This is a genomic window from Moraxella sp. CTOTU48841 (genome assembly GCF_032061225.1).
Lineage (GTDB): Bacteria > Pseudomonadota > Gammaproteobacteria > Pseudomonadales > Moraxellaceae > Faucicola > Faucicola cinerea.
In genome coordinates this window covers 57,672-104,510 of record NZ_DAMBFQ010000001.1, presented here as the reverse complement: position 1 = coordinate 104,510, position 46,839 = coordinate 57,672, and the positions used below count along the sequence as shown (strand labels likewise).

39 protein-coding genes (1 of these 39 cut by a window edge) are annotated in these 46,839 nt (G+C 44.0%); 31 read left to right on the top strand and 8 right to left on the bottom strand.

Annotation, left to right across the window (positions count from 1 at the left end; translation table 11 throughout):
- A partial coding sequence (locus RT034_RS00390) for an FAD-dependent oxidoreductase (RefSeq protein ID WP_313012290.1) occupies positions 1–812 on the bottom strand: 812 nt, incomplete at its 3' end.
- A gap of 21 nt (positions 813–833) precedes the next feature.
- A complete protein-coding gene (locus RT034_RS00385) occupies positions 834–998 on the bottom strand; it encodes a rubredoxin (RefSeq protein ID WP_007116674.1) in 165 nt (54 codons plus the stop codon).
- A 386-nt stretch (positions 999–1,384) separates the two neighbouring features.
- Here RT034_RS00385 and RT034_RS00380 point away from each other — a divergent pair, with 386 nt between their 5' ends.
- Positions 1,385–1,921: an adenine phosphoribosyltransferase gene (locus RT034_RS00380; protein ID WP_313012287.1), complete on the top strand. Its 537-nt coding sequence runs from the start codon at positions 1,385–1,387 to the stop codon at positions 1,919–1,921.
- 100 nt (positions 1,922–2,021) lie between these two features.
- On the opposite strand, the gene RT034_RS00375 is transcribed toward RT034_RS00380, so the two are convergent.
- Positions 2,022–2,960 (bottom strand): transaldolase, encoded by a 939-nt coding sequence (locus RT034_RS00375; protein ID WP_313012285.1) that lies wholly within the window; start codon positions 2,958–2,960, stop codon positions 2,022–2,024.
- A 423-nt stretch (positions 2,961–3,383) separates the two neighbouring features.
- On the opposite strand from RT034_RS00375, the gene pheA reads away from it, so the two are divergent.
- The 7 genes from pheA (at position 3,384) to RT034_RS00340 (ending at position 11,018) form a co-directional block, all read left to right on the top strand.
- Positions 3,384–4,484: a prephenate dehydratase gene (gene pheA / locus RT034_RS00370; RefSeq protein ID WP_096488894.1), complete on the top strand. Its 1,101-nt coding sequence runs from the start codon at positions 3,384–3,386 to the stop codon at positions 4,482–4,484.
- A gap of 54 nt (positions 4,485–4,538) precedes the next feature.
- Positions 4,539–5,624 (top strand): histidinol-phosphate transaminase, encoded by a 1,086-nt coding sequence (gene hisC, locus RT034_RS00365; RefSeq protein WP_313012282.1) that lies wholly within the window; start codon positions 4,539–4,541, stop codon positions 5,622–5,624.
- A gap of 16 nt (positions 5,625–5,640) precedes the next feature.
- Positions 5,641–6,531, top strand: coding sequence for a DMT family transporter (locus tag RT034_RS00360; RefSeq protein WP_313012279.1), 891 nt, complete (start codon positions 5,641–5,643; stop codon positions 6,529–6,531).
- Positions 6,532–8,766, top strand: a complete 2,235-nt coding sequence (locus tag RT034_RS00355; protein ID WP_313012275.1) for a bifunctional prephenate dehydrogenase/3-phosphoshikimate 1-carboxyvinyltransferase — start codon at positions 6,532–6,534, stop codon at positions 8,764–8,766.
- 227 nt (positions 8,767–8,993) lie between these two features.
- On the top strand, positions 8,994–9,890 hold the full coding sequence (gene rarD / locus RT034_RS00350) for an EamA family transporter RarD (protein ID WP_313013274.1): 897 nt from the start codon (positions 8,994–8,996) through the stop codon (positions 9,888–9,890).
- Between the two features lie 11 nt (positions 9,891–9,901).
- Entirely contained in the window at positions 9,902–10,429 is a 528-nt protein-coding gene (gene folB, locus RT034_RS00345; protein WP_313012273.1) for a dihydroneopterin aldolase, read from the top strand.
- A gap of 40 nt (positions 10,430–10,469) precedes the next feature.
- The gene (locus RT034_RS00340; protein ID WP_096488898.1) at positions 10,470–11,018 is read left to right on the top strand and encodes a 2-amino-4-hydroxy-6-hydroxymethyldihydropteridine diphosphokinase; all 549 of its coding nucleotides are present in this window, start codon (positions 10,470–10,472) and stop codon (positions 11,016–11,018) included.
- Here the strand turns inward: RT034_RS00340 and RT034_RS00335 are convergent.
- Positions 11,015–12,712, bottom strand: coding sequence for a sigma 54-interacting transcriptional regulator (locus RT034_RS00335; protein WP_313012269.1), 1,698 nt, complete (start codon positions 12,710–12,712; stop codon positions 11,015–11,017). The genes RT034_RS00340 and RT034_RS00335 overlap by 4 nt on opposite strands.
- A gap of 159 nt (positions 12,713–12,871) precedes the next feature.
- Positions 12,872–13,153, bottom strand: coding sequence for a subtilase-type protease inhibitor (locus RT034_RS00330; RefSeq protein WP_159676279.1), 282 nt, complete (start codon positions 13,151–13,153; stop codon positions 12,872–12,874).
- 430 nt (positions 13,154–13,583) lie between these two features.
- On the opposite strand from RT034_RS00330, the gene RT034_RS00325 reads away from it, so the two are divergent.
- From RT034_RS00325 to iscX, 6 genes are all read left to right on the top strand, one after another.
- A complete protein-coding gene (locus RT034_RS00325) occupies positions 13,584–14,633 on the top strand; it encodes a ribonuclease Z (protein WP_313012266.1) in 1,050 nt (349 codons plus the stop codon).
- Positions 14,634–14,855: 222 nt separating this feature from the next.
- Positions 14,856–15,977 carry a Re/Si-specific NAD(P)(+) transhydrogenase subunit alpha gene (locus RT034_RS00320; protein WP_096488902.1) on the top strand — a complete coding sequence of 374 codons (1,122 nt, stop codon included), beginning with the start codon at positions 14,856–14,858 and terminating at the stop codon, positions 15,975–15,977.
- Positions 15,978–16,020: 43 nt separating this feature from the next.
- Complete coding sequence (locus RT034_RS00315) at positions 16,021–16,383, top strand: proton-translocating transhydrogenase family protein (protein ID WP_219299461.1); 363 nt, start codon at positions 16,021–16,023, stop codon at positions 16,381–16,383.
- 11 nt (positions 16,384–16,394) lie between these two features.
- Positions 16,395–17,783 (top strand): NAD(P)(+) transhydrogenase (Re/Si-specific) subunit beta, encoded by a 1,389-nt coding sequence (locus RT034_RS00310; RefSeq protein WP_095355761.1) that lies wholly within the window; start codon positions 16,395–16,397, stop codon positions 17,781–17,783.
- A gap of 88 nt (positions 17,784–17,871) precedes the next feature.
- Entirely contained in the window at positions 17,872–18,384 is a 513-nt protein-coding gene (locus tag RT034_RS00305; RefSeq protein ID WP_313012262.1) for an acyl-CoA thioesterase, read from the top strand.
- A 13-nt stretch (positions 18,385–18,397) separates the two neighbouring features.
- On the top strand, positions 18,398–18,598 hold the full coding sequence (gene iscX / locus RT034_RS00300; RefSeq protein ID WP_036604374.1) for a Fe-S cluster assembly protein IscX: 201 nt from the start codon (positions 18,398–18,400) through the stop codon (positions 18,596–18,598).
- Positions 18,599–18,828: 230 nt separating this feature from the next.
- On the opposite strand, the gene dapE is transcribed toward iscX, so the two are convergent.
- Positions 18,829–20,067: a succinyl-diaminopimelate desuccinylase gene (gene dapE / locus RT034_RS00295; RefSeq protein ID WP_313012257.1), complete on the bottom strand. Its 1,239-nt coding sequence runs from the start codon at positions 20,065–20,067 to the stop codon at positions 18,829–18,831.
- Between the two features lie 178 nt (positions 20,068–20,245).
- Between dapE and RT034_RS00290 the strand changes: the two genes are divergently transcribed.
- Positions 20,246–20,860, top strand: a complete 615-nt coding sequence (locus RT034_RS00290) for a LysE/ArgO family amino acid transporter (RefSeq protein ID WP_409566266.1) — start codon at positions 20,246–20,248, stop codon at positions 20,858–20,860.
- On the opposite strand, the gene RT034_RS00285 is transcribed toward RT034_RS00290, so the two are convergent.
- Entirely contained in the window at positions 20,846–21,460 is a 615-nt protein-coding gene (locus RT034_RS00285; protein WP_313012252.1) for a 2OG-Fe(II) oxygenase, read from the bottom strand. The genes RT034_RS00290 and RT034_RS00285 overlap by 15 nt on opposite strands.
- Before the next feature lie 133 nt (positions 21,461–21,593).
- Here RT034_RS00285 and RT034_RS00280 point away from each other — a divergent pair, with 133 nt between their 5' ends.
- From RT034_RS00280 to RT034_RS00250, 7 genes are all read left to right on the top strand, one after another.
- Positions 21,594–22,481, top strand: a complete 888-nt coding sequence (locus RT034_RS00280; RefSeq protein WP_313012249.1) for a 23S rRNA (adenine(2030)-N(6))-methyltransferase RlmJ — start codon at positions 21,594–21,596, stop codon at positions 22,479–22,481.
- Positions 22,482–22,610: 129 nt separating this feature from the next.
- Positions 22,611–23,528, top strand: a complete 918-nt coding sequence (pssA, locus tag RT034_RS00275) for a CDP-diacylglycerol--serine O-phosphatidyltransferase (RefSeq protein WP_313012245.1) — start codon at positions 22,611–22,613, stop codon at positions 23,526–23,528.
- Positions 23,529–23,696: 168 nt separating this feature from the next.
- Complete coding sequence (locus RT034_RS00270; RefSeq protein ID WP_313012242.1) at positions 23,697–25,352, top strand: alpha/beta hydrolase family protein; 1,656 nt, start codon at positions 23,697–23,699, stop codon at positions 25,350–25,352.
- A 472-nt stretch (positions 25,353–25,824) separates the two neighbouring features.
- Positions 25,825–28,638 (top strand): DNA gyrase subunit A, encoded by a 2,814-nt coding sequence (gene gyrA, locus RT034_RS00265; protein WP_313012239.1) that lies wholly within the window; start codon positions 25,825–25,827, stop codon positions 28,636–28,638.
- Between the two features lie 173 nt (positions 28,639–28,811).
- Positions 28,812–29,507 carry a glutathione S-transferase gene (locus RT034_RS00260; protein WP_313012236.1) on the top strand — a complete coding sequence of 232 codons (696 nt, stop codon included), beginning with the start codon at positions 28,812–28,814 and terminating at the stop codon, positions 29,505–29,507.
- 273 nt (positions 29,508–29,780) lie between these two features.
- Positions 29,781–32,594 (top strand): pyruvate dehydrogenase (acetyl-transferring), homodimeric type, encoded by a 2,814-nt coding sequence (gene aceE / locus RT034_RS00255; protein ID WP_313012233.1) that lies wholly within the window; start codon positions 29,781–29,783, stop codon positions 32,592–32,594.
- Positions 32,595–32,675: 81 nt separating this feature from the next.
- Positions 32,676–34,772, top strand: coding sequence for a 2-oxo acid dehydrogenase subunit E2 (locus RT034_RS00250; protein ID WP_313012230.1), 2,097 nt, complete (start codon positions 32,676–32,678; stop codon positions 34,770–34,772).
- A gap of 135 nt (positions 34,773–34,907) precedes the next feature.
- Here RT034_RS00250 and ppsA read toward each other — a convergent pair whose 3' ends face one another.
- On the bottom strand, positions 34,908–37,274 hold the full coding sequence (gene ppsA, locus RT034_RS00245; RefSeq protein WP_313012228.1) for a phosphoenolpyruvate synthase: 2,367 nt from the start codon (positions 37,272–37,274) through the stop codon (positions 34,908–34,910).
- 461 nt (positions 37,275–37,735) lie between these two features.
- Here ppsA and ppsR point away from each other — a divergent pair, with 461 nt between their 5' ends.
- The 9 genes from ppsR to lpxK form a co-directional block, all read left to right on the top strand.
- Positions 37,736–38,620 (top strand): posphoenolpyruvate synthetase regulatory kinase/phosphorylase PpsR, encoded by an 885-nt coding sequence (gene ppsR, locus RT034_RS00240; RefSeq protein ID WP_313012226.1) that lies wholly within the window; start codon positions 37,736–37,738, stop codon positions 38,618–38,620.
- A gap of 92 nt (positions 38,621–38,712) precedes the next feature.
- Positions 38,713–40,407, top strand: a complete 1,695-nt coding sequence (gene sthA, locus RT034_RS00235; protein ID WP_253852173.1) for a Si-specific NAD(P)(+) transhydrogenase — start codon at positions 38,713–38,715, stop codon at positions 40,405–40,407.
- Positions 40,407–41,054: a 16S rRNA (guanine(527)-N(7))-methyltransferase RsmG gene (rsmG, locus tag RT034_RS00230; protein ID WP_313012222.1), complete on the top strand. Its 648-nt coding sequence runs from the start codon at positions 40,407–40,409 to the stop codon at positions 41,052–41,054. Before sthA ends, rsmG begins: the two co-directional genes overlap by 1 nt.
- A 104-nt stretch (positions 41,055–41,158) precedes the next feature.
- Positions 41,159–41,959 (top strand): ParA family protein, encoded by an 801-nt coding sequence (locus tag RT034_RS00225; RefSeq protein ID WP_313012220.1) that lies wholly within the window; start codon positions 41,159–41,161, stop codon positions 41,957–41,959.
- A 179-nt stretch (positions 41,960–42,138) separates the two neighbouring features.
- On the top strand, positions 42,139–43,287 hold the full coding sequence (locus RT034_RS00220) for a ParB/RepB/Spo0J family partition protein (RefSeq protein WP_313012217.1): 1,149 nt from the start codon (positions 42,139–42,141) through the stop codon (positions 43,285–43,287).
- Positions 43,288–43,351: 64 nt separating this feature from the next.
- Positions 43,352–43,975, top strand: coding sequence for a MotA/TolQ/ExbB proton channel family protein (locus RT034_RS00215; RefSeq protein WP_007116637.1), 624 nt, complete (start codon positions 43,352–43,354; stop codon positions 43,973–43,975).
- A gap of 30 nt (positions 43,976–44,005) precedes the next feature.
- The gene (locus RT034_RS00210) at positions 44,006–44,461 is read left to right on the top strand and encodes an ExbD/TolR family protein (protein ID WP_313012213.1); all 456 of its coding nucleotides are present in this window, start codon (positions 44,006–44,008) and stop codon (positions 44,459–44,461) included.
- Between the two features lie 63 nt (positions 44,462–44,524).
- Complete coding sequence (msbA, locus tag RT034_RS00205; RefSeq protein ID WP_313012210.1) at positions 44,525–46,288, top strand: lipid A export permease/ATP-binding protein MsbA; 1,764 nt, start codon at positions 44,525–44,527, stop codon at positions 46,286–46,288.
- Positions 46,288–46,839, top strand: partial view of a tetraacyldisaccharide 4'-kinase gene (gene lpxK, locus RT034_RS00200; protein ID WP_313012208.1) — the 5' portion only. 537 nt of this gene lie beyond the right edge of the window; 552 of the gene's 1,089 nt are visible here — the first part of the coding sequence; it begins with the start codon at positions 46,288–46,290; its stop codon lies beyond the right edge, outside the window. Before msbA ends, lpxK begins: the two co-directional genes overlap by 1 nt.

Below are 46,839 nucleotides of genomic sequence, written 5' to 3'. Positions count from 1 at the left end.
GTGATACTGGTGATATCAGTGCCTAAATAAAATGTCACCCCTGACTGAGTCAAAGCGTCTTGTAGCATGATACCTGCTTCGCTAGGTAGTTGCTGAGCCAGTGGGCGTGCCGCTTTATCAAAGACTGCCACTGTGATGTCAGCGGTCTGGTTATCTGTATTTTGACCAATCAAATCATTGGCAAATTCACAACCAATCAATCCAGCACCAATAATCGCTACCTTAACCGGCGCTGATTTTTGAGATTTTAGGGTGTTTAGGCGCTGCTGAAAGCTTTTATATTCATCTAGATGATTGACGGCAAAAATGGTTTGGTGATTGACAGCTAGATTGGGTAACAGTCTGGAATGCGCGCCTGTCGCCAATACCAAATCTCGATAAGCAAGCGTTGTTTGAGACGCTTCATTGATTAACGAGCGAACCACAATAACTTGTTCAGCGGCATTAATATCAATGACTTGATGAAAATTTAATAGGGTCAGGTTTAACGTTTCTGCCATTTTTGCCGCGCTCGCGTTGGCAATGCTATCGGCAAGTTTGTTTTGCGCATAGGCATTTGACAAGGTTGGCTTAGCGTAGCTATCACCACTGTCTTGACACACCATGACGATAGGCAAGCTAGTCGTTAGCTTTCTGAGCTCACGCGCTAGCGTATAACCCGCCATCCCTGAGCCAATAATGATTACAGGTTGTGGTTCTGTATTTGACAGTTGCGCAATAGGCGCATCATTTGACATGATACTGTCTAAGCTTACACTATTGTCACTGGCAATATCGACACTCGCACTATTGGCATTGTTAGTTGATTGCATGATAAAACCTTATTATATTTATTATAGTTCAATCATTTCAAAGTCCACTTTACCAACCCCACATTCAGGGCAAGTCCAATCTTCGGGAATATCTTCCCAGCGTGTACCCGGAAGGATGCCTTCTTCTGGGCAGCCCAGTGCCTCATCATACACCCAACCACACACGATACATTGATATTTTTTCATTGATAACTTTCCCTATATTAGTGGTAACTTTTGCTATTGAAGATAAGGATAAAAATTGCAATTACAATGCCGAGCAGTATGTTAACCATGCAAAACTCACGCAATCACCTAAAAATTTAACTTGCGATAGTTTACAAGTATGCACTGAAACAAGCAAGCCAATGACAGGCAACATTCAACCTCATACTGCAAATCTTTAAATCAGTTCGCCCAATCACAGCCTATTAATCATGGCTAAAGTAATGGCTTAACGCCATCCATGACCTTGATTGGCTCAGCATGAAAAAATTGCTAAAATAAGGCACGCTTTAGCAATTTTTTACTTAATTTTTACTTAACACTTAATTTTTACTTAACACTTATTTTTTCTGAACTCGGTCAATCCTATGCAATCGACTAGCACCCCTGATTCACCACACCCATTTTGGCAAATCATCAGAGTGGTACCTGATTTTCCCAAACCAGGCATTGCGTTTTATGATATCACGCCATTATTGCGCGCTCACGTCAATACGGTAATTGATGCGTTACTGGCAGCGATACCACAGCCAGTATTCGATGCGGTCGATTGCTTTGGCGCCATTGAAGCACGGGGGTTTATTTTTGCTAGCCTGTTGGCGGGTCGAACAGGCAAGGGCATGGTATTGGTACGCAAAGAAGGCAAGCTGCCACCGCCTGTGGCGAATAAAAGCTATGCGCTAGAGTATGGTAGTGATACTTTAGAGATGCAGGCGGGACTTGCGCCCGCGAATGTGTTGTTGGTGGATGATATATTGGCGACAGGCGGTACCTTGAGCGCTGCGGTGGGGCTTTGTGAAGCCGCAGGACATCAAGTATTAGGCGCACTTGTGTTACTTGATTTGGTGGATTTGCATCAACCGCTAGATATACCACTTTATACTGTGTTGCAAGCTAAAGGTTAGTAGGTTGGCATGGGGCTAATCATGATTAAAGGACATGATTAGCCGCTAACAAAAATTTAATGAACCAAGCTTTATTCATCAAAGTTTTAATGAATAAAGCTTAGTTAACCAAGCCTCTCAAGGTTTGCTCTAACGCTTCTCGAGCTTGGATAAAGCCTTCAATACCAGCAGATAATAATTCTTGGCTGATAGGATCAAGCGCATGTTGCTCAGCAAATTGGGTCTCATCGAGGGTTTGTTTTTTGAGGTCAATAAATTTCATGTCGGGGAATAGCTGACGCTCGACTTTGACGTCCATCGTGGCAAGTTGGTCTAGCAAATCAGGCGCAATCGTTAATAAATCACAACCTGCCAATGCCAATATTTGCTCAATGCTGCGAAAACTCGCGCCCATGATTTGGGTGGTGTAGCCATGTTGTTTGAAGTAATGATAGATAGTTTTGACTGAGTTCACGCCTTTATCACGGCTGATTTCGATGCTATCGATTCCTTCATCTTTTTTCTGCCAATCCAAAATCCGTCCGACAAATGGCGAAATCAAGGTAACATCAGCATCGGCACAGGCTTTAGCTTGGTGCAAGCCAAATAGCAGCGTTACATTACAATGGATACCTTGTTGCTCTAGCGCTTTGGCGGCTTGGATGCCTTCCCATGTACCAGCGATTTTGATGAGTACGCGTTTTTTATCAATCCCAGCGGCTTCATACGCTTTGATAAATTGCTGTGCTTTGACAATTGTGCCATCGGTATCGTAAGACAACCTTGCATCCACTTCAGTGGAAACACGACCATCAATCAGTTTTAAAATTTCGGTGCCGATATAAATGGTGAGCTCATCAATCACCGCATCGATATCATTGGGGTATTTTTTTAAGGTCTCAATTAAAATAGGCTGCATTTGTGGCGCTGACAATGCCTTGGTAATCAAGCTTGGGTTGGTGGTCGCATCGACTGGTTTTAAGCGGGCAATCGCTTGCAAATCCCCAGTATCTGCTACAATGGTTGTCATCATTTTTAGTTGGTTTAAGCTGCTAGTCATGTACTTTCCTAAATTTCAAATTGCTGCATGTCTCTGATAACCTATCGGGGACAAAATGGTTCAGGGACAAAATGGTATGGTTTCATTCAATGTTAGTTAACTTACCTTAAAAGCTATCACAAACATTGTGACAATCGCTAGTTTTTTTTCTATTTTGCAAGTATTTGTTAAGCACCAAGCAGAAAAATCCAATTTTTTTTAGGGTATGCCAAAAATATTGTGTCTATATCACTATTTGTGATGAAAAAGCGCCGAGCGAAACTCGATTAACAGGCGTGATTTGTGCTAGTATTAGGCAATTTCTGCTATAAAGCCATTTGGTAACTTTGTATATTTCAAGGTATATTTCAAGCTAGGCTGCCTGTGACTTATGACCCTCAATCCTATCGCGCAGGTCAGTGTTGACTGTTGAGTTGTAATTTTATGAATGAACAAACGATGAGCAATGATGAATTAATGGGACTTCGCCAAAAAATTGATGAAGTGGATGAAAAAATCCAGCGATTAATCAACGAGCGAGCAGGCTATGCGGTGCAAGTAGCCAAAGCCAAAAAGACGCAAGAAGACAATCCGATTTTTTATCGCCCAGAGCGGGAAGCGCAGGTGCTAAAAAAAGTGATGGCGCGTAATGAGGGTCCACTCCCTGCCGATAAAATGGCACGTTTATTCCGCGAAATCATGTCAGTGTGTTTAGACTTAGAAGCGCCACAAAAAATTGCTTATTTGGGTCCTGCAGGTACCTTTACTCACATGGCAGCGCTGAAGCATTTTGGTAAAGCCGCCACGACAGTGCCGCTATCGACCATTGCTGATGTGTTTCGTGAAGTGGAAGCCGGCTCTGCCATGTATGGCGTCGTCCCTGTGGAAAATTCGTCAGAAGGCGTGGTCAATCATACCCTTGATGGTTTTTTATCCTCCGATCTGAAAATCATTGGCGAGGTGGAATTACCGGTGCATCATCAATTTTTGGTGGGTGAGCATACCAAAGTGGGCGCAATTTCAAAAATTTATGCCCACAGCCAAGCGCTTGCCCAATGCCGCCAATGGTTAGATACCCATTATCCCAATGTCGAGCGTGTCGCAGTCTCTAGCAATGGTGAAGCGGCGCGCCGTATCAAAAATGAGTGGCACTCAGCCGCCATTGCAGGGGAAGTGGCAGCAAGCGAATATAATTTGCACAAACTATTTGAAAATATCGAAGATACGCCGTCCAATACCACACGTTTTTTAATCATTGGCCGCGAAGCAGTAGCGCCGTCAGGTCAAGATAAGACCTCGATTTTAGTGGCAGCCAAAGATCAGGCAGGCGCGCTGATTCAAATATTGCAGCCACTCGCAAAACATGGCGTATCGATGACCAGTATCGAAACCCGCCCAGAGCGTCCAAACAAATGGGCGTATGTGTTCTTTATTGATATGCTCGGTCATATTGACGATGCCAACATGCAGGCAGCGCTCGCTGAGATTCGCCCGCAAGTCAAAGATTTACGGGTATTAGGCGCTTATCCAAAAGCGGTGATTTAACCGTTTTTGGCAATAAAATTTTATCAGTATCAATCATCAACTAAAGGTTTTGATATGACGATCCAATCGGTCAATCACAGTATTGAGCAGTTAAAAGCTTATGAAATGGATAAATCCAATGAAGATCTGACCCGTGAGTATGGCTTGGGTGACATCGTCAAATTGGCGAGCAATGAAAACCCAACGGGCTGCTCACCGCATGTGACCTTGGCAATCACGTCAAAACTGGGGGAATTGTCGCGTTATCCCGATGGCGCAGGGCAGGGGCTTAAACAAGCCTTAGCTGATTTTTTGGGCTGCGAAACAAAACAAATTGTGTTGGGTAATGGCTCTAATGAGTTACTTAATAACATTACCGCAAGCTTTGCCGATGGCGATGATGTGATTGTGTATTCTCAATACGCGTTTTCGGATTACGAGTTGGCGTCTTTGGGTATTAGTGAGCGAACCCAACAAGTCGCTGCCAAAAATTTTGCTCATGATTTGCCTGCGATGCTTGAGACGGTCAATCAAACCGCCAATTGTAAAATGGTGATTATCACCAATCCCAATAACCCCATAGGCACCGTGCTCGCCAAAGATGACTTGATTAAATTCATCAAAAAAGTGCCATCGGAGGTGTTGGTGGTGATTGATGAGGCTTACATCGAATTTGTGCCAACGCTCAGCTGTGTAGATTTGACCCAAGAGTATGACAATGTCATTGTGCTACGTAGCTTTTCCAAAGCTTATGGACTGGCATCCTTACGCATTGGTTATGCAGTAAGCAGCGCAAGCATTGCCGAGATTTTAAATTATACGCGCCAGTCGTTTAATACCAGTACATTGGCGCATGCCGCCGCCACAGCGGCAATTAAAGACCAACATTTTATTAACCAATATTTGGCGTTTAACCATGAACAAAAACAAGCCTTATATGATGGATTGGATAGCTTAGGTGTCGTCTATGTCAAATCAGCCACCAACTTTGTGATGGTCAATGTCGGCGATGGTATGGACATCTACCAAACTTTAATTGAGCAAGGTGTGGTAGTGCGACCGATGGTTGGCTACGGTCTGCCAGCCTGGATACGCGTGAGTGTGGGTTTGCCTGAAGAAATTAACCGTTTTTTAGATACGTTGGCGCAGGTATTGAGCTAAGCCAATGTTAGAAAAAATGTTAGAAAAAAATCGTGAAGTATTTTGGCATTTTTTAGCGTTATTTGTGGTCATCGTTTGGGGCACGACCTTAGCAAGCACTAAGGTACTGTTGGCGGATATGTCACCCATTCAGATTTTGCTGTATCGGTCGGTATTTGCCTATGGGTTATTGTTTGCCATGTCACCTAGACTGCAAACCTTTAGCAGTGTAAAAAACGAAGTGTTGTATTTCTTATCGGGACTATGCGGCATCACCTTGTATTTTTTGCTAGAAAATACCGCATTGCTATATACCTATAGCAGTAACGCGGCGCTGCTAGTCACAGCATCCCCCTTGTTTACGGTGCTGATTGCCAGTTTTATCATTAAAACCCATGCCTTTAGCAAGTTGCTGTTGATTGCCTGTGTGATGGCGTTGGTTGGCGTGGCGTTGGTATTGGCGAATCAGCCGATGAATTTAACCAATGGCATGCTAGGTAATATTTTGGCGCTATTAAGTGGGTTGGCATGGTCATTTTTTGGGTTTGCTAACAGTGCCATTAAAGATGCGCTCAACCCGATGGTGCGCATGCGTAAAGTGTTTTTGTATGGCATAATCACCGCGTCGCTGTATATGCTTGTGACAGGTGAAGCCTTTATCAACCTTCATGCGTTTACACCCATTAATCTGGCAAATTTGCTGTTTTTAGGGGGTATCGCTTCCGCTTTGTGTTTTGTGTTGTGGACCAATGCCAATAAGCATTTGGGCGTGGTAAAAACCTCACTGTATATTTATTTTATTCCCTTCATTGCGGTATTGTTGGGTGTGGTTTTATTGGGCGAAACAATAACTATCAGCACTATTTTCGGTGGGATTTTGATTGCATTGGCAGTCTTTTTAGCAAATTATAAAAAATCGGTAAGTTAAATGTTTGAAAAAGTGTGTTTTATTGGGCTAGGGCTCATCGGCGCAAGTTTGGCACAAGCCATGCGTGATAAAAAATTGGCCAAATCAATTGTGGCGGTCAGCCGTTCACAATCAACCATTGATAAAGGTATCAACTACGGACTGCTTGATGCAGGATTTGATGATGCTACGCTTGCGGTGCAAGGGGCAGATTTGGTGGTGATAGCCACGCCGGTACAGGCGGTCAAAAAGATTTTTGAACAAATCAAACCCTTTATTACCGAAAAAACCATTATCATGGATGTGGGCAGTACCAAAGGCAATATCATCGCAGACGCCAGCGCGGTGTTTGGTGATGATATGCCCAAAGGTTTTGTGCCAGCCCATCCAATTGCGGGCGCAGAAAAATCAGGGATTGATGCGCGTAATGCCAAATTATTTGATAACCATAAAATTATCTTAACGCCGCTAGATACCACGAGCAAACAAGCCGTTAAAAAAGTGGTTGCACTATGGGCGCAGACTGGCGCAGAAGTGGTAACCATGCCAGCGGATTATCATGATAAGGTGCTCGCGCGTACCAGTCATTTACCCCACTTGCTCGCCTACAATCTAGTTGCTCAACTAGCCAAGCATAACGACAATATGGATATTTTTCGTTTTGCGGCGGGGGGCTTTCGGGATTTTACCCGTATCGCCGCCAGCGACCCGACCATGTGGCATGATATTTTTTATGCCAATAAAACCGCGCTCCTCGATGCCATTGATGAGTTTAGTGAGCAGTTAAGCCAGTTGAAAGCAATTATCGAGACTAATGATTCTGAGCAGATGCTAGGTATATTAACCCAAGCCCAAGCCGCCCGACAACATTTTGGACATATGTTAAATAAAACGCCTTATTTGGAAAAACAAGCCATGAAGCAAACTTACGTTATCGCCCCAGCGCAACAATTTGAAGGCAGTCACACCGTCGCAGGTGACAAGTCTATCTCTCACCGTTCGATTATGTTTGGTTCGTTAGCCAAAGGTACCACCACGGTGACAGGGTTTTTGGAAGGTGAAGACGCACTCGCTACTTTGCAAGCCTTTCGTGATATGGGCGTAGTGATTGAAGGTCCAAACCAAGGCAGGGTAGTGATTCATGGGGTTGGATTACATGGGTTAAAACCCTCGCATGATCCGCTATACATGGGTAATTCAGGCACCAGTATGCGCTTGTTATCAGGTATTTTATCAGCACAAAAATTTGATTCGGTAATGACGGGCGACCCGAGTTTATCCAAACGTCCCATGGAGCGGGTCGCCAAGCCTCTGCGTGAGATGGGTGCCAAAATCCAAACCACGGGCGAAAAAGGCACGCCGCCGATTAGCATCACCGGTAATCAAACGTTAACAGGTATCAGCTATGAAATGCCGATGGCATCAGCACAGGTCAAATCGTGTCTGCTACTAGCAGGGCTATGGGCACAAGGCACTACCACGGTGATTGAGCCAGAAGTGACGCGCGATCATACCGAGCGCATGCTGACGGCATTTGGTTATCCTGTGACAGTGTCAAAAGTGCACAATGGCAATCAAATTAGTGTGACAGGGGGCGGCGAATTAACGGCATGTGATATCGCAGTGCCTGCTGATATTTCATCTGCGGCATTTTTTATGGTGGCAGGCGCCATCGCCCAACAAGGCAATGTGACCATCAACAAAGTGGGCATCAATCCCACGCGTACCGGCGTGATTGATATCTTAAAGCTGATGGGTGCTGATTTGACATTGACCAATGAAACCACCGTTGGCGGTGAGCCAGTTGCCGATATCGTGGTGAAATCTTCGAAATTGCAAGGTATTGAGATTCCTGAGCACTTGGTGCCACTCGCCATTGATGAGTTCCCTGTTCTGTTTGTGGCAGCAAGTTGTGCCACGGGTAAAACCGTGCTACATGGCGCAGCTGAATTACGCGTTAAAGAATCTGACCGTATTCAAGTCATGGCAGATGGGCTAAAAACTTTAGGAATTGCCTGTACTGTACTCGATGATGGCATTGAAATTGAAGGTCGCGGTGATGTGGCACAGGTGTTTGGCGGTGGAGACATTGAATGTCACCATGACCATCGCATTGCCATGAGTTTTACTGTGGCAAGTTTGCGCGCAAGCGATACGATTACCATTCATGGTACCGAAACGGTCAATACCAGTTTCCCTAACTTTGCTGAACTGGTCAATAGTGCAGGGTTGCAAGTTAAAGTGGTGACTGACTAAACCCTAGGTGAGCTAAACTTGTATCACTGTCGCAAGTCTTTACATGGATGACATGAAAACTAAGATAGACTATGACTTTCTTAGTTTTTACTTTTTTATAAAAAATAACATTTATCGTTGTGTTAATGAAAAATCAAATCCCCCAAAATCAAATCCTTAAGAGTCAAATCCCCGAAAATCAAACCATTGATATCATCAATAGTGACATTCCGACCCGTGCCGTTGATATGACTGACCATGAAAAACCAACCATAGTGACCACGCCCAAAGGGGTATTGACCGCACTGGCTGCTTTTTTGATTTGGGGGTTTTTCCCCCTGTATTTTAAGCTACTCAAAGATTATGATGCGATTGAAATCATTGGGCATCGAATTATTTGGACGTTTGTCACGATTTTACTGATCATGACAGTGACCAAAAACTGGCACTGGGTGAAAGTGATTCAAGCCAACCCAAAATGGCTACTTTATACTGCCGTTTCAGGGACGATTATCTCAGTCAATTGGCTGGTGTACGTGTGGGCGATCAATCATGATCAGATTTTGGAAGCCAGTTTGGGCTATTATATTGGTCCGTTGATGGGTATTTTACTATCGCTAGTGGTCATCAAAGAGAAACTGCGTCCTTTGCAATGGATGGCAGTGATTTTGGCAGCGATAGGCGTGGCGATTCAGTTGGTCGTGCTGGGTAAATTGCCGTGGGTATCGTTATTGTTGGCGAGTAGCTTTTCTGTGTATGGTTTGATGCATCGCCATACGCCGGTTGATGCGCTGTCTGCGATGTTTATCGAAACGGCATTGTTGGTGCCGGTATTTATTGGCTGGTTTGCTATGCATGATGTTGCTAGTAGTCAGCTAGATTTTTGGCTGTCGCCATCAATTTTTTTATTGATGCTTGCAGGGCCTGTGACCTTGATACCGCTATTGATGTTTAATAAAGCTACCAAAATGGTCAACTTTAGTTTATTGAGCTTTTTAAATTATTTGACCCCGTCCATGATTTTTTTATTGGCGATATTCTTGTATCATGAGCCTTTTAACATTTATAAATTGATTACCTTTGCCTTTATTTGGACAGGGTTGGTATTTTTTAGTTATGATTTAATCAAACAACGAAATACCTAACGAGAGTAAAAATGACCACACCAGAAACCCCCCAACAAACTAAGCTTGAAACGCCCCATGATACCACGCAAGCTACCACACAAAAAACCATGCATGAATCGCTATATTCAGCGGCGGATGCCTTGCACGCGATAGCAAACGAAAAGTCCAATAATCAGCCAATCAAACTGACCGGCAATTCAACGGACACGGTATTTGTCAAGGGGCTCAAAGTCGATGCCGTGATTGGCGTGTATGAGTGGGAGCAGCAAATAACCCAACCGCTGATTTTTGATATTGAAATGGTGGGCTGTCAATACCAAGCGTCGCAGACTGATAATATTCAAGATGCTATCAACTATAAAAGTGTCAGTGAGCGCGTGGCTGAAGTGAGCATTGCCAATAAGGTCGCGCTGTTAGAGCGGTTAGCGCAATTGGTCGCTGAGATGATTTTGGCAGAATTTGCCCCAGAAAAAGTCACAGTGACGATTCACAAACCAACCGCCATCAAACAAGCCGATAGTGTTGGGGTTAAAATTACCCGTTTTCAGCAAAATTAATTAGCCTAAGCAAAAAATATGTTTATTTGAGCATTTGAGTATGAGTGTACCACCGCGTGATGTCATAGTCATCGAAGCCTGTGTTTTGTCGTTAGCCAGTAATGTCAAACAGCCTTATTATTTACAAAAAGCCAAAGACTGGCTGCAAAACTTTGGCACTTTGACCCTCAGCGTGATTCATAGTAGTGAAGATACTTGTAGTGATAACAATTTAAACGACGATTTAAACAAGCAAACATCCAATACACCGGTTTATTTTAACCAAGTGGCTTATTTAGCATTTGCGCAGCCCATAGATTATTGGCAGTGGTTACAACTCACCAAGAAGTTTGAACAGCAACAAGACAGACTTCTGTACCAAAAACCCGCTGTTACATTAGACATTGATATCATTGCGGTAAAATGCCTGCATCAAATTGACAATATCGACCAAAGCCTCGATGAAAAAGGCAATCGATTCGTGCTATTTGCTAAATCAGCAAACCAGTGGTTAGGCATCCACCGGCGTTTTCCACTAGCTTGTTATGACCAAGTAGGGATAGTAGATTTATCAAAAAATATCGATTTGTCCTTTATCCGAAGTTTTTAATCCTCATCGCTATCACTATGAATATCACTGTCACTATCAATGCCCAATTTTTTCATACGGTAGCGCAGTGAGCGAAACGTTGTATTTAACAGTTTAGCAGCTTGGGTGCGATTCCAACCACTGTGGTTGAGTGCTGCGATAATGACTTTGCGTTCTTGATTCATCAAATATTCTTCAAGCCCTTCTTCAGGCAGTTGATCTTCTTGGGCAGTCAGATGGGCTAAATTGGGCGCATTGATACTCCCTATCGGCGCATCTAAAGTTAACGATTCATGGGTTAACGCTTCATGGTTGGATTGGGTCGGTGTGGGCGTGGGCGTAAGTTGAATATTGGGTTTGACTTTATAACCACTTGCAAACAAGTTGCTGCTATAGGAAGTATTGATGGGGCTGTTGGAAGCGGATTTAGCTTCAGCTAAGGGCTCAACTTTTGACGTGCTCGGTTTACTCGGTGTTGATAATACGGATTGATTGGGGGTTTCTGTGATTTCATGGATTTTATGGATTCTATGAGTGTCAGGCGATACGTTAGCGGCAGATAATGGCAAATTCAAATGATTGGCTCCAATCACATTACCATCAGCTAGGGTAATCGCCCGCTCTAAGATATTTCTTAATTCACGCACGTTGCCTGCAAAGTGATGGTTTGCCAATTGAACCGCGGCTTCATTTGATAGTGTCAGTGGCTGCGTTAGTCCCCAATCGTCTGCAATCAAAGCGATAAAATGATTGGCTAACAGTAAAATATCATCACGCCGTTCATTGAGACTGGGTAATTTTACTTCAATCACGTTGATGCGATAATATAAATCTTGTCTAAATTCACCCGTTTCGACAAGCTTAGCCAAATTTTTATGGGTAGCGGATAAAAGGCGCACATCCACGGCAATCTCTTGGGTGCTCCCAATGGGGCGGATTTTCTTTTCTTGAATGGCGCGTAATAATTTGACTTGCATGGAAATCGGCAAATCCGCTACTTCATCCAAAAATAGCGTACCGCCATTTGCTTGTTGGAATAACCCTTCTTTATCTGCGGTAGCGCCCGTAAAGCTGCCTTTTTTGTGCCCAAAAAACTCGCTTTCCATCAACTCTGATGGGATGGCGCCGCAGTTAACAGGCACAAAATTGGCAGCGCAGCGTGGGCTTAAATCATGAATAAGCTTGGCAACGACTTCTTTACCAGTACCAGACTCACCCCACAAAAATACGGGCGCTTGGCTACGCGCCAATTTTTGGATGGTGGTTTTGAGCTGGGCAATGGCGTTAGATTGTCCGATTAGGCGATTGCTAAAAGGATCATAGACTTCTTTACAATTGAGTGGATTGGCATTTTGCGCCACCTTTAAGGCATTTTCGACCAGTTGGCGTAGCCGTGACAGCTCAAGCGGTTTATTGACAAAATCAAAGGCGCCCAATTTTAACGCTTCAATCGCCAAATCCATACTACCGTGAGCGGTAATCACTGCTACTGGGGTCTTGGCATAATTTTTACTGATAAATTTAACGATATCTAGTCCTGTGCCATCAGGAAGTTTGAGATCGGTTAAGCAAAAATCAAAATTATACGCTTGAAGATGGCTGATGCCAGTGGCATAGTCATAAGCGACTTTGGATTCAATGCCCATTTTTTTGAGTGTCATCTGCATCAAGCGACACAAATCTACTTCATCATCAATAATCAATGCTAATGACATACAGATGCAAAACCTTTAACACAAAGTAATTAGAGGGATTATAGCTCTTCGCTTGTTTTATCGTCAGTCAGCTATGGCAAAACAAGCTAGTGCAGACGTTATAGCGGGCTAACTTATGATAGCCCAGCTATTTGCTAGCTCAGTCACTTACTAACTCATTCACTTGCTAGTCTCTGACTCACAAGCACCTTTGGTGACACTCATAGTCTTGTCCATAGCATTGACGCCATTATTTGCCATACAAGCGTTGCCATAGGTTTGATAGCGGACGATGCCATTATTGATAGTTTTGACGCAGACAGGATCATATTGCATGGTGCACATCATCTCAGGTTTCTTGATGGGCTGAGGCATAGGTTGGGGGTTTTGCTGATCTGAGCTAACAGCTTGGCAGCCAAATAAACTTAATGAGAAGCATAATGGGGTAAAAAACTTGAACATAGCATTTCCTTATTGTGGTTCAGTAGGTAATACAAGCCGCACTGAGTATACCAAAACTCAGTGAAATCATCCCCAATAATAACCCACTTGCCAAATTATTATTGCTATTATCTGTTACCAAATCTTTAAAACTTAAGCAGGCAGCCAGCCGTTGGACCCGTAATAAAGCACGCCCCAAATCCGCCTATCAACAAGTACAAGGCCGAGGCTTAAAGCAGATTCGCCCAATTCGCCAGACACCATATAAGGGTAGTAGATAAAAGACAAAAGCTAAAGGCTAATGGTTAAAGGCTAAGGGTTAAAAAGATGCGTTGAAGTCAATGTCATAGCCCAATCAAAAGTTGTTGTGAAATTTGTTAGCGCATTTTATAGTTAAATTTATGAAAAATTCAATATAAAGATAGGTAATACGTTTGACAATGAGGCAATCATGTTAACACTCACTTTTTTGGGCACATCTGCAGGGATACCCACCAAACACCGCAACGTCACCGCGCTTGCTGTATCACTCATCAATCCTTATAGCAAAGCAAAAAATGTCCCTTGGATATTGGTAGACTGTGGAGAAGCCACCCAGCATCAATTACTCAAAACCCCGTTGTCCGTGATGCAGCTAGAATTGATTTGCATCACCCATGTACATGGCGACCACTGTTATGGTTTGCCAGGTTTACTGGCAAGTATGGCGATGAGTGGACGCAAGCACCCATTAACCCTTATCGCCCCGCAAGCCATTGCCGATTATCTTGCCGCCGTGCAAGCGACGACAGCACTGATGATAAGTTTTGACATTCATTTTATCGCTATTGAAAATAGAGCGCAGGGGGATAGTTACCAACCCATCACGCTGGATTTGACAGACGACCATCAGCTACAAGTTGACGTGATTGCGCTATCACACCGTATCCCTAGCCATGCCTTCAAATTCACCCAGCGACTGTCCAAAAAAACCTTATTGACCCAAAAACTCACCGAGCTTAACGTGGTAGATAAACGGCTATGGGGCAAACTTAAGTCCGGTATTGACGTCAATCTAGATGATAACACCTTGCTAAAATCCGCGGATTTTGTCACCACCACGCTGCATAAAACCGTGCTGATAGTCGCAGGCGATAATGACTCACCTGAGCTATTAGCAAATGCCATATCAGATACCGATGTGCTAGTACACGAGGCGACTTATACACAAGCAATAGCTGATAAAAGAAAATTAGGCCCTAACTATTTTGACCCCATGCATTCAACCGCTAAGCAAGTAGCTGAGTTTGCGCAGCTGTCACAGTTAAAAAACCTGATTTTGACCCATTTTAGCGCACGCTTTCAACCTGTTGATAAACCTAGTAGCAAAACTTTGAATATGTCACATATTCGGGCGGAAGTGGCTGCAAATTATCAAGGTAACTTCTGGCTTGCGCAAGATTTTGATGAATTTGAAATCAATAACGGCAAGGTTAAAAAGCGCAATAGACAGCTAGATTAACCTTCAATAAGCCATCGTATTAAAAGAAAATTTTGTAAAAAGTTTTATTGATAACTTTTTTTTATACGCACCAGTCAAATTTACTTGTTATCCCGCCTAGAATTGTTTTGCATAATTAATTATATTTATGGTAATTTAATTATCATTTTTTTAATTTATAACTGTCTTAGCCAATCGTCAGTTGTGGATTGAGAATTCAACCGAACCGCTTGAGGAGAGTGTATGCAAATTGGTGTACCAAAGGAAACTGCATTATATGAAAATCGGATTGCGATTACCCCCGATACCATCAAAAAGTTCATCAAGTTGGGTCACAGTATTGTGGTCGAACGTGATGCGGGTAAAGGTTCGTTTATTACCAATGATGCGTTGGAACAAGCAGGGGCGCAAATTGTTGATGATGCGATCTCAACAAGTGATGTGGTGCTCACGGTCAATAGCTTACCGATTGAAAAAATCAACCAGCTAAAACAAGAAGCGATTGTTATCGGCATGATGAATCCGTATCGTAATGCCAATTTGCAGGACTATGCCAATCGCCATGCCAAAGTGTATGCCATGGAGCTATTGCCGCGAACTTTGTCGCGGGCACAGAACATGGATGTGCTGTCATCCCAAGCCAACTTGGCAGGTTATAAAGCGGTGATTTTGGCTGCCAACCAGTTTGGTCGTCCTTTCCCCATGTTTATGACATCGGCAGGTACGGTGAAACCTGCTCGTATTGTCATCCTAGGCGTGGGCGTCGCGGGTCTGCAAGCGATTGCCACCGCCCGTCGTTTGGGTGCCGTTGTAGAAGCCAGTGACTTACGTCCCACCGTGCGTGATCAAGTGGAGTCAGTCGGTGGTAAATGGCTCGATGTCCCCATGAGTGATGAAGAAAAAGCCAAAGCCAAAGACACAGGCGGCTATGCCTGGACACCGTCTGAGCAGTATATCAAAGACCAAGCCGCGGTTGTCGATAAAGCAGTCAGCCAAGCAGATATCGTGATTACCACGGCTCAAATTCCTGGTCGCAATGCCCCGCGTTTGATACACCAAGCTACCATCGATAAAATGAAATCTGGCTCAATTTTACTCGATATGGCCGTAGAAACAGGCGGTAACGTGGAAGGCTCAGTGGTCGGACAAAATATCATCACCCCAAATGGTGTCACCATCATGGGTGTGCCCAATATTCCATCGACCTTGGCGGCACAGTCATCGGCATTGTATGCCAACAACTTGTATAACTTTTTTGCAACCTTGATGGATGACAATAAAGCGTTTGCGCTCAATCCAGAAGATGAAATCCAAAAAGCCTTGCTGGTTACTAGCCAAGGTCAAGTATTGTTAGCCAGTCGCTAACCTAATTTTCATTTAATTTTACCTATCGAGGTTAGGAGGTTTTATGTTATTGACCCTATTAGCGTCTGCGACATCTGCCACCCCATTTGTGGCAATCTTTAGTATCTTTATTTTGGCTATTTTTGTGGGTTATTACGTGGTTTGGGGTGTCACGCCTGCACTGCATACCCCACTCATGGCAGTGACTAATGCATTATCTAGTATCGTCATCGTCGGTGCCATGCTACAGACCGTCAGCATCGATGGCAATATGTTTACCCCAACTAGCTTATTGGGTGCTTTCGCGGTATTTTTAGCTAGCATCAACATTTTTGGTGGTTTTGCGGTGACGGAACGTATGCTTGCGATGTTTAAATCAAAAGATAAAAAAGCCAAAGCTGAGCCAAACAAAGAAGGAAATGCTTGATGAATGAGAATTTGAATTGGGTCGCCCAACATGCGGATTGGTTTTATTTGATTGGTGCGGTGCTATTTATTTTAACCTTACGGGGTTTATCAAGCCCAAAAACCGCCATCCGTGGTAACCGATTCGGTATGATAGGTATGGCGATTGCTATTATCACTACCTTTTTTTTAGCACCCAGTCCGGTATTTGTATTAATTGTTGGCGCGATGGTGCTAGGCGCTGTGGTCGGCACTTGGAAAGCACGCACTGTTGCCATGACGCAAATGCCAGAAACCGTGGCTTTGATGCACTCTTTAGTCGGTCTATCGGCAGTTGCCATTGCACTAGCGAGCGTGTTGCATACAGGCGTCGAGCATAGCACCATCGCGCGGTTTGAGTTGTTTGTGGGCTGTTTTATTGGTGCAATTACCTTCTCAGCGTCAATGTTTGCTTTTGGTAAATTGGCGGCAAAAAGCTGGGCAAAGACGCTTAAAGGCACTTGGGTAAAACCTGTCCAAGCGTTATTGTTCATCGCGATGTTAGCATTTGGTATTATGTATTTTACCACCCAATCCATGCCAGCGTTTTATGCCATGACCATTCTGGCTATTATTTTTGGCTGGATGTGGATTGCGCCGATTGGTGGCGGTGATATGCCTGTGGTGGTATCGCTACTCAACTCATTTTCTGGGTGGGCGGCAGCCGGTATCGGTTTTACCCTAGGTAACTCAATGCTGATTATCGCAGGGTCGCTGGTGGGTTCATCTGGGGCGATTTTGTCCTACATTATGTGTAAAGCCATGAACCGTTCACTGCTCAACGTATTGTTTGGCGGTATGTCAAGCAGCTCAGCCGCCGCGACAGAAGAAGATACGGGACCCAAAACTTACCGTACAGGCTCACCTGAAGATGCCGCCTTTATGATGGAAAACTCTAGCAGTGTCGTCATTGTGCCAGGTTATGGTATGGCGCAAGGCCGTGCCCAAAATGCAGTAAAAGAGCTTTATGAAATGCTTAAAGAAGAAGGCGTGGATGTGCGTTTTGCGATTCATCCCGTGGCAGGTCGTATGCCAGGTCATATGAACGTACTATTGGCTGAAGCGGATGTACCGTATGAAGACATCTTAGAAATGGATGAAATCAACTCCGACTTTGCAGGTACTGACGTTGTGCTGATTATCGGTGCCAATGACGTGGTCAACCCAGCGGCAAAAGACGATCCAAACTCACCGATCTTTGGTATGCCAATTCTTGAAGCAAACAAAGCGCAAACCGTGATGGTCATCAAACGCTCAATGAGTGCCGGCTACGCAGGTCTTGATAATAGCTTGTTCTACATGGACAAAACCATGATGATCTTTGGCGATGCCAAAAAAGTGGTAGAAGACATGATTCGCCATATCAATGGTACAGGTCACTAAGTTTTTGTAACTTCAATCAACCCTGACTAACCAGTTTAGTCAGGGTTTTTTATTTGCTATAATCAGGCGGATATCACAAGGAAAATTCATGAATTTATTACTTCGTTACCTTATCTTATGCTTGATGCTAAAATCCGATAAAGCAAAGTCATCTAAACCAAGCTATAGCGATTCGATCATCCGCCACTACCGGATTTTGCCACATGATATGGGGTTTCGTCACCATGTGCCTAATTATCGCTATTTAAGCTTTATTGAGCTCAACATCCAGCAGTGGCTGATGCAGCAACGCCCGATGGACAAGCTAGGTTGGGTGATTGCATCGCAACAATTAACCTACATCAAAGAAAGCTTTTTGTTTGATAAATTGACGCTTCGCAGTCAACTATTGGCTTGGGATAAAAAATACCTGTATTTTCGCCACGAGTTTTGGGTGAAAAATGACTTAAATGTGGTGGCACTGACCAAAATTGTATTGATGTTAGACCAGCAAGTGCAACCGACCAGCGTCATTGTACAGCAAGATGAACAAAATCATCCTGTCATCAAAACCTGGCAAGACAATCTTAACGAAATCAAAAAACTCACCCCCATCAAGTAACTGGAGAAAAAATATGTCCCTTAAATGGAACGACACGTTGGAAATTGCCATTCAACTTTCTGAAAAATACCCTGATGAAGACGTGCAATATATTCGTTTTACCGATTTGCATCGGTATGTGACGCAGTTAGAAGAATTTAGCGATGACCCAACCAAATCGACCGAAAAACAACTAGAAGCGATTCAAATGGCTTGGCTAGACGAACTAGATTAAGCTGAATGCTAGATTCTTCTTCATGCTAGATTGTTAATCAGCAGTAGCTAAATTAATTTACCCATGAAAAATGACCCGCGTTTGCTTAATCCGTCAGCCAAAAAATAACGGTTTTTGACATCATTTGACTTGGGTAAATAATCATTTGCCACGCCCACGAAGATTGCCAACCCCAGCAAAATTAGCATTATCACTGGGCTGTTAGCATGCTATAAGTAGGTTAACAGTATTTAGTTTAACAGCAAGTTTTGTAATATTTGCTCATAAATTGCGGCAAGTTTGCCCAAATCTTCAACTGCTACACATTCATCAATTTGGTGGATGGTCGCATTACGCACGCCAAGCTCAACCACTTCAGGCGACCTATTTTCAACATTCAACGTTGCAATAAAACGACCATCTGAGGTACCGCCTGTGGTTGACAGCTCTGTATCTGTCCCCGTCACGGCTTTAATCGCGGATTGACAGGCGCCCACGAGGTTGCCTTGTGGCGTCAAAAATGGGTTGCCCGATAGTTTCCAGTTGATGTGATAACTGGCTGCACCGTCTTGAAAATGCTTGTCAAAAATCGCATGGGTAGTCGCTTTAAGTTTCTCATCATTGGTCTCGGTTGAAAAACGAAAATTAAATTCGGCGCTTAAAGTTGCAGGAATCACATTGTTAGCCCCAGTGCCTGCATTAAGGTTTGAGATTTGCAGGGTGGTGGCAGGAAAATACGCATTGCCATTGTCCCAAGTTTGGCTGCAAAGCTCGGATAGGGCTGGCAAAGCATAATGAATGGGGTTCACTGCCAAATGCGGGTAGGCAACATGGCCTTGTTTGCCGGTGACCGTCAAAACGGCGCCGAGCGAGCCACGGCGACCATTTTTGATGATATCGCCCAAGGTGTGAGTGCTAGAGGGTTCGCCAATCAAGCAATAGGTTATGGGTTGGTTGCGAGATTGCAATGTTTCAACGACTTTGATTGTACCGTTAACCGAAGGACCTTCTTCATCAGCGGTAATTAAGAAAGCAATTGAGCCGTGATGATTGGGGTGCTTGGCGACAAAGTTTTCAACAGCGATAGTAAATGCCGCAATCGCTGTTTTCATATCTGCGGCACCACGCCCATACAGTATGCCATCTTTGATAGTAGGTTCAAATGGCGGATAAGTCCATTGACTGACATCGCCCGTGGGCACGACATCGGTATGGCCTGCAAAACATAAAACGGGCGCCTGCGCCTGCCCACGACCTTGACGGATTGCCCATAAATTTTTGACTTCTGCTTCGCGTCCTGTCGCGCCTTTTTCACCAAAGTATAAAAATTCACAATCAAAGCCAAGGTGGTTAAGCCGCTCAGCCAGTATATTTTGACAGTCAAGGTCAGTTGGCGTCACTGATGGCTCGCGCATCAGCTGTAAACTCAGTGCTAAGGTTTGCGCTTGAAGGTGGTCTAAATCAGTGGCGTTACTGGCATAATCAGTCATTGTCGTTTCCTTAAAATCTCTCAAAAATCTCTCAAAAAGCTCGCTTATTTACGCTGCATATTAGCATAAATTAGCGCCTTAGCGGGTCGCATTGTTCGCAATCGCTCAGCATTTTGGCTACAATACGCTTTTTTTTCACTGTGCTTTTTGTGTTTTTTGCGAATGTTACTAGGGACATGTGGTACCGATGAATATCTCTACTTTTTTAATGGGCATGAGCGTGTGCTTTTCGTTAATTTTGGCGATTGGGGCGCAGAATGCGTTTGTGCTTAAACAAGGGCTAAAACAACAATTTGTGTTTATCGTGTGTTTGATTTGCGCGTTATCCGATGCGGTGTTGATTACGGGTGGCGTGTTTGGTTTTGGCAAGCTGATTTCGCAATTTCCACTGATTATTACCATTGCCAAATATGCAGGGGCGTTGTTTTTAATTGTGTATGGCGCCCGAAGTTTTATTGCGGCTTATCAATCAAACCAATCGCTCGTGGCGCAGGGTGAAGAGGTGGGTAATTTAAAACAAGTGATTGCCATGTGCTTGGCGTTTACTTGGCTCAATCCCCATGTGTATTTAGATACAGTGATTTTGCTTGGCACGATTGCGTCACAGGTTACCGATAAACTGGCGTTTGCCTTGGGTGCAATTTTATCTTCGTTTATTTTCTTTTTTGGTTTGGGTTATGGTGCGCGTGTGCTGCAGCCGCTATTTGCCAAACCACTGTCTTGGAAAATTCTTGATATCCTCATCGGGATTGTGATGTGGGGGATTGCGGCAAGTTTATTACTGGCTAATTAACCCATCTTTTCGCATCCAAGTGGCAATGGAGAAGCGTTCACGATGGGTGATTGCGACTTGATGGACTAAGTTACTGTTAAAAATCACCAATCTGTTACCTTGGGGCTGTAATTGTTGCTGTCTGTCATGCTGGTCGATGACGACAATTTCACCGCCATCGTGCGCGCCCCAACCCTCATTGAGATAAAAAACCGCTGATAACACACGTTCATCACGCCCTTGCGGGTTGTCTGAATGCCACTGATAACCAAACCCTGCAGGGTAGCGGGCATAATGAGCCTCACTACGGCGAATACCAGTGTATAAGGTTTGATTAAAAAATTGCGCCAGCTCATTAATCGCTTGTAGATACTGCATGCCAATCGGACAGCGCTCATCAATCCAGCGGGTGCTATCCCCGCGAATGCTAGTGATTCGCTCACCCTGCGTCAAATTGGCGGCTTGGTAATCAATCAAGCCACTCTCTTTTTGTAACGCCTGAAAAAAATTGACGTCAAAACAGTCATCTAGCACGATAAATCCGTCATTAACCAGACCGTCAAGCTGTGCATCGTTTATTTTTTCAAACCAGTTGGGCAGGATAAAATTCAACTCTGGCATATGCGCTGTGTTTCCTCCAGCATTGTTTAAACATTTAACTGGGCAATTTTTAGCAAAAACTTCTAGCAAAAACTTCGCCAATTTTTGATAGCTATGCTACCATACCTGCTAATTTGTTTACGAAAAATTTATTATGAATTATCAACACAGCTACCACGCGGGCAACTTCGCTGATGTGGTAAAACACGTTTTATTACTCCAATTACTTGAGATGATGAGCGCCAAGCCAAAACCTTATTATATTTTGGATGCGTATGGTGGGCGCGGTTTGTATTCACTTGCCAGTGATGAAGCCAAAAAAACGGGTGAAGCCATCCATGGTATTACCAAACTGCTAGCGCAAGATAACAGCCAAGCGCCACAGGCGGTGCAAACCTATTTACAAGATATTGGCTACGCCAAAAAATTCTATGATAAGCATGTGTATCCAGGTTCGCCTTGGTTTATTGCCCATCACATCGAAAAACAACAAGACGCTCACCCAGAGATTAGCAATCGCGCCGAAGCGTTTGAATGGAAAGCCAACGAGTTTGACGCGCTCAACTACCAACTGCACCAATTGCCCATTGGCGTGCAACATCGCAACGCCTATGAAGGAATTTTGGCGGTGCTACCACCCCAAGAAAAACGTGGATTGATTTTAATCGATCCCCCTTTTGAACAGGAACACCGCGATTTTAGCGCATTGGTAGATTTATTGGTCAAAGCGCATAAAAAATGGTCAACCGGGGTGTTGGCTCTTTGGTACCCCATCAAAAACAACGATGCGGTTGAGCTGTTTTATAAAAAAATGAAACGCACCGAAATCCGCCGTCAGTTGGTACTTGAGCTGAATATTTTCCCACCCGATTTGCCGATGGGCTTAAATGGGACGGGCATGTTGGTGATTAACCCACCTTGGCAATTTGATGCTAAAGCCGAAGAGATTTTGCAATATCTACAGCCAATTCTGCAGCATCCTGAAAGCCCACAAATGAGTGTGGAGCAGCGCACCAAAGTACAATGGTTGGTTGGCGAATAATTTCACACTTGGCGGGCTAAGCGGTCACAAAACCCGCCAAATTTCGCAATTTGTTACCGAGCTCGATGCACCTAGCAACAGACGATTTATTACAGACGACCTGCGAGAGACAACCTGCAAGGATAATCAATGAATAACGATAATAATAACCAACCAACCCTTATCAAGACGCCCATCGACCCCTCCCAACAGCCGCCACCGGCTCAGGATATCAATCCAATTCAGCTTGAGCATCAGCGTAACCGTGAATTGGCAGAAACTGATGACTACGATGGGCTCACTTTTGAAGTCATTGAAAATGCGCGTGTCGCTGATAAAACGATTGCGCAAAAAGGCGTTTATTTAATTCCCAATTCATTTACGCTATTGTCGCTGCTTGCGGCATTTTATTCGATTACCCAAAGCGCGTTGGGGGAAGGGCATTATATGCGTGCCTGTGTGGCGATTTTTATCTCGGCATTGCTAGATGGGTTAGATGGTCGGGCGGCAAGGTTGTTCAATGCACAAAGTCCCTTTGGCGAGCAGCTAGATTCGCTAGCTGACTGCATCGCGTTTGGACTGGCGCCTGCGTTATTGATTTATCATTATGCGTTAGAGCCGTTGGGGCGTATTGGTATCGCTTGCGCCTTTGGGTATGCTGCCTGTGCGGCGCTGAGACTGGCGCGTTTTAATGTACAAATTGGTGTCGTTGATAAAAAATACTTTGTTGGGGTAGCAAGTCCGTTAGCCGCTATTTTAGTCACGACGTTCGTGATGGTGCATATGGATTGGCAAGTTGAATTGCCGGCGACCAGTCCCGCTTTTCAAATCTTGGCAGCCGTTTGGGTGGTCATTGCCGGCTTTTTGATGGTTAGTAATTTAAAATACTATAGCTTTAAAGAATTTGATAAAAAGCGTGTCCCATTTGTGGCATTGATTTTGATTGTGTTTGCGCTCGGTATCGTGCTGTATAATATTCCTGCAGGATTGCTGGCGATTAGCGTGATTTACGCCTTATCGGGCCCAGTAACTGCGGTTTGGAGCAAGCTTAAACGCAAACCTGTTTAGAGCTACTTTAGGTTTTTTTGTTTTAGTAGCAAATTTTTTTAGAAACGGATGTTCAAATAGTACAAAAACTGGCATGATGAGTGTATCGCTTTCATGCCCGTTTTTTTTGGGTAACATGATGCGTTGTTCAAGGATATGAACCATTAATTCCCTCATAAGGAGTATGAGATGCACCGTCAGTCTGATTTAATCCACCCTACTTTTAGCCTAACCAAAATTTTTATCTCGGTGTGGTTGGCTTCAACCTTAGCCGCTTGTGGTAGCGATAATGATTCCGTTACAACGCCACCTGCCAAAACAGGCGTTGCTTCACTGCCCACAGGTAATTTAATCAAAGATCCATTAACGACCAAAAATCTCACCGCCAGCGCCTTAACCCAGTTATTTAATACCACAGATCCCGATTTTAGCCAAGTTGTAGCCACGCCCAAGTGCGGTGTGCGTGTAGAATACATGCAATATGATACCGTCGATGTCAAAGGTAATAAGACCGATGCGACGGGTGCTGTGTTTATTCCAACAGGCACGGATGCAAGCTGTAGTGGCAATCGACCCATTGTACTCAATGCACACGGTACAGCAACGACCAAAGCCTATAATTTTGCAGAAATCGGTAATGCCAACAATGAAGCAGGTCCAGCCGCGACATTGTTAGCGGCTCTATTTGCAGGGCAAGGCTATGTGGTTATTTCACCCAATTATGCAGGTTATGACAAATCAAGCCTAGCTTATCATCCGTACCTCAATGCCCAGCAGCAGTCACACGAGATGGCAGATGCGTTAAAAGCAGGCAGGGAAGTGATACGCCGCACGGGCAGTGCAACCAATGTTGCTGACAATGGCAAATTGTTTGTTACAGGTTATTCTCAAGGTGGCTATGTCACCATGGCAACCACACGCTATCTTGAAACGCTTAAAGAACCTGTGACAGCAGCACTGCCAATTTCTGGACCCTATGCTATGAAAGCCTTTGGTGATGTGGTATTTGGTGGCAAAGTCATGCTCGGTGCGACGTTTTTTGCTCCGCTGATGGCTCGCAACTATCAAGAGCAGTATGGCAATATTTATGCCAAACCCAGTGACATGTTTGCGCCAGCCAATGCCGATGAAATCCCCTCGCTACTGCCTAGCGCCAGCATGACTGATATGCAGCTCATTTTAAGTGGCAAATTGCCTGCCTCAGCGATGTTTCAAAAAGCGCCCACCGGCAATTCAACGCTCGATGCGATATCACCGTCTGACCCAGCATTTAGTTTTGGTTTTGATACGACGCAGTATTTAGTCAAAAATGACTACCGATTAGGGTACTTGGCGGATGCCCAAAAAAATGTCGATTGGGCAGTGCCTTATTTACAAGGCTATACCAACTATAGCCCAGTGCCTGCCACACTGCCTGAACATCCCCTGCGTAAAGCGTTGAAAGCCAATGACTTGCGTGGCTATTTACCAACAATGCCTGTCATTATGTGTGGTGGTAACCAAGATCCGATGGTGTTCTTTGACGTCAATACTAGTTTAATGAAAACGCTATGGGACACTGACGCTAATAAAACTAGCGCGACCAAGTTGGGAATTATTGATATTGATATCACCAATCGTGCAACGCGTCAAAAACCAGTTTATCAAACGTTAGGTTTTGATACCGTCAACAATAATAGCATCCAATCTCAATCAGAAAAAATGCAGGCAGGATTTGCTAGCAAAGTGCAAAATATTGCCGCTGCCAACGGGGGCAATCCATCACAAGCCGTTGCTATGCAATATCATGGTTTAGTCACGCCGTATTGTATGGGTGTGGCACAGACATTGTTTAGCCAGTTCTAAGTTTAGCCAGTTCTAAATTTGCGATAGCCTGAAGCTATAGCCAATTAACCAACACGCACTTAACTGATACCCATTTAACAAAGCCTGTTTATTAACAGGCTTTGTCATTAGACAGTTTATTTTATAGATTATTACAATAGTTGATTAAGATAGCTGGTAAAGTTTGGGCAGTTTACTATGGGGGTAAAATAACACCCGTCAAAGCATGATATTTTGACATTACCGTCGACATTTGGCGGTGAGTTAACTGCTAAATCATGCGTTTTATGCTATAATTATTCCTTTTTACTATCCTAAAAATATAACGTCATCTGTGTTACTTTTCTGAAGTTCTTGATTGGGTTTTTTTGCAACTTTTGGTCAAAATTGCGCATTGCTTTTAAACGCATGGTTGTTAACTTAGCCATCGCCTTAAAAAGTAAAATAAATAAGATGACTCATATATTTAAGTAGCTTGATAAAAGGAGCGTGCATGTCCACCGATTCCGTTAGCCCCATTGGCATCGTCGATGAATTAAAACAATCTTATCTCGACTATGCCATGAGCGTAATTGTCTCCCGTGCTTTACCTGATGTGCGTGATGGGCTGAAACCTGTTCATCGCCGTGTGTTATACGCGATGCATGAATTATCAAACGACTTTAACAAACCTTACAAAAAATCGGCGCGTGTGGTCGGTGATGTTATCGGTAAATACCACCCGCATGGCGATACTGCAGTTTATGACGCAATTGTGCGTTTGGCGCAGCCGTTCTCAATGCGCTATATGCTCATCGATGGTCAAGGTAATTTTGGCTCAGTGGATGATGACCCTGCCGCAGCGATGCGTTATACCGAAGTGCGCATGCAAAAACTCACTCACCAAATGCTGGGTGATTTGGATAAAGACACCGTGGATTGGGAGCCAAACTATGATGGCTCTGAGCAAATGCCAAGCGTCATGCCAGCCCGTATTCCAAATTTACTCGTCAATGGTGCCACAGGCATTGCAGTGGGTATGGCGACCAATATGGCGCCACATAATCTGACGGAAGTGATTAATGCCTGTTTGGCGTATGCCGATGATCCGCACATCTCTGGTGAAATGCTTATGCAGTACATCACCGGCCCTGATTTCCCAACAGGCGGTATCATTTATGGTCGTTCAGGCATTGTCGATGCTTATCGCACCGGTAAAGGTCGCTTGCATTTGCGCGGCAAATATCACATCGAACCGATGAGTGAAACGGGCGCCAATAAAGAGCGTGAGCGCATTGTATTTACCGAGATTCCGTATCAAACCAATAAAGCAAAATTGATTGAAAAAATCGCAGAATTGGTACGCGATAAAAAACTTGAAGGCATTAGCGAGATTCGCGATGAGTCAGATAAAGACGGCATGCGTATCGCCATTGACTTAAGACGTGGTGAAAACGCGGAAGTCATCGTTAACAATCTATTTATCCAAACGCCTTTAGAATCGAGTTTTAGCATTAACATGGTTGCCTTAGATGAAGGTCAACCTAAAATCATGACGTTGCGTGATTTGATTGCCGCTTTTGTGCGTCACCGTCAAGAAGTCGTCACTCGCCGTACTATTTTTGAACTCAAAAAAGCGCAGGCGCGTGGTCATTTGCTCGAAGGACTAACGATTGCCCTTGCCAACATTGATCGCATTATTGACACCATCAAGGCATCGGCAAACCGCCAAGAAGCCCGCGATAACTTACTAACCAATACTTGGCAGTCAGGTGGCGTGATTGCCATGTTAGAGGCAGCAGGCAGTCATTCGATTCGCCCTGATGTAATTGAAGGCGAAGACCTAAACGCCCCATATGGACTGATTGATGACAACCAACATTATCGTCTATCGCCTGACCAAGTCAATGCTATTTTGGATATGCAGCTGCACCGTTTAACAGGGCTAGAGCAAGACAAGCTACAGCAAGAATTCAAAGAAATCTTGGCACTCATTGCCCAATTACAAAGCATTTTGGATAACTTTGACCAATTAATGCAAGTAATCAAAGACGAATTAATCCAAATCCGTGATGATTTTGGCGATGCACGCAAAACCCAAATCGTCGATAGCCGCAGTGACTTTAGCCGTGCAGACTTGATTCCAGAGCAAACCGTTGTATTGACGGTTTCACGTACGGGTTATGCCAAAACCCAGCCTATCAGCGACTATATCGCCCAAAAACGCGGTGGTAAAGGCAAGTCAGCCACTGCCATGAAAGCAGACGACGTCATTGACCATATGGTGGTCACATCGACACACAACAATGTGATGATTTTTACCGATCGGGGTCGTGTGTTTGGGTTACAAGTGTTTGAAGTGCCTATTGCTAGCCGTGGTTCGCGTGGCCGTCCGATGGTCAATTTAATTGCATTGGATGGCGATGAAAAAGTCACCGCCATCTTGCCTGTGACCGAAGACGACAAGCAAAATGACAATAGCTATGTGTTCTTTGCAACCGCATCGGGTATGGTAAAACGCGTCCAATTGTCACAATTTAAAAACCTTCGTGCCAACGGACTTCGCGCTGTCGACCTCAATGACGGCGATAACTTGATTGGCGTTGCCATTACCGATGGCGAGCAAGATATCATGTTATTTTCCAATGAAGGTAAAGCCATTCGCTTTAATGAAAGTAAAATCCGTGCGATGGGTCGTACCGCAAAAGGGGTACGCGGTATGCGGGTGACGCTACTGGCGAATCAAAGTATGGAAGACGAGGACACCGAGCTTGAAGACGATAGCCAAGATGACCAAGACAATGACAGTGTCGTTGCGGTTAGCCGTGTGGTGTCGTTGGTTGTTGCCCCACAACAAGGCGAGATTTTATGTGCTTGTGAGCGGGGCTTTGGTAAACGCACACCTGTCTCTGATTTCCCTGTCAAAGGTCGGGGTGGTAAAGGCATTATCGCCATCAAAACCACGGCGCGTAATGGCGAGCTAGTGCAGGCGTTAGCGGTAACCGATGCCGATGATATTGTGCTGATTTCTGATGCCGGCACGCTGGTGCGTACACCTGTCGGACAAATCGCGCAAACAGGTCGGAACGCACAAGGCGTCACTCTGATTCGTATTTCACAAGATGAATCATTGGTATCTATTGCTTTGGTTGAAGGCGGTAGCGAAGACGAGTTGGGCGAAGATATTGTAGCGTCAGAATTGGCTGACCATATCGCGCAAGATGGTACTGATTTACGAGACAGTGCGGATTTGCAAGAAATCGAGTTGTCTGAAGCGCTGCAACAAGATGGTTTACTAGAAGCCGATGCACAACAGCTAGATAACTAATTTGTAGCCTTGCTATTTGTAACCTCGCTTTATCAAACCAGCTTATCAATCAATAAGCTGGTTTTTTTTCGCTGAATTCTACAATTTCGCAACAGCCAGCAAGTTTAAAGCCTTATAAAATTTAAAATTACTTTGTTCCAACAATCCTATTACATTAAAAGACGAGTATACCCATGTCAAAACTGCATCTACATCACCTTGAAAAATCACGTTCGTTTCGAATTCTTTGGCTATTAGAGGAATTAGGACTGCCTTACCAGTTAACCAAGTATGAACGCCATCATGGTTTGGCGCCCAAATCTTTGCAAAAAATTCACCCGATGGGTAAGGCCCCTATCCTGCAAGATAATGGAAAAACGCTGATTGAATCGGCCAATATCATTGAGTATTTGATTGATAACTATGACCAGTCAAGCGACCCGCAACATGCACAGCCAATCTCACAGCTGGTGCTGAATAAAAAATTTCGCCCAGATTATGGCAGTGAGGCGTATGAACAGTATCGATATTGGCTGCATTTTACCGAAAGCTCGTTGATGCCCTTGCTTATTATCCGACTAATATTTGCTACCATGATAGAAAAATCACCGATAGGTATCAAACAAGTGGCAAAATTACTCAAATCGGGGATAGACAAATCTTATCTGAATCATTCACTAACCGAGCAGCTCAAAATGTTAGATAAGCATTTGGGTAGCAATGAATGGCTTGCTGGCAACCAATTTAGCGGCGCTGATATACAGCTTGAATTTGGCATAAACGCCATGCAAGAAACCCATAGTTTAGAGGCAAAATACGCCAACATTCACAATTGGTTAAAGAAATGTCAAGCTCGCCCAGCGTATCAAAAAGCGGTTGATAAGTGTTGATGATTGACTGTCAACACAGTTAAAAGCTTTACTTTGTCGATAAATTTACTATACGGTCAGAAAAAACAGTTGTTTTTTTCACCTTTATTTCATAACTAAATACCTATCAAAAATTAGCGGAAATACTGAAACATTCTTTTTTATGTAAAATATTGCTATCGCTATTTATAACAATGTTTTGTGTCTAATAGTTGAATACTTTGAGTCGTTTACAACCTAGCTCCATTCTAGGTTATTTCCATGGATGGATGCCATTGCCAGAAGGAACGAAAAATGCAATATCAGTATTTTAAAGACCCTGATAGTCAAGAGACCCAAGAATGGCTTGACGCCTTTGATTCGGTGATCAAGTCAGTGGGAAAAAAACGTGCCACTTTTTTACTAAAAGCCATCTATGATAAGGCGGTACAAGAAGGGTTACGTGTTAACCGCCTTGACACCGCTTACATCAACACTATTCCTGTAGAAGATCAACCTTCGTATCCCGGTAATTTAACTCTCGAGCGTAAAATTCGCGCTATCATTCGTTACAATGCGGTGGCGATGGTGATGCGTGCCAACAAAAATGACGACGACTTAGGCGGTCATTTAGCGACGTTTGCCTCAAGCGCAACGTTATACGAAACAGGTTTTAACCATTTTTGGCGCGCAGCGAGTGAAAGCTTTGGCGGTGATATGATTTATTATCAAGGCCACGGTTCGCCAGGGATGTATGCTCGCTCATTTTTAGAAGGTCGATTGACTGAAGAGCAGCTAACAAATTTTCGCCGTGAAGTAGGCGGCAAAGGGCTATCTAGCTACCCACACCCTTATTTGATGCCTGACTATTGGCAGTTCCCAACCGTGTCAATGGGTTTAGGCCCAATCATGTCGATTTATCATGCGCATGTGCATCAATATCTTGAAAATCGTGGCTTGATTCCAAAAGAAGGTCGCAAGATTTGGGCATTCTTGGGCGATGGTGAAACCGATGAGCCAGAGAGCTTAGGTGCTATCTCACTAGCCGGTCGCGAGAATCTAGAAAATCTGATTTGGGTGATTAACTGTAACTTACAGCGTCTAGATGGTCCGGTACGTGGTAACGGTAAAATCATCCAAGAGCTTGAATCCGTGTTTCGCGGTGCAGGCTGGCGAGTGATTAAAGTCATTTGGGGTGGTAAATGGGATACGCTGCTAGATAAAGACCATACGGGCGCGCTCAAACACCGTATGCTTGAGACCCTCGATGGTGAATACCAAGTGTATAAAGCGCGTGATGGTAAATTCGTCCGTGACTATTTCTTTGGTAAATACCCAGAACTTGCCGAAATGGTGAAAGATTGGACTGACGAAGAAATCCAAAATTTAGACCGTGGTGGCCATGACCCGATGAAGGTGTATGCCGCATTTAGTGAAGCCATGAAAGCCAAAGGTCAGCCGACAGTGATTTTGGTTAAAACCGTTAAAGGTTATGGCTTATCTAACCAAAGCCAAGCGGTCAACAAAACCCACCAAATCAAAAAACTCGAAATTGATTCATTAAAATATTTCCGTGACCGTTTTGATTTGCCATTTACCGATACGCAGCTTGAAGAATTGCCGTTTTATCGTCCTGATGAAAATTCTGCTGAAATCCAATACCTCAAAGGTCGCCGTCAGGCACTGGGCGGACATTTACCCAATCGCCGTAGTGGTCATATTCCACTCGATGTCCCAGGATTGGAGATTTTTGACAAATTACTACAAGGTAGTGCAGGCAAAGAACAGTCTACTACCATGGTATTTGTACGCTTGCTAGCGGCACTGCTAAAAAATAAAGCGCTGCAAGAGCGTGTAGTACCGATTGTTCCTGATGAAGCGCGTACTTTTGGTCTTGAAGGTATGTTCCGCCAATTGGGTATCTACTCGGCATCGGGCCAAAATTATACCCCTGAAGACCATGAAGCCTTGATGGGTTACAAAGAAGCCAAAGACGGTCACATGCTGGAAGAAGGCATTAATGAAGCGGGTGCGATGAGTGCTTGGATTGCGTTAGCGACCAGTTATTCAACCAATGCGTTACCGATGATTCCTTTTTATATCTATTATTCGATGTTTGGTTTCCAACGCGTCGGTGATTTAGTTTGGGCGGCAGGCGATATGCAGGCGCAAGGGTTCTTGCTTGGCGGTACTGCAGGTCGTACCACACTCAATGGCGAAGGCTTACAGCACCAAGATGGTCATCAGTTGATTTTATTTAACACGGTGCCAAACTGTGTCACTTATGACCCATGTTATGGTTATGAGCTAGCGGTGGTCGTACAAGATGGTCTGCGCCGTATGTATGGTGAAGGCGAACGGGTTTTCTATTATATCACCTTAATGAATGAAAACTACGAGCAACCAGCCATGCCAGCAGGGGTAGAAGAAGGCATCAAAAAAGGCATGTACTTGCTCAAAAATAATGGCTCAAAACAAGTGCAATTGCTAGGTTCAGGCGTGATCTTACGTGAGGTTGAAAAAGCCGCACAAATTCTAGCTGAAGAATTTAACATCAATGCCAACGTGTGGAGTGTCACAAGCTTTAATGAACTCACTCGTGAAGGCATGGCATGTGATGAGTACAATCGTCTGCACCCACTAGATGAACAACGTACGCCATGGGTTACTGAACAACTTGCGCAGCATGAAGGCATTGTAGTCGCCGCCACTGACTATATGCGCATATTCTCTGAACAAATCCGCGCCTACCTACCAGACAGTCGTCCGTATGCCACCTTAGGTACCGATGGTTTTGGTCGTTCGGATAGTCGTCGCCAATTACGTAGTTACTTCAAAGTAGATGCCGCCCATATTGTGGTAGCAACTCTCAAACTATTGGCAGATGAAGGTGAGGTTGATGCGCGTTTGGTCAAAGATGCGATTAGTAGCTTGGGTATTGATGCCGATGCCTCACCGGCTTGGTATCCTCAAGTACAAATCGACCACTCCCCAGATGCCCCAGCGATTTTAGGCGCGCATCCAAAACCTGTACCAACCTTGGTTGAAGAGGATGATGAAGCGATTTCAGCAGACGGCAAAGCAGAAGATAAAGCCGATGCGCCAATGCTTAACGACAAACCTGAATAATAGAAATCAATAGTAGGTAATCAGCCACGTATTAGCGGTTGATTGCCTACTTAGTAAAAATAAAAATTTAAGGATAAACCCATGGAAATCAAAGTTCCCGACTTAGGCGTTGATAGCGCCGAAGTCAGCGAAATTATGGTCAAAGTCGGCGATGTCATCAATGTGGACGATAACATTGTCTTATTAGAATCTGACAAAGCCTCTGTAGAAGTACCTGCGACATCAGCAGGGACTATCACAGCGATTAGTCTTCAAATCGGCGATAAGGTCAAAGAAGGCGATGTCATTCTCACCATCGACAGTGCAGGCAATAGCCAATCCAACACTACACCCGTAGAGCAATCTGCGCAACAGACAGACCAACAAGTAGCCCAATCTCACGAAGCTGGAGAAATTAAAGGAGCTAAAGACGCTAACGCGACCTCATCGCAAGCGCCGTCTATGGCTGCGCCAAATCAATCACAGCCCACATCAGCTGAAGCAACCTATACATTGCCAGATTTGGGTGTCGATACCGCAGAAATTAGTGAATGGTTGGTCAAAGAAGGCGATACTGTCACTGCTGAACAACCGTTGGTATTGGTCGAATCCGATAAAGCATCGGTCGAAGTACCGGCACCTGTCAGCGGAAAGATTGTCAAATTTTTAGTCAATGCAGGTGATACGGTCACCAATGGTCAAGACTTTATCGTGATGACATCCCAATCAGCTACGCAACAGCCATTAGCCAGTGACTCATCAGAACAAGCCGCCAGTCAAGCCAATTCAGCTGCAAACCAGAATGAACCACCTGCTCAAACGGTATCATCCGCTCAATCATCCACACCCGCTGGTAAACAAACCTTTGGTTTGCCTGATCTTGGGGTAGAGTCAGCACAGATTAGTGAGTGGATGGTCAAAGTAGGCGATGAGGTCACAGCCGAACAACCGCTAGTATTAGTAGAATCTGATAAAGCATCGGTTGAAGTCCCTTCGCCAGTTGCAGGTAAAGTAGTTGAATTACTAGTTAACCCTGGTGATACCGTCACCAATGGTCAAGACTTTATTGTGATTGAAGCGGCGGGATCAGTGCAATCCGCATCAAGTTCAGCTTCACAGCCGCAAGCGACCACCCATACCGCTCAGCAAGAAGTGGCTAAAACGCAAAATACCGGGTCAACTTCAACTAGTAGCGCTACCACAACAGCTAGCCAGTCAAATTCACAGTCAAAACTGTCTGAAGCGCAAATCAATGCCAAAAATGCCGCGGTTTATGCAGGTCCTGCGGTGCGCAAACTTACGCGCCAATTGGGTGTTGATATCAGTGAGGTGACTGGCACGGGCGCTAATGGGCGTATTGTCAAAGAAGACGTGTTTGCTTATGTCAAAAATACAATAAAATCAGTTAGTACACCCGCAGCAGCAAATAATATATCTGCGCCATCAGCGGCTCGCTCAGGATTACCTAATTTACCCGATATGAGTAAAACGGAAATTTGGGGAGAAATTGAGCGCCAAGATTTGACCCGTCTACAAAAAGTCTCAATTCCGCAGCTTAATTACAATACCTATTTGCCACAAGTCACCCAGTTTGATTTGGCAGATATTACCGATGTTGAAAAATTGCGTGGTGACTTAAAAGATGAGATGAAAAAAGAAGGGGTGAGTCTAACTATTCTGGCTTTTATCATGAAAGTAACTGCTTATGCGTTGATGCAACATCCAAAATTTAACAGCCATTTAAGTGATGACAATACCCAAATTATCATCCGTAAATCTGTGAATTTAGGCTTTGCCGTAGCAACGGAGGATGGTTTGACAGTCCCTGTCATTCAACGTGTAGAGCAAAAAGGCATCAAGCAACTAGCGATTGAAATCGGTGAGCTTGCCAAAAAAGCGCGTGATAAAAAACTATCTGCTAAAGAGTTAACCGGCGCGTCATTTACGATTTCAAGTCAAGGCAATCTTGGCGGTACTTACTTTACGCCGCTGGTCAATTGGCCACAAGTTGCGATTTTAGGCGTGAGTGAATCTAGCATTCAGCCACGTTGGAATGAGACTAAAGGCGAGTTTGAGCCACGCTTAATGCTACCGTTGTCATTATCGTATGACCACCGTGTGATCAATGGTGCGGACGCTGCGGTATTTACCCGCTATATTGCAAAATTATTAGCAGATCCACGCCGCGTGTTGTTATAACGCATGTTGTTATAACGCATGTTGTTATAAATTGCAGCGTCAAAAAAACCTAGCGGGTCATCTCCATGCTAGGTTTTTTTTGACACCAAAAAAAGCCCTTAGTCAAAACCAAGGGCTTTATGAATGCCAAACAGCTTATTTTTCGGTTTTTGCTAAGAAAAACCAAGTATCTAATACCGAATCGGGATTCAATGAAACAGAAGTAATGCCTTGTTCCATTAACCACATCGCTAGGTCTGGATGGTCAGAAGGACCTTGTCCACAGATACCGATATACTTACCTTGTGCGTTACAGGCATCGATAGCCATTTTCAATAGTTTTTTAACCGCTGGGTCACGTTCATCAAATGATTGAGATACAATACCCGAATCACGGTCAAGACCAAGCGTTAACTGAGTTAAATCGTTTGAGCCGATTGAGAAACCATCGAAGTATTGTAAAAACTCTTCTGCCAACAAGGCATTGGTTGGCAACTCACACATCATGATGACGCGTAAACCGTTTTCACCACGTTTAAGACCATTTTTCTCAAGCAGTTCTAGTACCTTACGCGCTTCTTCTGTCGTACGTACGAATGGAATCATAATCTCAACGTTGGTTAAGCCCATTTCATCACGAACGCGTTTTAATGCACGACATTCTAATTCAAAGCAGTCACGGAAGTTTTCTGACACATAACGGCTGGCACCACGGAAACCGAGCATTGGGTTTTCTTCAGAGGGCTCGTATAGTTTACCGCCGATTAAATTTGCATATTCATTTGATTTAAAGTCAGACATACGTACGATAACTTTCTTATCTTTGAATGCGACGGCTAGGGTTGAAATACCTTCAACCAATTTATCAACGTAGAAGTCAACCGGTGAAGCATAGCCTGCCATGCGCTCTTGAATCGCTTGTACGATTTCGCGTGGTAGGGTGTTCATGTTAAGCAGGGCCTTTGGATGCACGCCAATCATACGGTTGATGATGAATTCTAACCGCGCCAGACCCACTCCTTCATTAGGGATTTGTGCAAATCCAAATGCGCGGTCAGGGTTACCCACGTTCATCATGATTTTAAATGCCAAGTCTGGCATTGACTCAATTGAGTTATTTTGGATTTCAAAGTCCAATTGACTTTCGTAGATATAACCGGTATCACCTTCTGCACAAGATACAGTAACTGCTTGACCATCGGTCAATAGGTCAGTGGCGTTACCACAACCCACGATGGCTGGGACGCCCAATTCACGCGCGATAATTGCCGCGTGACAGGTACGACCACCACGATTAGTGATGATAGCAGCGGCACGTTTCATGACGGGTTCCCAGTCTGGATCAGTCATATCAGACACAAGGACGTCACCCTCTTGTACTTTATCCATTTCATGGATTGAATTGACCACGCGTACAGTACCTGCGCCGATACGTTGACCAATTGAACGACCTTCACAGATGACATCGCCTTTTTCTTTAAGGATGTAACGCTCCATGACATTTTGACTTTCACGGCTTTTTACGGTCTCTGGACGCGCTTGCACAATGAATAATTTGTTACTATCACCATCTTTTGCCCATTCGATATCCATCGCATGACCATAATGTTTTTCGATAATTAATGCTTGTTTGGCAAGTTCAACCAACTCTTCATTGCTCAGTGAAAATTGGTTGCGTTCTGCTTTGTCTACTGGGACTATTTTGACTGATTTACCGGCTGAGTGCTCGTCTGCATAAACCATTTTTTGTTGTTTGCTGCCGAGGTTGCGACGAATAACCGCGGGTTTGCCGGCATTTAATAAGGCTTTTGAAATGTAGAATTCGTCAGGGTTCACCGCACCTTGCACCACCATTTCACCCAAGCCATAGCTTGCGGTGATAAATACCACGTCGTTAAAACCACTTTCGGTATCAATGGTGAACATCACCCCTGAAGTGCCTGTCTCTGAACGTACCATGCGTTGTACGCCAGCTGATAGCGCAACACCTGCGTGCTCAAAACCTTTGTGAACGCGGTAAGCGATGGCACGGTCATTGTATAATGAAGCAAAGACTTCTTTAATAGCAATCAAGATATTGTCAATACCACGGATATTGAGGAAAGTTTCTTGTTGACCAGCAAAGGAGGCGTCTGGTAAATCTTCGGCAGTCGCTGATGAACGAACCGCAACAGCGATGTCCTCGCCTTGGCTCATCTCGGCAAAGGCATCACGGATTTCTTGCTCCAAATCTTTAGGCAACTCTTGCTCAATAATCATGTCACGGATTTTTTTACCCGTGGCAGTCAATGCCGCAACGTCATCCACATCCAGACCTTGAAGCGCGTCTTTGATTTTGTCTTGAAGACCTGTACCGATTAAGAATTTGTTAAAAGCTTCAGACGTTGTTGCAAAACCACCTGGTACGCTTACCCCTAAATCTGTTAGGTGACTAATCATTTCACCTAATGAAGCGTTTTTACCGCCTACTTTGTCAATGTCGTTTTTGCCTAACTTGTCGAGTGAGATAACTTGTGCGTTCAAGGTGATAACTCCGTGAAATAAAGATTATTTTGAAAAGATTATAACGGTATTTCGTAGAAAATTCATCTTAAAAAATGATTTTCTAGCAAAAAATTTATAATTTTAAAAAAACTGTCAGCGATCAACAATCCAACTAAAATTTTGCTTGGATATCTTTGAGTTTAAGGGGATAAAAAACGTAGATAAGCCTTCAATGACAATAACTAACGGCTAATTAAGGCAAATTAAGCATCGATTTGTTAGATTAAAGCCTACAAGTCACGTATAATAACAAACTCTCGACCTGTAAGACAAATGCCTGTAAGACAAACGATAGTGTCTGCACTGATAACGACATTAATAGATGACATTCACTGCCAAAAACGCGGTGAATGAGTGAGGTTACTCCTCAGTGTCAGTTTAAACCAGTGTTAATTTAAATTAGTATGGACGCTTCTTGTCATTTTTTTGGATAATTTTTCATGACCATTGAGCAAATCAAAGCCACGATTCAAAATAAAGACGCCTTAAATTTTGCAAATTCGCAGTCGTTGCGAAGTGTGTTTTTTATCTCTGATGGTACCGCGATTACGTCTGAAACCCTAGGTCGCTCTATTTTAAGCCAATTTCCCACGGTACCATTTGAGACCCGGGTTATTCCTTATGTTGATACCCTAGATCGCGCCGATGAAGCGGTCAATCAAATCAATCTTGCTCACCAGCGTGATGGGGTAAAGCCGCTAGTCTTTGATACCATCGTTGATCCTGTGATTCGTGAGCGAATCAACGGCGCAGATGCCTTTAACTTGGATATTTATGAAGGTTTAATTAGTAAAATTGCCGATGAAATCAAAGTACAACCTGCACCGCATACCGGTCATGCCCATGGGGATGTCGATTCTGAGAACTATAAATCGCGTATTGATGCGGTGCATTTTGCTTTAGACAATGATGATGGCGCGCGTACCACCCATTATGATGCAGCAAATATTATTTTGATTGGCGTGTCACGTTCGGGCAAAACGCCCACCTCTTTATACTTAGCGTTGCAATTTGGTATTCGTGCGGCGAATTATCCATTGACTGAAGATGATTTATATGAAAATTCGTTGCCCAAAGCGTTGAAGCCCTACCGTGACAAACTGTTTGGTTTGGTGATTGATACCGATCGACTGGTAAAAATTCGTAACGAGCGCCGTGCAGGTAGCCGCTATGCAAGTTACCAGCAATGTCAGCAGGAATTGCGCGCCATTCAAGGTATTTATATTTCTCAAGGGATTCCAAATATTGATGTATCAACGATGTCGATCGAAGAAATCGCGACGCGTATTTTACAAATGACGGGGTTAAAACGTCGAATTGGTTAATTTAATCTCTTAACATACGGTTGATTTATCGTATTTTATATTTAATTTAAAAATTTTTATTCATTATCAAGGCTTAAAATATGGGAGCTAATATGCCAAAAAAACGGATTAATGACAAAGTCACTCAAATTCCCCCGACAAACAATGACAATGAAAACATCTGTGATTCCAATACGCAGTCAATTATTGAACCCCAAGAAAATATTACCGAAATTTTGGCAAAACCAACCAAAACTGAAATTTCGGATTCTGATAAAAAAGCCAATACCGTCAGTATCAGTGAAGATGACGATAAGGTAAAACATTTTGATGATGCATCGGTCCATTTTGATTTAATTAGCCCGCTGGATAATACCCGTATCAATTTAAAGCGTTATAAGCGTCAAGATGCCGTTAGCCATGCCTATGATTATGATGCTGTCGTGATTGGCGCAGGACCCGCGGGTGAAGCAGCAGCGATGAAAATCGCCAAATCTGGGCAAAAAGTTGCCGTGATTGATCCACGTAAACAAGTGGGCGGTAACTGTACGCACGTAGGCACGATTCCAAGTAAAGCATTGCGTCAGTCGGTGTTTAATATTATCGGTAATCGCCGCGATCCTATCTTAAACCAAGGCATCGACTATCACCAAATCCCACTCAATAAAGTATTAACCAAAGCCCGTGAAGTGGTACGTAACCAGGTAGAAACCCATACCCGTTTTTATGAGCGCAATCAAATTGACTTAATCAATGGCTGGGCAAGTTTTAAAGATACCCATACCATTCATGTTGATATGAGTGATGGTACCGAGCAAGACATTACCTTTGAACAAGCCATTATTACCGTAGGTAGCCGTCCTTATCGCCCTGATTTGTTAGATTTTAGCCATCCTCGCGTGTTTGATTCCGATAAAATCCTGCAAATGGATTATGTGGTACAGCGCATTATTATTTATGGTGCGGGCGTGATTGGCTGTGAATATGCGTCTATTTTTACCGGGCTTGGCTATAAAGTAGATTTGATTAATACCCAAGAGCAGTTGCTTAGCTATTTAGATGATGAGATTTCTGACGCGTTGTCGCATGACTTTAGACAATTTGGCGTGTTGATTCGCAATAAAGAAGAAATCGAACGGCTAGAAACTTATGATGACTGCGTGATTTTATATCTAAAAAGTGGTAAACGCATCAAATCAGATGCTATTTTATGGTCAAATGGTCGCTCAGGTAATACCGACAGTCTCAACCTTGCCGCCATCGGGCTCACCGCAAACAGCCGTGGTCAACTCAAAGTCAATGAGCATTACCAAACCGATATCCCAAATATTTATGCAGCAGGGGATGTGATTGGCTGGCCATCGCTTGCATCGGCAGCTTATGACCAAGGACGCTGCGCCGCTGCCTATATGGTAGGCGATGAAAATGCACAACCTGTTCGTAGTGTGCCAACGGGTATTTATACCATTCCTGAAATTTCAAGTATTGGTAAAAACGAACAAGAATTAACCGCCGAAAAAGTGCCGTATGAAGTGGGGCAAGCCTTCTTCAAACACCTTGCTCGCGCACAAATCATCGGTGAGCGTAGTGGGGTGTTAAAAATACTATTCCACCGTGAAACCTTAGAGGTTTTAGGTATCCATTGTTATGGCAATCACGCCTCTGAGATTATTCATATCGGACAAGCCGTGATGGAAAGTAAGGGCAGCAATACGCTAGAATACTTTGTCAATACTACCTTTAACTACCCAACGATGGCAGAAGCCTATCGCGTTGCTGCACTCAATGGTCTTAATCGGGTGTTTTAATGGCGCAGATTAATGTAAAGCTACAACCCCAGTACGTAAAATTACAACCTCAGTTGCAACAAGCACTCTCTGAGTTAAAGTTGCAGCTATCGGATGAGCAGCAATTACAGCTACTGTACTATCTACAGCAGCTGTTATTTTGGAATAAAGCGTATAATCTGACCGCTATCAAAGATGACCAACAAGCGTTAATCAAACATATTTTTGATAGTTTGTCGATTGTGCCATTTTTGCCAGCCGGTGATTTGCTAGATATTGGGACGGGCGCGGGTTTGCCAGCAGTGATAGTTGCCATTTGTCAGCCACAACGTACGGTGACAGCACTCGATAGTAACCAAAAGAAAATTCGCTTTATCAAACAAGTCGCCAGTGAATTGGGGTTAAAAAATCTAACACCGGTTGCCAGTCGTATTGAAGCACATGTAGGTACTTATCAAGTGATTACCTCAAGGGCGTTTGCATCGCTGGTGGATTTCGTCACCCATAGTCAAAGCAAATTGGCAGACAATGGTATCATTTGTGCCATGAAGGGGGTTGAACCTGTTGACGAGATTCAAGCGCTTCAAAATGAGTGGAAAATTAACACCCAAGTGTTAACCGTACCAGAATTGCATGAATCACGCCATTTGATTTATTTGCAAAGATAAACATACTATCATTTCAGCCAGTTTTACCGGTATTAGGGTTTGAAAAACTGGCTGTTTTTGACTACAATTTTCAACCTTTTTATCAACACATTGCGAGACAGTTCATGGATATTTTAGCCATTGCTAATCAAAAAGGTGGGGTGGGAAAAACCACCACCGCGGTTAATTTGGCAAGTGCACTGGCACATCGCCGCAAAAAAGTTTTACTGATTGATTTGGATGCCCAAGGCAATGCGACCACGGCATCAGGGCAGGATAAACGCGAGTTAGAGTACAGCATTGCTGATGTGCTATTAGATGATTTGCCAATCCATGAGGCGATTGTCAAAACCCCGAATGGGTTCGATATTGTCGGTGCGAACAATGAATTGTCAGGTAGTGATTTGCATTTAAGTCAAAAGCCTGAAAACCATGCAATTTTGTCAAAAGCCATACAGCAGCTCGCTGATATGCCTGCCAAAAACGGCCGCGCGCCGAAACCTTATGATTTTATCGTGATTGACTGCGCCCCGAGTTTAAGTTTACTTACCATCAATGCGATGTGTGCCACATCAGGGGTGATTATCCCGATGCAATGTGAATATTTTGCATTAGAAGGATTGGCGGATTTGTCGCAAACCATTGAGCGTTTGAAGTCGCTAAACCCAAACTTGCATATCCGCGGTGTGTTAAGAACCATGTTTGACCCGCGCAATACCTTGGCAAATGATGTTTCTATGGAATTGATTGAGCATTTTGGTCCGATTTTATTTAATACCATCATTCCCCGTAATATTCGTCTAGCAGAAGCACCCGCGCACGGCATCCCTGCGCTTGATTATGAGATGAATTCAAAAGGCTCACAAGCGTATATCCGCCTTGCCAATGAAATTATCAAACAAAGTCGCCAATTCCAACTTGCCTAAATTAAGCTGTTTAGGCACTTTTTTTTGTTAACTTGTTGGCAAGTGCGCACTGGCAAAAGCAATGAAAATATTTTTCAAGCTATAGCGAATCTGCTAAAATAGCCAGTTCAAAAATGGCGGCATTGGTTTAATTTTTTATCAGTCATTTTTAACTATTTAATGGCATTGGGAATTTCGACATGGTTAAAAAGCGTGGATTGGCATCAAATCGAGGACTTGATGCGTTACTCGGCTCAATCAAAACAGAAAAATTGATTACCGGTAATCTAATCGATGCGAGTGTTCGAGCCGCTGTCGATGACGCGAAAAGCGCTGAAAAAATAAATGCCAAGTCAACCGATGAATGGCAAAATGTCTCGGATGACGAATCGGCCGGAGCTCGCGACACGATAGCCGTAGCCAAAAAATCGCCTACAGCTGCGATAACCCCAAAACCATTCACTCCAAAACCCACCAAAACACTAAAGTCCAGTAGCCATAACGCACCCATAAATAACGATAATGATAATAGTAATGTGGCTGGGTTAAATTTGATGCATATCAACGTCGCGTATTTGCAGCGTGGCAAGTATCAGCCGCGCATTGATTTGGACGAAGATGGCTTGCAAGAGTTGGCAACGTCTATCAAGCAGCATGGCGTGATGCAGCCCATTGTGATTCGACCTTTAACCAAAGTATTGCCCAATTCCTCGATTACCCATGAAATTATCGCGGGTGAACGTCGCTGGCGTGCGGCGCAAATTGCAGGTTTAACCCATATACCCGCCATCATGCGCCCAATGTCAGACGACTTGGCAATCGCCTTGGCGTTGATTGAAAACATCCAACGGGAAGATTTGAGCGTTATGGAACAGGCTGCCGCATTGCAGCGCTTTCATGATGAATTTGGTATGAGTCATTCGCAAATTGCGGATGTTGTGGGTAAGGCGAGAACAACGGTTTCTAATTTGCTGCGTTTGAACCAATTACATGACGATGTCAAACAAGCGTTAAATGAAGGGCAAATGGATATGGGGCATGCCAGGGCATTATTGGCGCTGTCACCCAAACAGCAGCCTGTTATTGCCAAAAAAATTATACAGGGTCAATTGACCGTTCGTCAGACTGAAGCGTTAGTCAAAGACATTTTAAATCCAAAAGCGCCGACACAAAGCCAAGAAATTGATTATGATAGGCTGCGACTGAACCAACACCTCTCTGAACAACTCGGTGCCGTGGTAAAAATCAAAGGCTCCTCAAAAGGCAAGGGGAGTATTGAGATATTTTTTCACAATGAAGAGGAACTACAAGCTTTGATTGTGCAATTCCAGTCGCAACTTGAGCATTAATCTTGCGCATTTAGTTTAGTTTTCTCAATTTATTAGTCATTGACATGCAAAGGCAGTATAACGGATGTGGGAATTAGTTAAAGCAGGCGGTTGGTTGATGTGGCCCATTGTCCTATGTTCGATTTTGATGTTGATTATCATTATTGAGCGCGCGATAAAACTCAAAGTCAGTACAGTGACACCCGCCCATCTGCGTGAACAATTGATGCAGCATTTGATTGAGCAGGGCGATATTGATCGTGAATCGCTTGAGAATGTCAAACTCAATTCGCCTTTGGGTGATATCCTTGCTGCAGGACTCATGAATCGCCAGCATGGGATTGATTCAATGACCATGCATATGGAAAACCGCGCCAGTATTACCATCCATCAATTAGAAAAACATATCAATATGTTGGGTACCATCGGTGCTATCGCGCCATTATTGGGTCTTTTAGGTACGGTACTGGGGATTATTTCATCCTTCTTAGCCATTACCGAAGGCGCAATGCAAGATCCGACCATGCTGGCAGCTGGCGTATCCCAAGCGCTGATTACCACAGCAGGGGGTATGCTGGTTGCGATACCTGCGGTGATGGCGTACCGTATTTTTCAGCGCCGTATTATTGATATTAATGCCGCGTTTGAACAAGAAGCGGGTTTGATGATGCAAGAATTACTGGACAATGGTCTAATCACGCCTCGTTAATGGCGTATAGCTGCGTAAAAGAGTCAAACCATGCGATTTCGTAAACCCACGGTCGAACCCTTAGAAATCAATCTGACCCCGATGATTGATTGCTTATTGTTCTTGATTGTTTTTTTGCTGCTGTCGACCACCTTTAACCATTTTAGTAAACTCAATATCATTTTGCCGCAAGCAGAGGGCGTACCGATTACTGAGAAAAGCAAACGTATTGAAGTCGCGGTGCAAAAAGATGGTAGCTATCTCGTCAATGGCATTGCCTTATCTGGTAATGGTGAAGCTGAATTGACGGCGATGATCCGTCAAGAAGCAGGTGAAGACCGAAAGCAGCTATTTGTTATCTCTGCTGATGCCGATACCAGTCACCAATCGGTGGTTAAAGTGATGGATATAGCGGGTAAAATGGGCTTTATGAATTTAAATATCAGTACTGTGATACCCGCCACTTCGCTCAATAGTAATATTATCCCAGCGCCAGATGCCAAATAATTTTTATTGTTTAATTTACTGATACAATAGCTGTTAAGTCGTTCTTTTATATATTGAGATGCCATGACCGTTTCAAAACCTTCCAATGCTCACCCACGTTGGCAGACCTATCGAAGATTGCTAGGTTATCTCAAGCCGTATTGGTGGGCGATGACCTTCGTAGTTATTGGCTTTACCTTAAATGCAGGCACCGAAGTGGGCATTGCCAAGCTGGTCAAATTCATTATTGATGCAATTAATGAACGTGATCAAGCGCATATCAATCTTTTTCCAGCCTTAATTGTATTGTTGTTTGTACTGCGAGGACTTAGCTCATTTTTGGGTAATTACTTTAGCGCAGTGATTTCACGCAATGTCGTCTATCAGCTGCGTATGCAAGTGTTTTCAAAATTGCTCAGATTACCCAGCCAATTTTATCTCAACCACAATGCCGGTCAGATTTCTGCAAAATTAATCTTTGATGTCGAGCAAGTGACTGCGGCGGGTACCGATACGCTCAAAACCTTGTTACGCGATGGCTTGACCGTGATTGGATTGTTAGCGTTTTTGCTTTACAGTAATTGGAAATTAAGCCTGTCGTTGTTTGTGGTATTGCCGCCGATTTTATTCTTAGTCGGTAAAGCCAGTAAACGCTTTCGCAAGCTGTCGCGCGGTATTCAAAAATCCATGGGTGAAGTCAGCCATATTACCAATGAAGTCATCACAGGCTACCAAGTGGTCAAAAATTATGGCGGTCAGCAAAATGAGCTGACGCGGTTTAATAACGCCTCTTTAACCAATCTGAAACAAGGTCTAAAGGTGGTGGTGACCAATAGCATCAATACGCCATTAATTCAATTATTGATGGCGTGCGCCATGGCGGTGGTGGTATGGATTGCGTTAAGACCCAATGTCTTAGGCGACACCACCGCAGGCGAGTTTATTGCTTATATCAGTGCAGCAGGGCTACTGAGTAAACCCGTGCGCTCGTTGACCGATATTAATCAAGGCTTACAAAAAGGTTTGGCGGCGGCGGATTCTATATTTGAGATGCTCGATGAAGCTGAAGAAAAAGACACAGGCAAGGTTGAAAAAACCCTGAGTGGTAAAATAGTACTTAACAACCTAAGCGTCACTTTTGAGGATGGCAAACAAGCGCTCAACAACGTAAATTTGGTGGTCAATCCCGGCGAAACCGTGGCGTTAATCGGTCGAAGTGGCGCCGGTAAAACTACCCTGGTCAACTGTCTGATGCGCGCGCTAGAACCCACAAAGGGCAATATTTATCTTGACGATATCGCTATCGAAGATTTGACATTACATTCACTGCGTAGTCAGATTGCCAGCGTCAACCAACAAGTGGTACTGTTTGATACCTCTATCCACAACAATATCGCCTATGGTGAATTATCTAACCGAACTTCGGAGCAAGTGATTGATGCCGCAAAATCAGCCTTTGCGCACGATTTTATCATGCAGTTGCCGCAGGGTTACCAATCAAAGATAGGCTCACAGGGTCTGCAGTTATCTGGCGGACAACGCCAACGCTTATCCATTGCACGTGCCTTGCTAAAGGATGCGCCTATCTTGATTTTGGATGAAGCCACAAGCGCGCTAGATAACGAATCAGAATTTTATATCCAAAAAGCGCTGGAGCGAGTCATGCATGGCAGAACCACCATCGTTATCGCGCACCGATTAACCACCATCCAAAATGCCGATAAAATCGTGGTTATGGATAAAGGTGAAATTATTGAAGTCGGTACCCACGACAGTTTGCTAGCAGTGCAAGGTACGTATGCCAAGTTGTATGAGCGTCATTTTGAAGAGGACATATTGTCAAGCTAATGCAACAGACACTACTACAGGCGTGGCGCAACAAATCCCTCTGGCTATGGTTGTTATTACCCGTTTCTTGGTTGTATGGATTGGTTTTTTGGATCAATAAAACTATTTATCGATTAGGACTAAAACCAGTTTATTATCCCAACGTGCCCGTCATTGTAGTGGGCAATATCACGGTTGGCGGTAGCGGCAAGACACCGCTAATCATTGCGGTGGTAACCTACCTGCAGCAAAAAGGGCTGACAGTCGGCGTCATCAGTCGTGGCTATGGCGGACAACCCAAGCTCATGCCTTGTATCGTGACAGCAAATTCAAAGCCCAGTGAGGTTGGTGATGAGCCGTGTCTGATTGTGCAGCGTACAGGTGTGCCAATGGCAGTCTGTCCAAACCGTGGTCAAGCAATTGAGTTATTGCTTAAGCAATTCCCAAGCATTCAACTTATTTTGGCGGATGATGGACTACAACATTTTGCCTTAGATAGGGATGAAAACTGGATTGTCGTCGATGCCGATCGCGGCTTTGGTAACCGCCAGCTATTGCCCACAGGCTTTCTA

Bases quoted from the DNA above. Each gene is read 5' to 3' on its own strand.
- RT034_RS00385 (WP_007116674.1), bottom strand. From the start codon at position 998: ATGAAAAAATATCAATGTATCGTGTGTGGTTGGGTGTATGATGAGGCA.
- RT034_RS00260 (WP_313012236.1), top strand. From the start codon at position 28,812: ATGTCAAAACTGCATCTACATCACCTTGAAAAATCACGTTCGTTTCGA.
- RT034_RS00355 (WP_313012275.1), top strand. From the start codon at position 6,532: ATGTTTGAAAAAGTGTGTTTTATTGGGCTAGGGCTCATCGGCGCAAGT.
- folB (WP_313012273.1), top strand. From the start codon at position 9,902: ATGACCACACCAGAAACCCCCCAACAAACTAAGCTTGAAACGCCCCAT.
- rarD (WP_313013274.1), top strand. From the start codon at position 8,994: ATGACTGACCATGAAAAACCAACCATAGTGACCACGCCCAAAGGGGTA.
- msbA (WP_313012210.1), top strand. From the start codon at position 44,525: ATGACCGTTTCAAAACCTTCCAATGCTCACCCACGTTGGCAGACCTAT.
- RT034_RS00340 (WP_096488898.1), top strand. From the start codon at position 10,470: ATGAGTGTACCACCGCGTGATGTCATAGTCATCGAAGCCTGTGTTTTG.
- ppsR (WP_313012226.1), top strand. From the start codon at position 37,736: ATGACCATTGAGCAAATCAAAGCCACGATTCAAAATAAAGACGCCTTA.
- RT034_RS00315 (WP_219299461.1), top strand. From the start codon at position 16,021: ATGTTATTGACCCTATTAGCGTCTGCGACATCTGCCACCCCATTTGTG.
- RT034_RS00380 (WP_313012287.1), top strand. From the start codon at position 1,385: ATGCAATCGACTAGCACCCCTGATTCACCACACCCATTTTGGCAAATC.
- hisC (WP_313012282.1), top strand. From the start codon at position 4,539: ATGACGATCCAATCGGTCAATCACAGTATTGAGCAGTTAAAAGCTTAT.
- pheA (WP_096488894.1), top strand. From the start codon at position 3,384: ATGAATGAACAAACGATGAGCAATGATGAATTAATGGGACTTCGCCAA.
- RT034_RS00360 (WP_313012279.1), top strand. From the start codon at position 5,641: ATGTTAGAAAAAAATCGTGAAGTATTTTGGCATTTTTTAGCGTTATTT.
- sthA (WP_253852173.1), top strand. From the start codon at position 38,713: ATGCCAAAAAAACGGATTAATGACAAAGTCACTCAAATTCCCCCGACA.
- RT034_RS00250 (WP_313012230.1), top strand. From the start codon at position 32,676: ATGGAAATCAAAGTTCCCGACTTAGGCGTTGATAGCGCCGAAGTCAGC.
- RT034_RS00280 (WP_313012249.1), top strand. From the start codon at position 21,594: ATGAATTATCAACACAGCTACCACGCGGGCAACTTCGCTGATGTGGTA.
- RT034_RS00330 (WP_159676279.1), bottom strand. From the start codon at position 13,153: ATGTTCAAGTTTTTTACCCCATTATGCTTCTCATTAAGTTTATTTGGC.
- aceE (WP_313012233.1), top strand. From the start codon at position 29,781: ATGCAATATCAGTATTTTAAAGACCCTGATAGTCAAGAGACCCAAGAA.
- RT034_RS00325 (WP_313012266.1), top strand. From the start codon at position 13,584: ATGTTAACACTCACTTTTTTGGGCACATCTGCAGGGATACCCACCAAA.
- RT034_RS00220 (WP_313012217.1), top strand. From the start codon at position 42,139: ATGGTTAAAAAGCGTGGATTGGCATCAAATCGAGGACTTGATGCGTTA.
- RT034_RS00305 (WP_313012262.1), top strand. From the start codon at position 17,872: ATGAATTTATTACTTCGTTACCTTATCTTATGCTTGATGCTAAAATCC.
- RT034_RS00225 (WP_313012220.1), top strand. From the start codon at position 41,159: ATGGATATTTTAGCCATTGCTAATCAAAAAGGTGGGGTGGGAAAAACC.
- RT034_RS00320 (WP_096488902.1), top strand. From the start codon at position 14,856: ATGCAAATTGGTGTACCAAAGGAAACTGCATTATATGAAAATCGGATT.
- rsmG (WP_313012222.1), top strand. From the start codon at position 40,407: ATGGCGCAGATTAATGTAAAGCTACAACCCCAGTACGTAAAATTACAA.
- RT034_RS00375 (WP_313012285.1), bottom strand. From the start codon at position 2,960: ATGACTAGCAGCTTAAACCAACTAAAAATGATGACAACCATTGTAGCA.
- RT034_RS00270 (WP_313012242.1), top strand. From the start codon at position 23,697: ATGCACCGTCAGTCTGATTTAATCCACCCTACTTTTAGCCTAACCAAA.
- iscX (WP_036604374.1), top strand. From the start codon at position 18,398: ATGTCCCTTAAATGGAACGACACGTTGGAAATTGCCATTCAACTTTCT.
- RT034_RS00335 (WP_313012269.1), bottom strand. From the start codon at position 12,712: ATGTCATTAGCATTGATTATTGATGATGAAGTAGATTTGTGTCGCTTG.
- RT034_RS00285 (WP_313012252.1), bottom strand. From the start codon at position 21,460: ATGCCAGAGTTGAATTTTATCCTGCCCAACTGGTTTGAAAAAATAAAC.
- pssA (WP_313012245.1), top strand. From the start codon at position 22,611: ATGAATAACGATAATAATAACCAACCAACCCTTATCAAGACGCCCATC.
- RT034_RS00215 (WP_007116637.1), top strand. From the start codon at position 43,352: ATGTGGGAATTAGTTAAAGCAGGCGGTTGGTTGATGTGGCCCATTGTC.
- gyrA (WP_313012239.1), top strand. From the start codon at position 25,825: ATGTCCACCGATTCCGTTAGCCCCATTGGCATCGTCGATGAATTAAAA.
- RT034_RS00210 (WP_313012213.1), top strand. From the start codon at position 44,006: ATGCGATTTCGTAAACCCACGGTCGAACCCTTAGAAATCAATCTGACC.
- dapE (WP_313012257.1), bottom strand. From the start codon at position 20,067: ATGACTGATTATGCCAGTAACGCCACTGATTTAGACCACCTTCAAGCG.